This is a genomic window from Streptomyces sp. NPDC037083 (assembly GCF_055606485.1).
Genome location: NZ_JBVJSQ010000002.1, coordinates 744063 through 799808, shown reverse-complemented (window position 1 = coordinate 799808; position 55746 = coordinate 744063). Strand labels below are relative to the sequence as shown.

Below are 55746 nucleotides of genomic sequence, written 5' to 3'. Positions count from 1 at the left end.
CGGGTCGCAGGCCGCCAGCACCTCGGCCGGCAGCACCCGCGGGGGCGAGGGGTTCAGCACGAAACGGCCGTCCGGCGGCAGGTTCCGGACGACCTCCACGACCGTCTCCAACGGGATCTCCAGCTGCGCCGACACCACCCGGGAGGCGTGGAAGAGGCCGGTCGCGGCCCGGACGTCCGCCGGGGTCAGCCGGCCGTTCGCGCCCGGCGACACCACGATGCTGTTGTCCCCCGACGGGTCCACGGTGATCAGCGCGACGCCCGTGGGCGCCCCGCCCACCAGCACGCCCACCGTGTCGACCCCGGCAGCCCGCTGCGAGTCGAGCAGCAGTCGCCCGTGCGCGTCGTCGCCGATCCGGGCCAGCAGCGCCGTGCGGGCCCCGAGACGCGCGGCCGCGACGGCCTGGTTCGCGCCCTTGCCGCCGGGGTGGAGGGCCAGGTCGGATCCCAGCACCGTCTCCCCGGCCGCCGGCCTGCGCTCGACCCCGATCACCAGATCGGCGTTGGCCGACCCCACGACCAGGAGGTCGTAGTCGTACATGGAAGAACTCCCCTGATACGTGACGTGAGGCGGGCGGTCCCGCTGAGGACCGCCCGCCTTCCCGCCGATGTCAGCCGCTGAAGCCGGCCACGTTCTCCTTCGTGACCACCTTCACCGGCACCTTCACCGTCTCCTCGACCTTCTTGCCCTGCAGCGCCTTGAGCGCGTTGTCCACGGCGATCTTCCCCAGCTGCGACGGCTGCTGCGCCACGGACGCGTACAGCGTGCCCTGTCCGACGGCCTTGAGGCCGTCGGGGGTTCCGTCGAAGCCGACCACCTGGACGGACGTGCCCGCCTTGGAGCCCAGCGCCTTGATCGCGCCGAGCGCCATCTCGTCGTTGGCGGCGATGACGCCCTGGACGTCCGGGTGGGCCTGGAGCAGGTTCGTCATCACGTCGAGTCCCTTGGTCCGGTCGAAGTCGGCCGGCTGCTGGGCCACGACCTGGATGCCGGGGTAGGCCTTCAGGCCATTGGCGAAGCCCTCCGCCCGCTCCCGGGCCGCGGAGGTGCCCGCCTGGCCCTGCAGGATGACGATCTTGCCGGTGCCGCCCAGCTTCTCGGCGACGGTCTTCGCGGCCAGCTCGCCGCCCGCCACGTTGTCGGAGGCGACCAGCGCGTCCACGGGGGCCTTGTTGACGCCCCGGTCGACGGCGATGACCGGGATCTTCGCCTTGTCGGCGGCCTTCACCGAGTTGCTCGCCGCGTCCGAGTCCACCGGGTTGACGATGATCGACCCGAAGCCGGAACTGGTGAAGTTCTGCAACTGGTTGGCCTGCTGAGAGGCGTCGTTCTGCGCGTCGGTGACCGTGAGGTCCACGCCCAGCCGCTTCGCCTCGGCCTTCGCGCCCGACTGGATCTGCACGAAGAACGGGTTGTTCAGCGTGGACAGCGCCAGGCCGACCTTCGGGTTCGCCGCCGACGAGCTGCCGCTGTGCAGGAAGGACGTCGCGCCGACGACCGCCACGGTGACGACGGCCGCAAGACCGTACGTCGCCGCCTGCCGGCCCTTGCCGCCGCCGGAGCCCGTCCCGGCCGCCACCGGGGTGGCCCCCGCCTTGCGGCGCAGCGTGTCGAACAGCACCGCCAGCGCGATGACGACGCCGATGACGACCTGCTGCCAGAAGGCGGAGACGGACAGCAGGTTCAGGCCGTTGCGCAGCACCGCGAGGATCAGCGCGCCGATCAGGGTGCCCGAGGCCTTGCCGGTGCCGCCCGCGAGGGAGGCCCCGCCGATGACGACCGCGGCGATGGCGTCCAGCTCGTAGCCGTCGGCGGCCTGCGGCTGGGCCGAGGACAGCCGGGAGGCCAGGACGATGCCGGCCGCGGCCGCGAAGACGCCGGACAGCGCGTAGATCGCGAGCTTCTGCCGCTTCACCCGCAGACCCGACAGCCGGGCGGCCTCCTCGTTGCCGCCGATGGCGTACATCGAGCGGCCGATGTAGGTGCGGCCGAGCACGAACGCGGCGATCAGCCCCATCACGACCATCACGAGCACCGGCACCGGCAGCCAGCCGCCGAGCGTGTCGCCGAGGTGCGAGACCGAGTCGGGGAAGGCGATCGGCGAGCCCTCGGAGATGACCAGCGACAGACCGCGCCCGACCGACAGCATCGCGAGCGTCGCGATGAACGGGGGCAGCTTGCCGTAGGCGATGAGGAAACCGTTCACCAGACCGGCGGCGATGCCGGTGGCGACGGCCAGCACCACCGCCATGACCACCGGTACGCCGTGCTGAGTGGCGCTCCAGGCCAGCACGGTCGCCGACAGCGCCGCGACCGAACCGACCGACAGGTCGATGCCCGCCGAGACGATCACGAAGGTCACGCCGAAGGCGAGGATGGCGGTCACGGCCGCCTGGACACCCACGTTGAGCAGGTTGTCCGTGGTCAGGAAGTCGCCCGACAGGGCCGACATGGCGACGACGAGGACGATCAGCGCGGTCAGCGCGCCGTTGTCGAGGAGCAGACGGCGGACCGCCGCGGCGCCACCGGCGCCCGATGTGCTCAGATGCGTGTCAGCGGCCACGGCCGGCCTCCACTTCAGTGGTCGTAGGGGTGGTAGGGGTTGCGGGCGCGCTGACGGCGAGCGCCATCACCGCGTCCTGCGTGGCCTGCTCCGCAGGCAGTTCGCCGGCGATCCGGCCCTGGGCCATCACCAGCACCCGGTCGCTCATGCCGAGCACCTCGGGCAGATCGCTGGAGATCATCAGGACCGCGGCGCCGGCCGCCGTCAGCTCGTTGACGAGCTGGTAGATCTCGACCTTGGCGCCGACGTCGATGCCGCGCGTGGGCTCGTCGAGGATCAGCACCCTGGTGTCGGCCAGCAGCCACTTGCCGATGACGACCTTCTGCTGGTTGCCGCCGGAGAGGGTGCGCACCTGCTGGCCGAGCCCGGCCATCCGCACGCCGAGCTGTTCGGCGATCCGTGCCGCCGCCGTGTGCCGGCCCCTCAGGTCGACCAGCCCGCACCGGGTCGCGGCCCGCATGGTGACCAGGCCGAGGTTCTCCTCGACCGACTGGTCCAGCACGAGTCCCTGGCCCTTGCGGTCCTCGGGCACGAGTCCGATCCCGGCCGCCGTCGCCGCGTTCACGTCGGACCGGGGGAGGGCGGCCCCCGCGACGCGGACGGCCCCGCGGTCGTACGGGTCCGCCCCGAAGACGGCCCGTACGACCTCCGTACGACCTGCGCCGACGAGCCCGGCGATGCCGACGACCTCACCGGCGTGCACCTCGAAGCTGACGTCGTGGAAGACGCCGTCCCGGGTGAGTCCCTCGACGGACAGCAGGGCGGCGCCCGTCCCGGCGCGCTCCCTCGGGTACTGCTGGTCGATGGAGCGGCCCACCATGAGCCGTACGAGTTCGTCCTGAGGGGTGGAGGCCGGGACCTGCCCGACGCTCCTGCCGTCCCGGATGACGGTGACGCGGTCGCCGAGGGCGGCGATCTCCTCCAGGTGGTGGGTGATGAACACGATGCCGACGCCGTCCTCGCGCAGCCTGCGCACGATGGCGAAGAGCTTGTCGACCTCCTCGGAGGTCAGCACGGCGGTCGGCTCGTCCATGATCAGCACACGGGCGTTCAGACTGAGCGCCTTGGCGATCTCGACCATCTGCAGCCGTGCGATGCCGAGTTCGCGCACCCGCGCGCGAGGCGAGACGTTCACGCCCACTCGCTCCAGCAGGACGGCCGCCTCGGCCTCCATCCGCTTGCGGTCGATCATCCCGAAGCGACGCGGCTGTCGCCCCAGGAAGATGTTCTCGGCGACCGTCAGATCGGGAACGAGGTTGAACTCCTGGTAGATGGTGGCGATCCCGAGCCGCTCGGAGTCCTGTGCGCCGTGGATGCGCACCTCCTCGCCGCCGGCCAGGATCCGCCCGGCGTCGGGCCGGTACGCGCCGGAGAGCATCTTGATGAGGGTGCTCTTGCCCGCGCCGTTCTCACCGAGCAGCACATGCACCTCGCCCCGGCGCAGGTCGAAGTCGACGCCGTCGAGCGCGACCACGCCGGGGAAGGTCTTGCGTATGCCTTCGATGCGCAGCAACTCGTCCGCGTTGCTCACGTCTGGCTCCTGTTCGTTGCGGGGGATGGCTGCCGGGGAGCGGGGGACTCCTCGGCGGCGGGCGGCTCCTGGGGAGCGGGCTCGCCGCACGAGCGGCGGACGACGAGCCGGGCGGTCAGGGTGACGGACTGCGGGGGCCGCCCTTCGATGCGGTCGACGAGCGCCCGCACGGCGGCCCGCCCCAGCTCGCCCGTCGGCTGGGCGATCGCCGTGATCGGCGGATCCGTGTGCACGAACCACGGGATGTCGTCGAACGCGGCGAGCGCCAGGTCCTGCGGAACGCGCAGCCCACGCGCGCGTACGGCGTCCAGCGCGCCCAGCGCCATCAGGTTGTCGGCGGCGAACACGACCTCGGGCGGCTCGGGCAGGTCGAGGAAGCCCTCGGTGACCCGCCGTCCGCTCTCCGCCTGGAAGTCGCCCTGCCCTGTGTAGGCGTCCGGGAGGGGAAGCCCGTACTCGGCCATGGCGGCCCGGAAGGCCTCGACGCGCTCGCTGCCGGTGGTGGTGGCGGCGGGCCCCGCGATGATGGCGAGCCGGCGGTGTCCGAGCCCGTGCAGATGCGCGACGAGGTCGCGCACGGCGGCCCGTCCGTCCGCCCGGACCATGGGCACGTCCAGGCCCGGGATCCAGCGGTCGACGAACACCATGGGCGTTCCGGCGCGCGCCGCCTCCAGCATCCGCGGCGAGCCGCCGTCCGTGGGGGAGAGCAGCAGACCGTCGATCCGGCGGTCCAGCAGCGTCGTCACGTGGTGGTCCTGGAGGTCGGGCCGCTCGTCGGCGTTGCCGATGATCACGCTGTAGCCGAGCGCGCGGGCCTCCTCCTCGACGGAGCGGGCCAGTTCGGTGAAGTAGGGGTTCATCACGTCGCTGATGACCAGACCGAGGGTGCGGGTCTGGTCGGTGCGCAGCGACCGGGCGACGGCGTTCGGGCGGTAGCCCAGTGCCTCGACGGCGGCCAGCACGCGGGTGCGTGCGTCCTCGCTGACCGACGGATGGTCGTTCAGGACGCGTGACACCGTGGCGACGGAGACCCCCGCCTCGGCAGCGACGTCCTTGATGCTCGCCATCGCCGCTCCACCTCCTCGTGGACTCGGATCATGAACGCCATGTCGTCGTGGAATCGATTACATCGGCGTGTACGAAGGATTGGAATCGATTACACGGGGGTTAATCAAGACTCCGGGGTGGCCGAAACCGGATCGTGATGAATGCCGGTACGAAGGGATCTAGGCTTCCCCTGTCCGTCACGGGTGGCATGCCCGTGCCAAACAACAGGGGAGAAACAGATATGCGCTCAGGCCGGATACTCGGTGCGTCCATGGCGGCGGCCGCCCTGGTCGGGACCTCGTTCGTGGCCGCCACCCCCGCGGCGGCGGCGAGCTGCACGGCCAAGGCCCTCGAGACCGTGATCATTCGGTCCACGACGAGCACCAGCGGCACGGCCCTCGCCCAGATCAACAAGGGTTCGAGCGCGTCGGCGTCCTGCTCGGACTACTACGGCACCTCCTCCTACGAGAAGTGCGGCATCGTCAGCAAGCGCTGGGTGAAGGTCACGAGGAGCGGCGTCACCGGCTACGTGGTCGGCACCTGCGTGATTCTCGACCAGGTCTGATCCGCACTCCCGGCGCCGACTCCCTCCGGCACCGACAGGACCGGCAGCACCGACAGGACCGACAGGACCGACAGGACCGGCAGGGCGGACCGGACCGATCCGGCGGGCCTGTCGGTGGCGGGCGGTACCGTCGGATCATGTCCCAACAGACGGGGGCCGCCCAGGGGGCGGGAGAGCGGCGGCTCGCCACGCTGGAAGGCGTGCTGGAGCGCATCACGTACGCCAACGAGGAGAACGGTTACACGGTCGCCCGCGTCGACACGGGCCGAGGTGGCGGCGACCTCCTCACGGTCGTCGGCGCACTGCTCGGCGCCCAGGTCGGCGAGTCCCTGCGGATGGAGGGCCGTTGGGGCTCCCACCCGCAGTACGGCAAGCAGTTCACGGTCGAGAACTACACCACCGTGCTGCCCGCCACCGTCCAGGGCATCCGCCGCTACCTGGGATCCGGCCTGGTCAAGGGCATCGGCCCGGTGTTCGCCGACCGGATCACCCAGCACTTCGGCATGGACACCCTGCAGATCATCGAGGAGGAGCCGAAGCGGCTCGTCGAGGTGCCCGGCCTGGGCCCGAAACGCACCAAGAAGATCGCCGACGCCTGGGAGGAGCAGAAGGCGATCAAGGAGGTCATGCTCTTCCTCCAGACCGTCGAGGTGTCCACGTCCATCGCGGTGCGCATCTACAAGAAGTACGGGGACGCGTCGATCTCCGTCGTGAAGAACCAGCCCTACCGGCTGGCGGCCGACGTCTGGGGCATCGGCTTCCTCACCGCCGACAAGATCGCCCAGTCCGTCGGCATCCCGCACGACAGCCCGGAGCGCGTCAAGGCCGGCCTGCAGTACGCCCTCTCGCAGGCCACCGACCAGGGCCACTGCTACCTCCCCGAGGAGCGGCTGATCGCCGACGCGGTGAAGCTGTTGCAGGTCGACACGGGCCTCGTCATCGAGTGCCTCGCCCAGCTCGCGACACCGCCGGAGGACGGCGAGGACCCCGGAGTCGTCCGGGAGAAGGTTCCGGCGGCGGACGGCGGGGAGCCCGTCACGGCCGTCTACCTGGTCCCCTTCCATCGAGCCGAACTCTCCCTCTCCGCCCAGCTGTTGCGTCTGCTGCGCACCGACGAGGACCGGATGCCGGCCTTCCGTGACGTGTCCTGGGACAAGGCGCTGGCCTGGCTGAGGACCCGCACGAAGGCCGAGCTCGCGCCCGAGCAGGAGGCGGCCGTCCGGCTCGCGCTGACCGAGAAGGTCGCCGTGCTCACCGGCGGCCCGGGCTGCGGCAAGTCCTTCACCGTCCGCTCCGTCGTGGAGCTGGCTCGCGCGCGGAAGGCGAAGGTGGTGCTGGCCGCGCCCACCGGCCGCGCCGCCAAGCGGCTGGCCGAACTGACCGGCGCCGAGGCCTCCACCGTCCACCGTCTGCTGGAGCTCAAGCCCGGCGGCGACGCGGCCTACGACCGCGAACGCCCGCTGGACGCCGACCTGGTGGTGGTCGACGAGGCGTCGATGCTGGACCTGCTCCTCGCCAACAAGCTGGTCAAGGCAGTTCCCCCGGGCGCGCACCTGCTCTTCGTCGGGGACGTCGACCAACTCCCCAGCGTCGGCGCGGGCGAGGTGCTGCGCGACCTGCTCGCCGCCGGCAGTCCCGTCCCGGCCGTCCGCCTCACGCGCGTGTTCCGCCAGGCGCAGCAGTCCGGCGTGGTGACCAACGCGCACCGGATCAACGCCGGGCAGCACCCGGTCACCGACGGCATGAAGGACTTCTTCCTCTTCGTCGAGGACGACACGGAGGAGGCCGGCCGGCTCACGGTGGACGTGGCCGCGCGCCGCATTCCGGCCAAGTTCGGCCTCGACCCGCGCCGGGACGTGCAGGTCCTGGCGCCCATGCACCGCGGGCCGGCCGGCGCCGGCGCCCTCAACGGCCTGCTCCAGCAGGCCGTCACGCCCGGCCGCCCCGATCTGCCCGAGAAGCGGTTCGGCGGTCGGGTGTTCCGTGTCGGCGACAAGGTCACTCAGATCCGCAACAATTACGACAAGGGCAAGAACGGTGTCTTCAACGGCACCGTGGGCGTCGTGACCTCGCTCGATCCGGTCGACCAGCGCCTCACGGTGCTGACGGACGAGGACGAGGAGGTTCCGTACGAGTTCGACGAACTGGACGAGTTGGCCCATGCGTACGCGGTGACCATCCACCGTTCACAGGGAAGTGAATATCCCGCTGTGGTGATCCCCGTCACCACGGGTGCGTGGATGATGCTGCAACGGAACCTTCTGTATACGGCCGTCACCCGCGCGAAGAAGCTGGTCGTCCTCGTCGGCTCCCGCAGGGCCATCGGCCAGGCGGTGCGCACGGTGTCGGCGGGCCGCCGCTGCACGGCCCTGGACTACCGGCTCGCAGGCCGGTGACCTGAGCGGTTCCGGGGGCCGCCGGGAGACACGTAAAAAATGATCGATCAAATGAGTCACGAAGGTCACAGAGCACTTCCACAACGGTGACCAAGGCGGCAGGATGAGCTAGTTGGCGGCACTGAGTGCCGCCGATAAGCCCAATGGTCGACCCCGAGTGCACTCTCCTGCGCCAAATGGGGGATGGTAGAGACAGTCAGGGCAACCTCGAAGAAGAGGCACAACGTCGGTGAGGGATGACGTGAGCGACAACTCTGTAGTACTGCGGTACGGCGACGGCGAGTACACCTACCCGGTGATCGACAGCACCGTCGGCGACAAGGGCTTCGACATCGGGAAGCTCCGCGCCCAGACCGGTCTGGTGACCCTGGACAGCGGCTACGGCAACACCGCCGCCTATAAATCCGCCATCACCTACCTTGACGGCGAACAGGGCATCCTCCGGTACCGCGGCTACCCGATCGAGCAGCTGGCCGAGCGGTCGACCTTCCTCGAGGTCGCCTACCTCCTGATCAACGGCGAGCTGCCGACCGTCGACGAGCTCACCGTCTTCAAGAACGACATCACGCAGCACACCCTGCTGCACGAGGACGTCAAGAACTTCTACAGGGGCTTCCCGCGCGACGCCCACCCGATGGCCATGCTGTCGTCGGTCGTCTCGGCGCTGTCCACGTTCTACCAGGACAGCCACAACCCGTTCGACGAGAAGCAGCGCAACCTCTCCACGATCCGGCTGCTCGCCAAGCTTCCGACGATCGCGGCCTACGCCTACAAGAAGTCGATCGGCCACCCGTTCGTCTACCCGCGCAACGACCTCGGCTACGTCGAGAACTTCCTGCGGATGACGTTCTCGGTGCCGGCGCAGGAGTACGACCTCGACCCGGTCGTCGTCTCCGCCCTCGACAAGCTGCTGATCCTGCACGCGGACCACGAGCAGAACTGTTCGACCTCCACGGTCCGTCTGGTCGGCTCGTCGCAGGCGAACATGTTCGCGTCGATCTCGGCCGGCATCAACGCCCTGTGGGGCCCGCTGCACGGCGGCGCCAACCAGTCCGTCCTGGAGATGCTCGAGGGCATCCAGGCCAACGGCGGCGACGTCGACTCCTTCATCCGCAAGGTGAAGAACAAGGAGGACGGCGTCCGCCTGATGGGCTTCGGCCACCGGGTGTACAAGTCCTTCGACCCGCGCGCCAAGATCATCAAGGCTGCGGCGCACGACGTCCTCTCTGCCCTCGGCAAGTCCGACGAGCTGCTGGACATCGCGCTGAAGCTGGAGGAGCACGCGCTCTCCGACGACTACTTCGTCTCGCGCAACCTCTACCCGAACGTCGACTTCTACACCGGCCTGATCTACCGGGCCATGGGCTTCCCGACCGAGATGTTCACGGTCCTGTTCGCCCTGGGCCGTCTCCCGGGCTGGATCGCCCAGTGGCACGAGATGATCAAGGAGCCGGGCTCCCGCATCGGCCGCCCCCGCCAGATCTACACGGGCGTCGTCGAGCGCGACTTCGTGCCGGTCGAGGAGCGCTGACGCCTCCGGCGGTGGGGCGGGTCACCAGGCGCCCTTCGTGTGATCTCTGACTGCCCGGGACCTGTGTCCCGGGCAGTCGCGTGTGCGGGCCGCGTGCGCCAGCCGCGTGCGCGGGGCCTCGTGCGTGAATCCTGGGGCACGTCTTCGGGTGCGGGTGTGTGGGGGCTGGTCGCGCAGTTCCCCGCGCCCCTGGGTGGGACCAGTGGCCCTTGCGCCTTGGGGTGGTCGGTTGTCGCCCGCGCCCCTGGGTGGGGTCAGTGGCCCTTGCGCCTTGGAGGTGGCCGGTTGCCCTTTGCGGCCCTGGGCGGGTCTGTCGTCCTTGCGCCTTGGGGGTGGAGTGCGGGCATACGGAAGGCGCCCCGGCGCCAGTCCCCCCACGGGCCGACGACCAGGGCGCCTTCCCATGTCCCGGTGCGGATTCCCCCCACGGGATCCGGCCGGGCGTTGTGAGGACAGCGCCTGAATTCGCTGTTTCGTAACCATCTTCGGTTGTCGTGCCTGCGGTTGAGCAGAACGAGCAGAACTCGCCGTACCACCGCTGTGTGCGGTCTGCCGGGACAGCGCACGCTGGGAGGGCCGCTCAAAGCTTCCCGGTGTGCGTGCCCCGGCAACGCATCTCTGAGGAAGTCCCCCAAGACATCCCCAGATGTCAGGTCACGCCCCCCAAGACGCTTCCCGACATCGTCAACTTAGACCTTCGAGCCCCTTCGATGGTTACGTTCACATCACTGTGATCTGTGTCTCTTGCATATGTCCGTTAGATGCGCAAGAGACCGGATACAGCGATCGAGGCCCAAGCGTAAGGATGATGCGCGAGCCTTGTGAAGAGCTTATGTGAGGCTCGCGCAGGACTCCAGGGGGTCTCCGCGAAAGGCCCGCCCCTACTCGGCGGTATCTCCGACCGGGGTGTCCGAAGGCCTCACCTGAACGTGCGCAGCCGCAGACTGTTCGTCACCACGAACACCGACGAGAAGGCCATCGCCGCCCCCGCGATCATCGGGTTCAGCAGTCCCGCGGCGGCCAGCGGCAGCGCGGCCACGTTGTAGCCGAAGGCCCACACCAGGTTGCCCTTGATCGTGGCGAGGGTCCGCCGGGACAGCCGGATCGCGTCCGCGGCCACCCGCAGGTCCCCGCGCACCAGCGTCAGGTCGCTCGCCTCGATCGCCGCGTCCGTGCCCGTCCCCATGGCCAGCCCCAGATCGGCGGCGGCGAGCGCGGCCGCGTCGTTGACCCCGTCCCCGACCATGGCGACGACCCGGCCCTCGTCCTGGAGCCGCCGTACGACGTCGACCTTGCCCTCGGGCAGCACCCCGGCGATCACCCGGTCGATGCCCACGGCCCGCGCGACCGCTTCCGCGACCACCTGGTTGTCCCCGGTCAGCAGCACCGGCGTGAGTCCCAGCGCGCGCAGGTCGCGCACCGCCTCGGCGCTGGTCTCCTTGACCGCGTCGGCGACGGAGAGCACCCCGCGCGCGGCCCCGTCCCAGCCCACGACGACGGCCGTACGGCCGCCCCGCTCGGCCTCGTCCGCCGCGCGCGCCACCTCCGGCGGGACGGACTCGAAGAGGCGCCCCACGGCCACGTCGCGGCCCTCCACGCGTCCGCGCACCCCTCGTCCGGGCACGTTCTCGAACCGCTCGGCCGTCGGCAGCTCGCCGACCCGCTCCTCGGCGCCCGCCGCCACGGCCCGGGCCACCGGATGCTCGGAGGCGTGCTCCACGGCGCCCGCCAGTCGCAGCAGCTCCCGCTGGTCCACGCCGTCGACGGCCCACACGTCCTGGAGGGTCATCCGGCCGGTGGTCACGGTGCCGGTCTTGTCCAGTACGACCGTGTCGACGCGGCGCGTGGACTCCAGGACCTCCGGACCCTTGATGAGGATGCCGAGCTGGGCGCCGCGGCCGGTGCCGACCATCAGCGCCGTGGGCGTGGCGAGCCCGAGCGCACACGGGCAGGCGATGATCAGGACGGCGACGGCCGCCGTGAACGCGGCGACCGTGTCGCCCGTCGCGCCGAGCCAGCCGCCGAAGACGGCGAGCGCGAGCAGCAGCACCGCCGGCACGAAGATCCCGGCGATCCGGTCGGCCAGCCGCTGGGCCTCGGCCTTGCCGTTCTGCGCCTCCTCGACCAGTTGCGCCATGCGCGCGAGCCGCGTGTCGGCGCCGATCCGGGTCGCTTCGACGACCAGCCGGCCGCCGGCGTTCACGGTCGCGCCCATGACGGCGTCACCGTTACCGACGTCCACCGGCACGGACTCGCCGGTCAGCATCGAGGCGTCCACGGCGGACACGCCCTGCACGACCGTCCCGTCGGTGGCGACCTTCTCACCGGGCCGTACGACGAACCGGTCGCCGACCGCGAGCCGGTCGACGGGGATCCGCACCTCCTTGCCCCCGCGCAGCACGGCCACGTCCTTCGCGCCCAGCTCCATCAGGGCCCGCAGCGCCGCCCCCGCGCGCCGCTTGGAGCGGGCCTCCAGGAAGCGGCCCAGCAGGATGAAGACGGTGACGCCGGCGGCGACCTCCAGATAGATCGCCGAGGCCCCGTCGGTGCGCGAGACGGTCAGCTCGAAGGGGTGCCGCATGCCGGGCATGCCCGCGTCGCCGAGGAACAGCGCCCACAGCGACCAGCCGAGCGCGGCCATTGTGCCGACCGAGACCAGGGTGTCCATGGTAGCCGCGCCGTGCCGCAGGTTCGTCCAGGCGGCCTTGTGCAGCGGGCCGCCGCCCCAGACGACGACGGGCGCGGCGAGGGTCAGCGACAGCCACTGCCAGTTGTCGAACTGCAGGGACGGAACCATCGCGAGCAGGACGACGGGCGCGGCGAGCAGCGCGGAGACGAGGAGCCGGTGGCGCAGGCCCGCGAGGTCGGGGTCCCGGGGGGCGCTCTCCTCCTCCTGCCGGACCGGTTCGGGCGCGGGTTCCTCGGCCGTGTACCCGGTCTTCACCACGGTCGCGATGAGATCGGCGACCTCGACGCCGGCCGGATAGCTGACCTTCGCCTTCTCCGTGGCGTAGTTGACCGTCGCGGTGACGCCGTCCATGCGGTTGAGCTTCTTCTCCACGCGGGCCGCGCAGGAGGCGCAGGTCATCCCGCCGATGAGCAGTTCCACCTCGGCGGCGGGTCCGTCCGGTCCGTACGGTCCGTCCGGTCCGGTGGGTCCGTCCGATCCGGCTATCGGCGTGTGGGTGACGGTGCTGGTCATGTCCGTGCTCCAGAAAGCAGGCCGGGCCGTACGGAACCAGTATCAGCTGGTCGGTACGGCCCGGTGGGTGGAGGAGGGGTTCCCGGGCGGCGCGGGCGGCCCGGGGAGGGCCGTGCGGGAGGGCGCCTCAGGCCTGGCCGGCCAGCTCGAACCCGGCCTCGTCGACGGCGGCGCGCACGGCGGCCTCGTCGAGCGCCTCGGTCGAGACCACCGTGACCTCGCCGGTCGAGGCGACCGCCTTCACCGAGGTGACGCCGGCGAGCTCCGAGAGTTCGCCGGACACGGCGCCCTCGCAGTGGCCGCAGCTCATGCCGCTCACCTTGTAGACGGTCGTCACGGAGCCCGGGGTGTCGGTCGGTGCGGTCATGTCGTTCTCCTCGTGGAGGCGGGCGGGGCGGTCGGGACCTCAGGAGGTCTCCCGTTACCCGAAGACTATACCCCTAGGGGGTATTTCTCAAAGAAGTCCCCGCCGCGTCGGCGTCCGGCCCGACGCGGCGACAACTCCGGCGCGCGGGGTTAGCGTTCGCAGTGATCTTCAGCGAAGAGGGCGAAGGCGAGGCGGCGGCGCATGCGGGCTGTGGTGTTCGAGCGGTACGGGGAGCCGGCCGAGGTGCGGGAGACGCCCGACCCGCGGCCCGCGGAACACGGCGTCGTGGTGCGCGTCGAGGCCACCGGCCTGTGCCGCAGCGACTGGCACGGCTGGATGGGCCACGACCCGGACATCGTCCTGCCGCACGTGCCCGGACACGAACTCGCCGGAGTGGTGGCGCAGACCGGCGCCGGGGTCACCCGATGGAAGCCCGGCGACCGGGTCACCGTCCCCTTCGTGTGCGGCTGCGGCAGCTGCCCGTCCTGCGCGGCCGGCGACCACCAGGTGTGCGAACGCCAGACCCAGCCCGGCTTCACGCACTGGGGTTCCTTCGCCCAGTACGTGGCCCTGGACCACGCCGACGTGAACCTGGTCGCGATCCCCGACGACCTGTCGTACGCCACCGCCGCCTCCCTCGGCTGCCGGTTCGCCACCGCGTTCCGGGCGGTGGTGCAGCAGGGCCGGGTCGCGGCGGGGGAGTGGGTGGCGGTGCACGGCTGCGGAGGCGTGGGCCTGTCCGCGGTGATGATCGCGGCGGCGAGCGGGGCGCGGACGGTGGCGGTGGACGTCTCCGGGAAGGCCCTGGACCTGGCGCGGAGGTTCGGCGCGACGGAGTGCGTGGACGCCACGCGCGTGCCGGACACGGCGACGGCGGTCCGCGAGCTGACCGGCGGCGGCGCGCACCTCTCCCTGGACGCCCTCGGGTCGCCCGCCACCTGCGCGGCCTCCGTGAACGGCCTGCGCCGCCGGGGCCGTCACGTCCAGGTCGGACTGCTCCCCTCGGCGGACGGGACCACCCCCGTCCCGCTGGCCCGCGCCATCGCGCTGGAACTGGAGATCCTGGGCAGCCACGGCATGGCCGCCCACGCGTATCCGCAGATGCTGGAGCTGGTCCGGTCGGGGGCGGTGCGCCCCGACCTCCTGGTGACGTCGACGATCACCCTGGACGCCGCCCCGGCCGCACTGGCGGCCCTGGGCACGGCGCCGGGCGCGGGGGTGACGGTCGTCGAGCCGTGGGCCTGAGCGCCCGGGGGCCTCAACGAGCCCGGGTCGTTCCCCCGGCCCGGCTCAGTCCGGCCTGCGGCCCCGGTTGCCCGGCCGGGAGGCGACCCAGGCCCGCACGGTGTCGGCGTACCAGTAGGGCTTGCCGCCCTCCACGTGATCGGGCGCGGGCAGCAGTCCGTGCTTGCGGTAGGAGCGCACGGTGTCCGGCTGCACCTTGATGTGAGCCGCGATCTCCTTGTAGGACCAGAGCCTTCGGTCGGTCATGAGCCGCACCTCCCTGCGCGCGCGGGGCGGCGGCCGGGAGGCCGCCCGGGGGAGCCCGGCGCTGCGCTGGCGATCAACAAGCCTGTGCCCCGCTGAACGACGCCCGGTGACCGTGGGGAAGCGGCTGTTGACGGCGTGTGACGCAAGAGCCGCGTACACGCGACATGTGTGACACGGAGGTGGTTTTTGTGACACGGGTGACGCAAAGGCGCAGGCGTTACGCCCCGCAGCTGCGCAGGAACGCCCGCGTCCGCTGCGCGATGGGCAGCGGGGTGTCCGGTGCGCACGGGTACATGTCCTGCTCGACGATCGCGAACAGGTCCACGTCCAGCTTCTGGGCGGCCTCCAGGACGGGGCCCAGCGCGGGCACCCCGGCGGGCGGCTCGCACATGACCCCCTGGGCCACGGCCGGTCCGAAGGGCGTCCCCTTCGCGCGCACGTCCGCCAGGATCTCCGGGTCCACCTGCTTGAGGTGCAGGTACCCGATCCGCTCCCCGTACGTCTCGATCAGCTTGACGCTGTCGCCGCCGCAGTACGCGTAGTGCCCGGTGTCCAGGCACAGCGAGACGAGGCCGGAGTCCGTGCCGTCCAGGAACCGGACGACGTTCTCCTCGCTGTCGATGTGGGTGTCGGCGTGCGGGTGGACGACGATCCGCAGCCCGTACCGCTCCCGCACCTCCCTGCCCAGCCGCTCGGTGAGCGAGGTCAGGTTGCGCCACTGCTCGGGCGTCAGCGTGTCCGGTTCCAGCACCTCGCCGGTCTTGTCGTCGCGCCAGAAGGAGGGGATGACCACCAGGTGCCGGGCGCCCATCGCCTGGGCGAGCGCCGCGTTGTCGGCGACGTGCGCCCAGGTCTTCTCCCACACGGCCTCGCCGTGGTGCAGGCCGGTGAAGACCGTGCCCGCCGACACCTTCAGTCCGCGCCTCGACGTCTCCTCGGCGAGGACCGCGGGGTCGGTCGGCAGGTACCCGTAGGGGCCGAGCTCGATCCACTCGTAGCCGGACTGCGCCACCTCGTCCAGGAAGCGCTGCCAGGGGACCTGGGCGGGGTCGTCCGGGAACCAGACGCCCCAGCTGTCGGGGGCCGATCCGATCCGGATGCGGGAAAGTGAGGACTCAGGTGACAACGACGTCATGGCCGTCAGCGTGCGGTCTCACCGGAGGGGTGTCAAGGGCTGGTCCGAATGTCTGGACAAAACATTGACAGGGCCCGCCGCGCGGGGCTACAAAGCCGTGAGAGCCGATACGGGACGTGCGCCGGGGAGGTGCCACGAGCGGTCTCCCGCGACGAGCCGACACGAAGGGAACTCGATGGCGTACGACCTGATCACCATGGGGCGGATCGGAGTGGACCTCTATCCGCTGCAGACGGGCGTCCCGCTCCCGCAGGTCACGTCCTTCGGGAAGTTCCTGGGCGGATCGGCGACCAACGTCGCCGTCGCCGCCGCCCGACTCGGCCGCGAGACGGCGGTGATCTCCCGCACCGGCGACGACCCCTTCGGCGTCTATCTGCACGAGGCCCTGCGCGGCTTCGGCGTGGACGACCGCTGGGTCACCTCCGTGCCCGGGCTGCTGACGCCGGTGACCTTCTGCGAGGTCTTCCCGCCGGACGACTTCCCGCTGTACTTCTACCGCCGGCCCAAGGCGCCGGACCTGGAGATCGACGCCCACGACCTCGACCTCGACGCCGTCCGCGAGACCCGCGTCTTCTGGGTCACCGGCACCGGCCTGAGCGAGGAGCCCAGCCGCACTGCGACCCTCGCCGCGCTCGCCCACCGGGCCAAGGCCGGCATCACGGTCTTCGACCTCGACTGGCGGCCGATGTTCTGGTCCGACCCCGACCAGGCACGCCCGTTCTACGCCGAGGCCCTCAAGCACACCACCGTCGCCGTGGGCAACCTCGACGAGGTGGAGGTCGCCACCGGGGTGCGCGACCCGCGGGCGGCGGCACAGGCGCTGCTGGACGCGGGCGTCGAGCTCGCCGTCGTCAAACAGGGCCCCAAGGGCGTCCTCGCCGTCAACGGCGCGGGCGAGTCCGCCGAGGTCCCGCCGCTGCCGGTGGACGTCCTCAACGGCCTCGGCGCCGGCGACGCGTTCGGCGGCTCCCTCTGCCACGGCCTGCTCGCCGGCTGGGACCTGGAGAAGATCATGCGCCACGCCAACGCGGCCGGCGCCATCGTCGCCTCCCGTCTGGAGTGCTCCTCCGCGATGCCGACACCGGGCGAAGTGGAAGCGGCGCTCGAGGCAGGAGCCGTCCTGTGACGACCGTCGACGTCTCCGAACTCGTCCGCCTGCGCACGCAGTACCCCGAGGCGATCGCCGAGGCCGCCGCCCGCCGCCCGCGCAGACCGCTGCTGGGCGACTCCGGCCGCCTGATGATCGTCGCCGCCGACCACCCGGCCCGCGGGGCGCTCGGCGTCGGCGGGGACAAGCTGGCCATGGCCAACCGCGCCGACCTGCTCGAGCGCCTGTGCCTCGCGCTGTCGCGCCCCGGCGTCGACGGCGTCCTCGCGACCGCCGACATCCTCGACGACCTGCTCCTGCTCGGCGCCCTCGACGGCAAGGTCGTCATGGGCTCCATGAACCGCGGCGGCCTCCAGGGCGCCGTCTTCGAGCTCGACGACCGCTTCACCGGCCACCGCGCCGAGGACATCGAGCGGCTGAACTTCGACGCGGGCAAGCTGCTGCTGCGCATCGACTACGACGACCCGGGCTCCCTCACCACCCTGGAGGCCACCGCCCGCGCCGTCGACGACATGGCCGCCCGCAGGCTGCCCCTCTTCGTCGAGCCGTTCATCAGCCGACGCACCCCCGACGGCAGGCTGGGCAACGACCTCTCCGCCGAGGCCGTCACCAAGTCGATCGCCATCGCCTCCGGCCTGGGCGGCACCTCCGCCTACACCTGGCTGAAGGTCCCGGTCACCGACAACCCCGACGACATGGCCGAGGTCATGGCGACCTCCACCCTCCCCGCCGTCCTGCTGGGCGGCGAGGTCGGCGACGACCAGGACGGCGCGTACGAGAAGTGGCGCGGGGCGCTGCAACTCCCCACCGTGCGGGGCCTGGTGGTCGGCCGTTCGCTGCTGTATCCGGCGGACGGGAACGTCGCCGCCGCCGTGGACACCGCCGTAGGACTGCTGTGAGGGCCGCATGACGAACACAGAGCCGCACCACGACCTGTACATCCCGCACGGCGCCACCGCCGACGCCGACCACGCGCTCGCCATCGACCCCGAGCGGGCCGGCTGGGGCTACTGCAGCCTGCGGATCGTCGAGCTGGAGCCGGGCGGCACCCACACCCTCACCACCGGTGACAGCGAGTGGATCGTGCTTCCGCTGGAAGGCGGATGTACCGTGCGAACAGCCGATGAGAAGTTCCAACTCCTGGGCAGGGAGAGCGTTTTCGCGTCGGTCTCCGACTTCGCGTACGTTCCCCGCGACGCCCGGGCCCAGATCGCCTCCGGCGCGGGAGGCCGCTTCGCCCTGGCAGGAGCGAAGTGCGAGCGACGACTCCCCGCCCGCTACGGCCCCGCGCCGGAGGTCCCCGTAGAAGAGCGCGGCAGCGGCAACTGCGCCCGCGAGGTGCGCAACTTCGCCTCCGCCGACGCCTTCGACTGCGACAAGCTGATCGCCGTCGAGGTGATCACCCCCGGCGGCAACTGGTCCTCGTACCCGCCGCACAAGCACGACGAGCACCGGCCCGGCGAGGAGGCCGAGCTCGAGGAGATCTACTACTTCGAGATCGACGGCCCCGACGGCTTCGGCTACCAGCGGGTGTCCCCCTCGCGCGCGGGCGGCTCCGACGTCCTCGCCGAGGTCCGCTCCGGCGACGCCGTCCTCGTCCCCGACGGCTGGCACGGCCCGTCGATCGCCCAGCCCGGCCACGCCATGTACTACCTGAACGTCATGGCAGGACCCGGCGAGACGCGGGAGTGGCGGATCTGCTTCCACCCGGCTCACGTAGAAACCACAGGGGGTTACCGATGACCACCAGGCTCACAGTCGCCCAGGCGCTGGTGCGCTTCCTCGCCGCCCAGTACACCGAGCGCGACGGGGTACGGCAGCGGCTGATCGGCGCGACCTGGGGCATCTTCGGCCACGGCAACGTCGCGGGCATCGGCCAGGCGCTGGTCGAGTACGGCGACGACATGCCCTTCCACCAGGGCCGCAACGAGCAGTCCATGGTCCACGCGGCCGTCGGCTACGCCCGCCAGTCCAACCGCCTGTCCACCCACGCGGTGACGACGTCGATCGGCCCCGGCGCGACCAACCTGGTCACCGGCGCCGCCCTGGCCACCATCAACCACCTCCCGGTCCTGCTGCTGCCCGGCGACATCTTCGCGACCCGCGTGGCGGACCCGGTCCTCCAGCAGCTCGAAGTGCCGTACGCGGGCGACGTGTCGGTCAACGACTGCCTGCGCCCGGTGTCGAGGTACTTCGACCGCGTCACCCGCCCCGAGGTCCTGATCCCGGCCGCGCTCCAGGCGATGCGCGTCCTCACCGACCCGGTGGAGACCGGAGCCGTGACCCTGGCGATGCCCCAGGACGTCCAGGCCGAGGCCTACGACTGGCCCGACGAGTTCTTCGCCGAGCGCACCTGGGTCGTACGCCGCCCCGGAGCCGACCCGACCGAGCTGGCCGAGGCCGTGGGCGTGATCCGAGCGGCCGTGCGCCCCCTCGTCGTCGCGGGCGGCGGTGTCCACCACAGCCGCGCCGAGGAGGCCCTCGCCGAGTTCGCCGAGGCCACCGGCATCCCGGTCGCCTCCACCCAGGCCGGCAAGGGCTCGCTGCGCCACGACCACCCCCAGGACGTGGGCGGCGTCGGCCACACCGGCACCGCGACCGCCGACGAACTGGCCCGCACGGCCGACCTGATCATCGGCGTCGGCACCCGCTACACCGACTTCACCACGGCCTCCGGCACCCTGTTCCAGGGCGAGGGCGTCCGCTTCCTCAACCTCAACATCGCCCCCTTCGACGGCCACAAGCTCGCCGGCCTCCCGCTGGTCGCGGACGCCCGCAGCGGTCTGGGCGAGCTGACCGAGGCCCTGCGGATGCACGGCCACCGGGTGGCGGACGCGTACGTCGCCGAGTACAGCGAGGACAAGGAGCGCTGGGAGCAGCGCGTCGACGCCTGCTACGAGGCCGACGAGCCCGACGTCCGTCCGACGCAGCCGCAGGTGCTGGGCGCCCTCGACGCCCTCGTCGACGAGTCGGACGTGATCATCAACGCGGCCGGTTCGCTCCCCGGCGACCTGCACAAACTGTGGCGGGCGCGCTCCCGGGACCAGTACCACCTGGAGTACGGCTACTCCTGCATGGGCTACGAGATCCCGGCCGCCATCGGGGTGAAACTGGCCGCTCCCGAGCGCAACGTCTGGGCGCTGGTCGGAGACGGCACGTACCTGATGATGCCGACGGAGATCGTCACGGCCGTGCAGGAGGGGATCGCGATCAAGATCCTGCTCGTGCAGAACCACGGCTACGCCTCGATCGGCGGTCTGTCGGAGTCGGTGGGCGGCGAGCGGTTCGGCACCGCGTACCGCTTCACCTCGGAAGACGGCACGTTCACCGGGGCTCCGCTGCCCGTCGACCTGGCCGCGAACGTGGCCAGCCTCGGCATGCGGGTGCTGCGCGCGAAGACCGTCCGCGAACTGCGCGACGCCCTCGCCGAGGCGCGCCGCGCCGACACTCCCACATGTGTCTACGTCGAGACCGAAACGGCCGACACTGTGTCGGGCCCGCCGCCGGCGCAGGCCTGGTGGGATGTACCTGTGGCCGAGACCGCGACCCGACCGTCCGCGGTGAAGGCACGTGAGCTGTACGAACGGCACGTCTCCACCCGACGCCGCCATCTGTGAAGGAGCACTCGGTCATGACGAAGATCGTCAACCACTGGATCGGCGGCAAGACCGTCGAAGGCGCGTCGGGTACGTACGGGCCGGTCACCGACCCCGCGACCGGCGTGGTCACCACGAAGGTCGCGTTCGCGACGGTGGACGAGGTCGACGCGGCCGTTGCGGCCGCCAAGGACGCCTACGCCACCTGGGGCCAGTCCTCGCTGGCCAGGCGGAGCACGATCCTGTTCAAGTTCCGGGCGCTGCTCGACGCGAACCGGGACGCGATCGCCGAGCTGATCACCGCCGAGCACGGCAAGGTGCACAGCGACGCGCTGGGCGAGGTCGCCCGCGGCCTGGAGATCGTGGACCTGGCCTGCGGCATCACCGTGCAGCTGAAGGGCGAGCTGTCGACCGAGGTGGCGAGCCGCGTGGACGTCTCGTCCATCCGCCAGCCGCTCGGCGTCGTCGCCGGCATCACGCCGTTCAACTTCCCGGCGATGGTCCCGATGTGGATGTTCCCGATCGCCATCGCGTGCGGCAACACGTTCGTGCTGAAGCCGAGCGAGAAGGACCCGTCGGCGTCGCTCAAACTCGCCGAACTGCTCGCCGAAGCCGGTCTCCCGGACGGCGTGTTCAACGTCGTCCACGGCGACAAGGTGGCCGTCGACCGTCTCCTGGAGCACCCGGACGTCAAGGCCGTCTCCTTCGTCGGCTCGACGCCGATCGCCCGCTACATCCACACCACCGCCGCGGCGAACCACAAGCGCGTGCAGGCGCTGGGCGGCGCGAAGAACCACATGCTGGTCCTGCCCGACGCGGACCTGGACGCGGCCGCCGACGCCGCCGTCTCCGCCGCCTACGGCTCGGCCGGCGAGCGCTGCATGGCGATCTCCGCGGTCGTCGCCGTCGGCGCGATCGGCGACGAGCTGGTGGAGAAGATCCGCGAGCGCGCCGAGAAGATCAAGATCGGCCCCGGCAACGACCCGACGTCCGAGATGGGCCCGCTGATCACGAAGGTCCACCGCGACAAGGTGGCCTCGTACGTCACCGGCGCGGCGGCCGAGGGCGCGGAGGTCGTCCTCGACGGCACCGGCTTCACGGTCGACGGCTTCGAGGACGGCCACTGGATCGGCATCTCCCTGCTGGACAAGGTGCCGACGACGGCGAAGGCCTACCAGGACGAGATCTTCGGCCCGGTGCTGTGCGTCCTGCGGGTGGACACGTACGACGAGGGCGTGGCCCTGATCAACAGCTCCCCGTTCGGCAACGGCACCGCGATCTTCACGCGGGACGGCGGCGCGGCCCGCCGCTTCCAGATGGAGATCGAGGCCGGCATGGTCGGCGTGAACGTCCCGATCCCGGTTCCCGTCGGCTACCACAGCTTCGGCGGCTGGAAGGACTCGCTCTTCGGCGACCACCACATCTACGGCAACGACGGCACGCACTTCTACACCCGGGGCAAGGTCGTCACCACCCGCTGGCCCGACCCGGCCGACGGCCCCGGGGGAGTGGACCTGGGCTTCCCGCGCAACCACTGACCCCCCACGCCTCCGGCGCCCTGCCTCCTCCCCGGCAGGGCGCCGCGGTGCGTCAGCCCGCCGCGCCGGCCTCCTTGAGGGCCTCGGTGAGGTCGCCGGTCTGCACGGCGGGCGGGGCCTGGACCGGGGCCGTTTCGCCGAACTTCTCGAAGTCCATGGTGACCTTCATGGCGCCGATCGCCTGGATCATGCGTACCGGCAGGTCCTCGGCTCCGACCCAGACGTCCATGGTGATCGAGGTGGCGCCGCCGGTGAGCGAGCCGAAGAGGTTGTCCTGGTTGCCGTAGGCCTCCTTGTACTTCCCCATGCCCTTCTGGTCGACGACGGCCCGGTAGTGCGTCGCGGTCCTGCCGTTCACCGTCTCCTGGCCGAGGTCCTCGACGTCGTCGGCGTACTTCAGGCCCTTCATGGAGGCCGACGGGCTGCCGTTGCCGCTTCCGCTGAGCGCCTGCGCGCCCTGCTCGCCGAAGACGGCCGAGCCGTCGACCTTCATCCACTCCTTGCCCTTGAGCGGGCCTGAGGCCTGCGGGTCGACGTCGTAGTAGTACACGCCGTCCACGAACAGCATGCGCATCGTCGGATCGTCCTGCAGCTGCTGCATCTGCGCGGCCGCGGTGTCCATCCGGACGTCGAACGCGAATCCGTCGCCCCAGGAGTACGTGCCCTCCATGGCGACCGGGGCGCCGGTCCCGAGGGAGGTGGTCATCTTCACGTCCGCCGAACCGATCTGCTCGGTCCGGTCGGTCGCCCGGCCGAGCGCGGCCATGATCGCGTCGGTGCCGTCCACGGCCCCTGCCGTGCCCTTGGCGGCCTGTGTGCCGCATCCGGCCGTCGTGATCAGCGCCGCCGCCGTGACCGCCGTCCACACGCCCGCGTATCGCAGCTTCATGAGTCCCCACCCCTGTGCGTTGTCTGTGATCCCCGAACCCTCGCGAGACACACTGACATGTCCGCATCCCGAACGTCGCCCCACTTTTTTGCCGGACGCCCTGCGGTTCCCGTATGCGCCAAGCGACGGAAGCGGCCTGACCGAAACTGTCGTATCCGCGACCGGAGCCCCCTCCGGGCTACGGATTCCGTAGGTAACCACCTATTGACGCACCGGTTTCCGTCGGGATTCCATGCAGCCGCCGGGAGCGGACGAAGACGTACGACCAATGCCGCCGGAGGCGATAGCGCTCCCGCCCCTCACCCCGCCGCACGAGTCGATCGGAACCGCCGCATGACCGACACGCTCCGCCCTGTCGAGACCGCCCTCCCCCAGGCGCCCGACAGCCCCCAGAAGCTCAAGCGCTCCATCGGAGTCGTCGGCGGCACCCTGCTCACCCTGTCCTGCGTCACCCCCGCCTCCACCCTCTTCGTCGTCGTCCCGGACCTGTTCGGCTCGCTCGGCACCGCGACCGCCCTCACCATCGCGATCGGCTCGCTCCTCTGCATCGCCGTGGCGTTCTGCTACTCGGAGCTGGGCACCCTCATCCCCAGCGCGGGCGGCGAGTACGCCATGGTGTCGACGCTCGCCGGACGGCTCGCCGGCTGGCTGGTGTTCGTCCTCTCCCTGCTCGTCGTGATGATCGTCCCGCCGGTGATCGCGATGGGCACCGCCGACTACCTCGCCCCGGTCGTCCACCTCGACCCCTCCCTCGCGGGCGCCGGCGTCATGCTGCTCGCCACCCTCGCCGGCCTGCTCGACCTGCGCGCCAACGCCTGGATCACCGGCGTCTTCCTGGTCCTGGAGGTGATCGCCGCCGCCGTCGTCGCCGTCCTCGGCTTCACCCACGGGCACCGCGGCGCGAGCAGCCTGGTGTCCATGCAGGTCGCCGGAGCCGACGGCCACGCCGACACCGTCACCGCCATGCTGGTCGTCTCCGGCCTGGCCATCGCCCTCTTCGTCACCCAGGGCTTCTCGACCGCCGTCTACCTCTCCGAGGAACTGGAGCACCCGCGCCGCAACGTCGCCCGCACGGTCCTGGCCACCCTCGCCATCTCCTCCGTGATCATCCTGGTCCCGGTCGTCGCCATCACCTTCGGCGCCTCCGACCTCGCCGAACTCACCGGCGGCGACATCAGCGCGATGGTCACCGCCTGGTCCGATTCCGCCGTCGGCACCTTCGTCAGCCTCTGTGTGGCCCTGGCGATCGTCAACGCCGGCATCGTGATGGTCATCCAGAACTCCCGCGTCCTGTTCGCCTCCGCCCGCGACAAGGCCTGGCCCGAGCCGGTCAACGACGTCTTCGCCAGGCTCGGCCGCTTCGGCTCCCCCTGGGTGGCCACCCTCGCCGTCGGCGTCCCCGGCGCCGCCCTCTGCTTCGTGAACCTGGACACCCTGTACGGCGTCACCGGAGTCTCGGTGACCGGCATGTACCTCCTCGTCGCCGTCGCCGCCCTGCTCGCCCGCCGCGGCCACCACCGGCACACCTCCGCCTGGCGCATGCCCCTGTGGCCCGTCCTCCCGGCCGTGCTGATCGCCGTCCTCGGCTACGTCCTCACCCGGCAGGACACGAGCTACCTCCTGTGGACCGGCGGCATCACCGCCGTCGCCACCCTCTACTGGGCCCTCTACCTCCGCCCGCGCCGCGACACCCGCTGGCTGGTGTCCCTCCCCGAGGACGCCCGCACCTGAGCCCGCGGGTACCGCGCCCGCGGTACGCCGGGAGCGCCGCGTACGCCGCCGGGAGGGTGTCAGGTTCGGTCCACGGTCGACAACTCCACGACAGGTTGACCCCGTACGGTTGAAGCATGGATCTTCGACTGCCCGGTCTGCGAGGACCACGGCGGCCGCGACGGATCGTCTCCGCCGCGGCCGCCGTGGTCGTACTCGCCGGTGCCGGTACCTGGACGGCCGTCGCCGGCGACGACGACACGCCCGCGGTGCACCGCGCCGACCGGCTCATGAAGGTGGACGGCGTCCGCCTGGACACCTCCTACTTCACCGCCGGCGGCTCCGGCCGCCGCCCCGCCGTCCTCCTCGCGCACGGCTTCGGCGGCAGCAAGGAGGACGTACGGCAGCAGGCCGAGAACCTCGCCCGGGACGGATACGCGGTGCTCACCTGGTCGGCGCGCGGCTTCGGCGAGTCCACGGGCAGGATCGGGCTGAACGACCCCAAGGGCGAGGTCGCCGACGTCTCCCGGCTGATCGACTGGCTCGCGCGCCGGCCCCAGGTCCAGCTCGACAAGAGCGGCGACCCGCGCGTGGGCGTGGCCGGCGCCTCCTACGGCGGCGCGATCTCCCTGCTGGCCGCCGGCCACGACGACCGCGTCGACGCCATCGCCCCCGCGATCACCTACTGGAACCTCGCGGACGCCCTGTTCCCCGACGGCGTGTTCAAGAAGCTGTGGGCCGGAGTGTTCGTCAACACCGGCGGCGGCACCGCCCGCTTCGAACCCCCGCTGGCCACGATGTACGAGCGCGTCGCCGAGTCCGGCACCCCGGACGCCGCCGCCCGCCGGCTCCTCGAGGAGCGCTCGCCGTCCGCCGTCGCCGACCGCATCAAGGTCCCCACCCTCCTGCTCCAGGGCCAGACCGACTCCCTGTTCACCCTCGCCCAGTCCGACGCGGCCGAGAAGGCGATCCGCAGGAACGGCGCGCCCGTCGACGTCGACTGGATCGCCGGCGGCCACGACGGCGGCGACATGGAGGCCGCCCGCGTCCAGGCCCGCGTGAACTCCTGGTTCGACCGGTACCTCAAGGGCGACAGGTCCGCCGACACCGGCCCCGCCTTCCGCGTCACCCGCACCGGAGGCGTCGACTCCACCGACGGCGCCGCCCGGCTCAGGGGCGCGAGCGCGGACAGCTACCCGGGCCTGGCTGCCGCCACCCGCTCGTTCCCGCTGACCGGCCGCCGCGAGGAGCAGTCCTTCGCCAACCCGCCCGGCGCCACCCCGCCGGCCGTCTCCTCCCTGCCCGGCCTCGGCGGCGGGGGGCTCGCCCAGCTCTCCTCCCTCGGCGTCGGCGTCTCCCTCGACTTCCCCGGCCAGTTCGCCGCCTTCGACTCCGCGCCCGTCACCGGCGACCTGCGCGTCACTGGCTCCCCGACGGTCACCGTCCATGTGAAGTCCACGTCCGACGCCGCCGTCCTCTTCGCCAAGGTCTACGACGTCGGCGCCGACGGCTCCCGGCAGGTGCTGCCCTCCCAGCTCGTCGCCCCGGTCCGCGTCGAGGGCGCCAAGGCCGGCAAGGACGTCACGATCACCCTCCCGGCCATCGACCACAAGGTCGACGACGGCCACCGGCTGCGCCTGGTCCTCGCCTCCACCGACCTCGGCTACGCCTCCCCGACGGCCCCCGCCACGTACACCGTCTCCCTGAAGAGCGACCTCGAGGTCCCCACCGCCCCCACCGTGACGACGGCCGCCGCCCCGCTGCCGTCCTGGGTCTGGTGGCTCCCCCTCACGGGCGCGGTGATCGCGCTGGCCCTGCTGCTGACGGCCCGCCGCCGCACCGCCGCCCCGGCCCCGGACCCCGAACTCGCCGACGTCCCGCTCCGGATCGCCGACCTGAGCAAGAAGTACGGCGACAGCGACCGCTACAGCGTCCGCGACCTCTCCTTCCGTGTGGAGAAGGGCCAGGTCCTCGGCCTGCTCGGCCCCAACGGCGCGGGCAAGACCACGACCCTGCGCATGCTCATGGGCCTGATCACGCCCGACGGCGGCGAGATCCGCGTCTTCGGCCACGCCGTCCGCCCCGGCGCCCCGGTCCTCTCCCGCGTCGGCTCCTTCGTCGAGGGCGCCGGCTTCCTGCCGCACCTGACCGGCCGGGAGAACCTGGAGCTGTACTGGCGGGCCACCGGCCGCCCGGCCGAGGACGCCCACCTCGACGAGGCCCTCGAGATCGCCGGCCTCGGCGACGCCCTCGCCCGCGCCGTGCGCACCTACTCCCAGGGAATGCGCCAGCGCCTCGCCATCGCCCAGGCCATGCTCGGCCTGCCCGACCTGCTCATCCTGGACGAGCCGACCAACGGCCTCGACCCGCCGCAGATCCGCGAGATGCGCGAGGTGATGATCCGCTACGCGGCGGCCGGCCGCACGGTGATCGTCTCCAGCCATCTGCTGTCCGAGGTCGAGCAGACCTGCACACACCTCGTGGTGATGGACCGCGGGCGGCTCGTCCAGGCCGGCCCGGTCGCCGAGATCGTCGGCTCCGGCGACACCCTCCTCGTGGGTACCGCCGTCCCCGTGGACGAGCCGGTCGTCGAGAAGATCGCCGCGCTGCCCTGCGTCGCCTCCGCCCTGCGCGCCGACGAGGGCCTGCTGGTCCGCCTGGACGCCGAGGGCACCGCCCAGCGCCTGGTGGCCGAACTCGTCCGGCTCGACGTGCCGGTGACCTCGGTCGGCCCGCACCGCCGCCTGGAGGACGCCTTCCTCACCCTGATCGGAGGTTCCGCATGAGCACGCTCACCGAGGTCGCCTCCGGCTACCGGGCGGGCCGCACCCTGCCGCTGCGCGTCGAGCTGGTCCGCCAGCTCAAGCGCCGCCGCACGCTGATCATGGGCGGCATCCTCGCCGTCCTGCCGTTCGTCCTGCTCATCGCCTTCGCCATCGGCGGCGAGCCGGGCGGCCGCAACGACCAGGTGACCCTGATGGACACGGCGACCGCCTCGGGCGCCAACTTCGCCGCGGTCAACCTCTTCGTCTCCGCGGGCTTCTTGCTCGTCATCCCGGTCGCCCTGTTCTGCGGGGACACCGTCGCCTCGGAGGCCGGCTGGTCCTCGCTGCGCTACCTGCTCGCCGCGCCGGTGCCGCGGGCCCGCCTGCTGTGGTCCAAGCTCGTCGTCGGCCTCGGCCTCAGCCTGGCCGCGATGGTCCTGCTGCCCGTCGTCGCCCTCGCCGTCGGCAGCGTGGCCTACGGCTGGGGCCCGCTGGAGCTGCCCACCGGCGGCGCGCTCGACCCGGGCACGGCAGCCCAGCGGCTCGTGATCGTCGTCGGGTACGTCTTCGTCTCCCAACTGGTCACCGCAGGACTGGCGTTCTGGCTCTCCACCAAGACCGACGCCCCCCTCGGCGCGGTCGGCGGCGCCGTCGGCCTGACCATCGTCGGCAACGTCCTCGACGCCGTCACCGCCCTCGGCGACTGGCGCGACTTCCTGCCCGCACACTGGCAGTTCGCCTGGGCCGACGCCGTCCAGCCCACCCCGGAGTGGTCCGGCATGATCCAGGGCGCCGCCGTCTCCGTGACCTACGCCCTGGTGCTGTTCGCCCTGGCCTTCCGGGGCTTCGCCCGCAAGGACATCGTCAGTTAGGTCACCGGCACATCACCCGCCGGTCTCGAGGACCGTCCCCCGTGCCCACTTCGAGACGGATCCGCAACACCCCGTGTCGCACGTTCCGGCCCCCTGATCCGTCACAGTCACAGACGTCGACGGACACAGGGGGCACAGGACATGAACCATCACCGGACATCACGGCTGCTCGCCTTCACGGCGGCCGCGGCGATGCTGCTGACCGGCTGCGGCGCAGGCGACTCCGCCTCCAGCGACGCCTCGGACGGAGCGGCCCGCGGCAGCAAGGCCTTCCCCGCGCCGAGCGCGCCCCGCGCCGACGAGGACGGCGACAAGGCCGCCCCCGACCACCTCTCCACCTTCGCCCTCGACGTCGACACCGCCTCCTACGGCTACGCCCGCCGCACCCTCGCCGACGGCGGCCGCCCGGACCCCTCGACGATCCGTCCCGAGGAGTTCGTCAACAGCTTCCGCCAGGACTACGAACGCCCCGACGGCAACGGCTTCTCGGTCACCGTGGACGGCGCCCGCACCGGCGACGACGACTGGGCCCTGGTCCGCGTGGGCCTGGCCACCCGGACGGCCCCGAAGCGGAGCGAACGCCCGCCCGCCGCCCTCACCTTCGTCATCGACGTCTCCGGCTCGATGGGCGAGCCGGGCCGCCTGGACCTGGCCAAGTCCTCCCTCGGCACGATGACCGACCGCCTGCGCGACGACGACTCCGTCGCGATCGTCGCCTTCAGCGGCGAGGCCGAGACCGTCCTGCCGATGACCCGGCTCGGCGACCACCGCGCACGCGTCCACGACGCCGTCGACAGCCTGGAGCCCAGCGACTCCACCAACCTCGGCGCGGGCGTCGAGACCGGCTACGCCACCGCCGTCGAGGGCCTGCGCAAGGGCGCCACGAACCGGGTCGTCCTCGTCTCCGACGCCCTCGCCAACACCGGCGACACCGACGCCGACTCGATCCTGGAGCGCATCGACACCGCCCGCCGCGAACACGGCGTCACCCTGTTCGGCGTCGGCGTCGGCAGCGACTACGGCGACGCCCTCATGGAACGCCTCGCCGACAAGGGCGACGGCCACACCACGTACGTGTCGGACGAGGGCGACGCCCGCAAGGTGTTCTGCGACGAACTCCCGCAGAACATCGAGCTGACCGCCCGCGACGCCAAGGCCCAGGTGGCCTTCGACCCCCGGACGGTCGCCGACTTCCGCCTCGTCGGCTACGACGACCGCCGCGTCGCCGACGACGACTTCCGCGACGACCGCGTCGACGGCGGCGAGATCGGTCCGGGCCACACGGTCACCGCCCTGTACGCGGTGCGCACCAAGCCGGGCGCCGACGGCCACCTCGCCACCGCCACCGTCCGCTGGCTCGACCCCGTTACCCGCACCCCGCACGAGACCTCCGGCCAGGTGGAGACCCACGCCCTGCACGACCGACTCGCCGACGCGCCCGCCCGCTTCCGGGTCACGGCGACGGCCGCCTACTTCGCCGACGCCCTGCGCCACCCGGAGACCCCGCTGCCGGACGCTCCCACCCTGGACGAACTCCGGCAGACGGCGGCAGAGCTGGCGGACGAGACCGAGGACAGCGCCGTCGGCGACCTGGCGCAGGCCATCAGGGAGGCGGGCCGCCTCGACCTCTAGCGCTGCACGGTCTCCGGCCGCCGGAGACACACGAAACGGCGGGTCACCGGAGAACCGGTGACCCGCCGTCGCGGTACGTCAGGCTGCGGCTCAGCCGTTGCCCGCGCCGTTGCCCGAGAGGGCCGAGATGTCGTCCAGGATGTGCGACAGCGGCTCGTCGCCCTTGGCCTGGGTGCTGTTCTCGACGCACTGCTGGTTCTGCGGCGAGGACAGGACGTTGATGTCCTGGAGGGTGATCGGGACGGCGCCGAGGACCCCGCCCACATTCGCCTTGAGCGGCAGGCCGATGCACGGCTTGTTCAGCGAACCCTGGACCAGCGAGAGCTGCGGGCTCATGTCGCCGAAGGTGGCCGAGTTGCCGAACTCCGACGAGGCGCCGTTGCCGCTGGCGGACGTGGTGCCGCTGTCGTCACCGATGGCCAGGGCCTGCGGGGCGCTCACGGCCGCGAGACCGGCGACCGAGGCGGCGATAGCCGCGGATGCCCACAGCTTCTTCATGTTCGTTCCCTTCGAAAAAGCGGACTCCGGGGGAGGAGCTGCGTGATCAACAACGCTCGACACCCGCCCCGGGTTGCGTGTTGTGCCCCGATCGGCCCAGCGCACCGCGCCCGACGGCCGTGCGCCCCTCATGTGCACGCGTACGCGCTCCCACGCACCGGCACCGTGCTGCCGAGGATGGTCGGCGGGTCCTTCGGCTCGGGGTGCGCGCCCCGCGCCACCAGCGGCTTGTCCGCACGCACTTTCGTGAACAGCGCCTCCGCCTTCTTCGCGTCCCAGGCCAGTGCCGAGCCGATCCCGAGGGAGGCCGGGGCGAACCCGCCGATCGGCACGGTGGTGAACTCCGTCGCCGAGGACGGCAGTCCGCGCAGCGCGGCCGCCTCCTGGGCGAGCTCGTTCACCGAGAAGCCCTGCGGGCCGGACCCGAGCACTGTGCGCACCAGGTGCACCGTGCGCCCCGGGTCGCCGAGCAGCCCGCCCTTCTGCACCCCGCGCAACGCCTGTACGAGGAACCGCTGCTGACGCTGAATACGGCCGAGGTCGGCGCTGGAGTCGACATGCCGTGAGCGCACGTACTCCAGTGCCCGGCCGCCGTCGAGGCGGTGCTTGCCGGGCTCGAGGTCGAGCTTGGTCGCGGAGTCCTTCAGCGGCCGCGGGGTGCACACCTCGACGCCGCCGATCTCGTCCACCGTGTCGACGAAGCGCCGGAAGTCCACGTGCACGAACCGGTCGACGTTCACCCCGGTCATCGACTCCACGGTCCGGACCGTGAGCTCCGGCCCGCCCTCCTGGAAGGCCGCGTTGAGCTTCGCCGGATGCGACGGCCGCTGCCTGCCGTCCGCCCCCTCGCGGTACGGCGGGATCTGCGCGTAGGAGTCGCGGGGCAGGCCGATCACGCTGACGCGGTCCCGGCGGGCCGAGAGGTGGACCAGCATCAGGACGTCGGTGCAGCCACAGGGCCGGCCGCCGGCATGGAACTCGTGCTTCTCGGCGACGCTGATGGTGTCCCGTTCGTCGGTGCCCATCACCAGGACGTTCAGCGCCCGCGGGGCGTGTTCCCGGCCGGGCAGCGCGGAAGTGCCGAGCACCGTGCCGGCGGCGGCCAGGACGAGTCCGGGAATCGCCAGGCGGCGGGGCCGAAGGTTTCTCTTCATCGTCACGCGCGCACGCTAGAACAGCGGGCCGCCGATGATCCGGCGGCCCGCTGCCCGGGCGGAGAATCCACCCCCGGGGCTCAGGGAATGAGCCCGTTCACCACGTCGGACTCAGTGGTTGGCCGCACCGTTGCCGGCGAGGACGGAGATGTCGTCCAGGATGTGCGACAGCGGCTCGTCGCCCTTGGCCTGGGTGCTGTTCTCGACGCACTGCTGGTTCTGCGGCGAGGACAGGACGTTGATGTCCTGGACCGCGATCGGAACCGCGCCGAGGACCGAGCCGGCGTTGATCTTGGCGGGCAGGCCGATGCAGGGCTTGTTGAGTGAGCCCTGGATGAGCGCCATCTGGGGGCTCATGTTGCCGAAGGTGGCCGAGTTGCCGAACGACTGGCTCGCTCCGTTGCCGCTGGCGGACGTGGTGCCGCTGTCGTTGCCGATGGCCAGCGCCGGGGCTGCTGCGGCGGCGGAGACGCCGACGACGGAGGCGGCGACCGCAGCAGCGGCCAGTACCTTCTTGATCACTTGTATAAGTCCCTTCATGAGAACCCCGTCCACCGGAGCGTTCTGGTTAACTCCGCCCACCCTGTTTGGTTGCACGGATTCACTCTGACGGCCCATAGGGCGAACCGTCGTCGTCGGCCCGGAAAAACCGATCGGGTGACGTGCCGCAACTAATCCCGACGCGTCGGGTTGTTCGGTGGCAGGCACGTGGTCCTGGCTTGGCGTCAGGGCAGGGAAAGGAATCGAAAAATGCTGAAGAAGGCAATGGCCGCGGCGGCGGTCGCCGCTTCCGTCGTCGGAATGTCCGCGGCGGCCGCCCCTCAGGCGCTTGCCATCGGGGACGACGCGGGCACCACCTCGGCCAGCGGCAACGGGGCGCACGAGGCGTTCGGGAACTCGGTGACCAAGGGCGACATGAGCCCGCAGGCCACGTTGGTCCAGAGCTCCCTCAACAAGCTGTGCGTCGGCCTGCCTGTCAAGGTGAACGTGGGTGGGGTCCTCGGCGCCGTCCCGATCACCCTCCAGGACATCAACGTCCTGTCCTCCCCGCAGAACCAGCAGTGCGCCGAGAACAGCACCCAGGCCAAGGGCGACGAGCCGCTGTCGCACATCCTGGACGACATCTCCGTCCTCGCCGGCAACGGTGTGGCCAACGGCTGACGTTCACCCGCCCGCCGTACGGTCCGCCGCTTTTCCGCGGTCCGTGCGGTGGTGTGGTTCCCGGCCTCTTTGCCGCGCGTGTGGCGTCCTCGGAATCGCCCTCCAGGAGGAGCGTTTCTTCTTCGGTGGGCCCGTTGTGTCGATCCTGTGAAGGCGTTCGAGTGAATTACCCGGTGCCAGGTGTTCCTGAGTTTCTTCGGCTGTCTATCTCTCGTTTGCAGCCTGCGGGTCATGGTGCGAGCCGCTCCAGTTGCGCTCGCTCGGTTTCGACCGTCATCTGGGCATGACCGCAGAGAAGGGAAACTCATGAAGAAGAGCGCTGCTGTTGTCGCGGGTCTGATCCTGGCCCTCGGCGGGGCCGCCCCCGCCTTCGCCGACGCCGGAGCCAACGGTGCGGCCATCGGCTCCCCGGGTGTCCTGTCGGGCAACGTCGTCCAGATTCCGATCCACATCCCGGTCAACCTGTGCGGCAACTCGATCAACGTGATCGCCGCGCTGAACCCGACCGGCGGCAACGTCTGCGTCAACGACTGACGCTATGGCACACCAGCCGCCGACGGCTGGAACGAGGCCGGTCCTGGACGACTCCGTGTGGTCCAGGGCCGGCTTTTCCCACTTCTTCGAGCAGGAAGACAACGAGATTGCGACAGACCCTGAGCAGGGGAATGGTCGCGGCGGCCGCCGCGACGGGCATTCTGTCCCTGTGCGCGGGCGGCAACGCCTTCGCCGACTCGAACGCCGAAGGGGCCGCCAAGGGTTCGCCCGGGGTCCTGTCGGGCAACTCCGTCCAGGCCCCGGTGCACGTGCCGGTGAACGTCTGCGGCAACTCCGTCGACGTCGTCGCCGCGCTCAACCCCGCGTTCGGCAACTTCTGTGCCGACCAGTCGGCCACGCACGAAGCCCCGCACGCCACACCGCCCGGTGACAAGGACTCCGGACACGGGGACTCCGGGCACGGCGACTCCGGGTACGGGGACTCCGGGCACGGCGACTCCGGGTACGGGGATTCCGGGCACGGCTCCGGGTACGGGGATTCCGGGTACGGGAGCCCCGAGCCGGAGGAGGAGTGCGGGGGCTACGGCGACACGTGCGGCGGCGGGGGCCAGACGCCGCCGGGCGGTGGACACACCACGCCGGGCGGCGGTCACAGCACCCCGCCCGGCGGGGGTCACTCGACGCCTCCCGGCGGTGACCACAGCTCGCCCGGCGGCGGTCACAGCACTCCTCCGGGCGGGGGCCATTCGACGCCTCCGGGCGGCGGTCACACGTCTCCCGGCGATGGTCACAGCACCCCGCCCGGCGGCGGCCACTCGACGCCCCCGGGCAGCGGACACTCGACACCGCCTCCGCACGAAGACCACAGCACGCCTCCGTCCGAGGGCGAGCACAGCACTCCGCCCGGCGGCGGGGGCGGGCACACCCCGCCCGAGCTGTCGCACACCGGCGGTGACAGCGCGACGCTGCTGGCCGCCTCCGGCGTCAGCGCCGCCCTCATCGCCGGTGGAGCCGTCCTGTACCGGCGGGGCAGGGGCGCGTCGCGTCGCTGAGCGGGACCGGGTGCCGGACGCCCCCGCCCGGCACCCACGCCCCGCCCCGCTCAGCTCCGTACGGTCTGCGCCGGCCGGCGTCGGGTCGGCGCCGGCACGGTCCCGCTCGGCATGCCGGTGTACAGCCGGCGCCGTACCCCCTGCACGAGCGTCCCCGCGGTGAACGTCGCGCCGTGGACGAAGCGCATCGACGGGCCGAACCCGGCCGCCGTCGCCAGGCCGGCCAGGAACAGGCCGGGGTGGGACGACTCGAAGTCCCGGCCGACCTCGGGGGAGCCGTCCGCCACCGTGGCCAGCGCTGCGCGCAGGTCGGCGCAGAGCAGCCCGAGCCGGTCGCGCGTCGCCCTGAAGCCGGTGGCCGCGATCACGTGCTCGGTGTCGAAGGGGGCCGCGCCGGCCACCTCCAGCCGTACCCCGCCCGGCACCGCCCGGGCGGCCGTCACCTCGTGGCCGAGGCGCACCTCCACGGCGCCGCGCACCCGGTCCCGCAGCCACCACGCGCCGGCCGGTCCGAGCGCCGTCGCGGCGATCCGGGCCCGGGTCGGCTCCCTCAGCCTGCGGTACGCGCCGGGGCGTTCGGCGTAGAACCAGTTGCGCCAGCCGCAGCCGAGGCCGCTGTGCGGTGCGCGGACGGACTGCCACCACGGGCGTTCCCGGGGCGGCGGCACGTCGTTCCATCTCAGCTGTTCGGTGCGGGCCAACACCCGTGTGCGGGTGCCTTGTTCGGCGAGCAGGGCGGCCGTCTCCAGAGCGGCCTGGCCGCCGCCGATCACCGTGACGTCCCGGCCGCGGAAGCGGTCGAGGCAGCCGTGGTGGCTGCTGTGCGTCACGAGGTCGCGGGGCAGGGCGCGCAGGACGGAGGGGATCTCGACGAACGGCATCACGCCGACGGCGAGGGCGACCGTCCTCGCCCGTACGGTCTCGCCGTCCTCGGTGACCGCCTCGAAGCCGCCGGGGTGGGACGCGATCCGGGCCACCGTGCGCTCGTCCACGGCGGGGACGGCGTTGCGGGCGAACCACAGGCCGTACTCGGCGAACGTCTCCACCGGGATGGGCTCCCCGTGGCGGGCCGTCACTCCCCGGGCCGCGCAGTACGCGTCGAGCCGCCAGCGGGCCGCGGGGTCGGAGAGGTTCGAGGCCCACGGCTCGGACTTGAGGAACATCCCGCGCGGCATGCTGTCGCGCCAGGAGGCCATGGGCCGGCCGAAGACGCGCAGGCTCAGGCCCGCGTGCGCGGCGTGGGACGCGATGGACAGGCCGTACGGGCCCGCGCCCACCACCAGCAGGTCGTACATCAGCAGCTGCTCGCCTTCTCGTCGTCGGTCGGGTCGGTCGGGGCCGGTTCGGCGCACCCGGGCGGGCGTGCCGGGGACGGCGCGGGCGACTGGCGGACCACGCGGGGCCGGGCCCCGGCCGGGTCCGCCGTGCCGAGCCGGCGCAGCCGGCCGAGCAGCCGACGGGCGGCATGGGCGCCCCACAGGCCCCACAGGGCGCGGCCGGGGGCGGTGTCGTCGCCGGCGTGCCAGGCGAGTTCGCGGCCCCGGCGGGTCGGTCGCAGCGCGGCCAGCGGCGCGTAGTTCTCCACCACGAACCGTCGCCCCGGCAGCGGCGACGCCGAGACCGGCAGCGGACGGTGTGTCAGGTCCAGGTGCTGGGCGCGGACGACGTCCAGTCCGCAGGCGTCGGCGAAGAGCCGGAACTGGGCGCCGGGCCGGGGGTTGAAGTCGAGCAGGTGGTAGTCGCCCGTCATGCCGCAGCGGCGGAAGTCGAGGTCGAGGATGCCGCGGTAGCCGAGGCTGCCGGTGAGCCGCTCGGCCAGCGCCCGCACCTGCGGGTTCTGGGTCCACTCGCCCACCGCGGTGAGGCCCGCCCCGCGCGGCCAGGCGCGCAGCTTGCGCCCCGGTCCGCCGGCGCCGAGCGCGCCGGAGCGGTCGGCGTACCCGTGGAAGAACCAGTCGCGGTCCGGGCCCGGCGGCAGGAAGGCCTGCAGCAGCAGTCGGCTGCCCGCCTCCTCGGCGCGCAGGTAGAGCTCGCGCGCCTCCTGGGTGGAGCGCACCACGATCGTGCTGCGCAGCCCCGACCCTGCGGGCAGCAGCCAGGGCCGGCTCCACTTGGCGACCACCGGCAGGCCGAGCCGCCAGGCGGCGGAGGCGGCCTGCGCCGCGCTGTCCGGGACCACGGTGTGCGGGTGCGGAACGTCCGCCGCCGCGCACAGTCCGGCCAGTTCGGCCTTGTCGGCGACGCGTTCGGGCACCGTGCGGGGCTGCTGCGGCAGAAGATAGGCGGGCGCCAGGTCCTCGCGCAGCCGGCTCACGGCGACCGCGCCCGCGTCGTCCATCGGGATCAGCACGGCCGGCCGTTCGATGCGGGCGGCCACCCGCAGCAGGACCGCGGCGATGTCGGCGGGGGAGGCGCCGGGCGGTGGCGGGGGGTGCCATCGGCTCACGAACCGGGAGGCGCGCACGGGACTTCCCGTCGAGTCGGCGATCAGATGCACATCGACTCCGGCTCGGCCGAACGAGCGCACGGCACCCAGCGTTCCGTGGTGAAAGGGATTCCGGTCGATCCGCAGGAGAACGGCGGGGACGCGGGTGTCGAGCAGCGACTCGGTCATTTTTGCGGGTCCTTCGGCTCAGTTCACCGGTATGGGCGATCGATCCACTCGAAAGCCGTAGCGGCGGTGGCGTGAATCCTTTTCGTGTGACTTTCATATGACTGAGTGTCAGTAATGCGCGGGGAGTGCGCGTTACGCGAGAGTGGAGAAGGGAGCAGGCATGGCCCCACAGCAGCGTCGCGCACGGTCCCGGCGGCTGGCCGTTGTCGCGGCGGCCGTCGCGGCCTCGGCCGCCCTGGCGTCCGGACCTGGATTCGCCGCGGGCGCGGGGGCGGCGCGGGCCGCCGATCCTCCCGCTCCCACCCCGACCGTCCCGGCGTCCGCCGCGCCCGCCGTGCCCGCCGCGGCCGACCCGGCCGTCCCCGCGCCGAGTGCGACACCGGACCCGCCGGCGCCGTCGGCGGCGCCCGTGACACCGGCACCGTCCGCCGACCCGTCCGCCGGTTCCACCGCGCCGGCCCCGTCCGCCGAGCCCGTGAAGCCGGCCCCCGCCTTCGGCGCCTACCTCGACTACGGCGCCCGGGGCGTGGCCCGGATCGCCCGGCTCAGCCAGTGGCTGGGCGGCGCGGAACTGCGTGTCGGCCACACCTACCTGCCGGGCGACCGGTGGCGCAACATCGAGGGCCCGCCCGGATTCCTCGACGTGTGGGCGAGCTGGCGGCGGGAGCGGGACGACCGGATGCTCGTCCTCAACGTGCCCATGCTGGAACGCAACGAGGAGGGCGTCTCCGACGCCGAGGTGCGCCGGCTGCTGGGGGAGGGCGCGGCCGGGGAGTTCGATCACCACTACCGGGCTCTCGCCGAGCGACTGGTCGCGCTGAAGGTGCCGGACACGGTGATCGTGCTCGGCTGGGAGATGAACGGCATCACGTACACCCATCGCTGCGGGCCGGATCCGGAGGCCTGGAAGAAGTACTGGAACAGGATCGTCTCCACGATGCGTTCGGTGCCGGGCCAGAAATTCAAGTTCGACTTCACGCCGGCCCGCGGCAAGGACGCCATTCCCTGGACCCAGTGCTATCCGGGCGACGACACGGTCGACATCCTGGGAATGGACTCCTACGATCAGCCGACCGGCCTCTCCTTCGACGAGCAGGTGAAGGAACCGTACGGGCTCCAGGATCACGTGGATTTCGCCAAAGCCCACGGCAAGCCCATTTCCTACCCGGAATGGGGACTCTTCCGCAACGGAGACAACGCCGAGTACATGCGGCGCATGCTCGCCTGGATGGACGAGCACGAACCGCTGTACAACACGGTGACCGACTACTGCCCGCACGGTGTGTGGCAGTGCCGGCAGAACCCCCGGTCGTCCGAGGTCTACCGCTCGCTCCTGTCCGGCCGCACCGACGAGCCCGGCGCCGAGCCGACGACTCCGGGGCCCACCCCGCAGCCCCCCACGACCGACCCCACCGGCGAACCCCCGGCGAACTGCACGCCGATGGACCTCGGCGACTGGGTCGAGTACTGGCTGGGCGGCAAGCTGTGCCTCCGCCTGGACTGGTGGTCGCGCAACGGGTGACGCGCGGTGCGGTGGCGGCAGGTCCGCGTCAGGAGCTGCCGCCACCGGCGCGCTCCTTCCGCTGCTCCAGACGCAGCAGCAGCTCCTTGCCCCGCCGGCGCGCGGCCACGTCGCAGACGGCCGCCGACAGCAGCGGTGCGGTGCGCCGACGGGCCAGCAGGAGCCGCTGGTTGACGACCGGTTCGGGCCGCCAGTGGTGCTTGTACGGCTCGTTGCCGCGCAGCAGGCTCAGCGCCGCGCGTCCCCCGCCCCGGGTGTGCTCGGCGCAGGCGTCGAGCAGCATCACCGCCACGTCCGCCTTGCGCTCGCGCAGCCGCGGATGGGCGCCGTACAGATAGCCCCCGGCCAGCCGCCGCGACAGCAGGGTCAGGTCGACGGCCACGACGTCGTCGTCGAGCCGGAACTCGGTGACCACCGCGTCCCCGGAGCGCACCATCGGTCCGACCGAGCGCACCAGGTGCTCGCAGAACCGCGATCGCAGGTGCTCACCGGTCACCTTCCGTCCCTGCCACTGCAGTTGGTGCAGCTCCAGCAGCCGCCGCAGCGCCGAGTCGACCTCCTCCGGGTGCACCGCCTTGCGCTCCACGCCCAGCGCGGTCAGCTTGCGCAGCTTGGCGCGCACCCGCTGGGCCTTCGCCGACGGCAGCCGGGCCACCAACTCCTCCATGGGGACGGCCGGCAGCTCCAGGCACACCGAGTCGCTCACCCGCCGCCGCGGCCCGCGCCAGCGTTCGTAGACCTGCTCCACCGCGCCGCCCGGCCGGACCTCGCGAAAGTCGATCAGCGCGGTGCGGGCGGCCGCCGCGAGGCCCTCGGTGAGCGCGTCGACGGCCTGCTCGCCGCGTTCGTCGTCGACGAGGACGTCCCCGTAGTCGGAGATCGCCCCGCCGAGCGGCACGAGCGCGGGCAGCGGGCGGCGGACGGCCGTCAGCGGGGCCGCAGCGACGAGCTCACCGCCGTCGCGGACCAGCAGCAGACGCAGCCGGCCGCGGCGGCCGTACGACAGCCACCACGAGTGCAGCCAGGGGTGGCTCTGGAAGGGGGTGGCCGTCGCGCACCGCTGGTACAGCCGTTCCCAGGCGGGCGCGAGCTCGGCGAAGGCCCGTTCGTCGGTGACGAGTTGGGTCCTGAGCGTCGGCTTCACAGCGCTCCGTGGGCGTCGGCGGCGAGGGCGGGACCGGGGACGGCGGCCGGGCGGGCGGCGTCCTGCGCCGAGCCCCGCTTCGGCCGTACCAGCAGCGCCAGGCCGCCGAGCAGGCCGCCCGCGCTCGCCCCCACCAGGCCGGTCACCGCCGAGGACGCCGAGGAGGGCGCGGTCGGCCGCACCGCGCGGGCGAACTGCTGGAGTTCGACGTTGGTGGCGGCCTTGGAGCTCTTGGCGTGCTGGGTCAGCGAGCGGGAGACCGCGTTGGCCATGTCGGCGGCGAGGTCGGCACGTGCGGAGGTCGCCGTGATCGCGACCATCGGGGCGTCCGGCGAGGTCGCCGTCTGCACACTCTGCTGGAGCGTCCCCACCGGCACGCCCGCCCACACCTGGGCGTCGCCGAGCACCGCGAGCTGGGTGGCGACCCGGCCGTAGGCCTGCGCGAAGCCGAGCGCGGACGCCGGGTCCGACTTCGCGGTGGGCACGGCGACGACATAGGCGGTGGCCGTGTACACGGGCGGCTCGACGACTCCGTACGCGCCGCCGAGCAGACCGCCGGCGACGGCTCCGGCCACGAGCAGGGACCACGGCGGGAGCGCCCTGGCGCGGCGCAGGGCGGCAGGACGGCGGGGGTTCTCGGTCATGGGGAACTGACTCCCTGGGGTGTCGGGGAAGCGGAGGACGACCGGGGTGGTCCGGTAACGGTGGCCGCGTACACGTCCATGAGCTGGGCGGCGCTGCGGGTGATGTCGTAGTGGCGGGCGGCGTCCGGGGTGGTGCGCGGGCCCGGGGCCTGCGCGCGCGCCTCGGTCAGCGCGCGGGCGAACGCCTCGGCGCCGCCGGTCACCCGACGGGCTCCCGACGCCTGCGCGGGCAGGTGCTCGAGGGCCGGGCAGGAGGCGTAGAGCACGGGCAGTCCCGAGGCGAGCGCCTCCACTGCCGCCAGGCCGAAGGTCTCCTCGGGAGAGGGGGACACGAACACGTCCATGGCGCAGGTGAGCGAGGGCAGGTCGGGGCCGGGGGTGCCGTCGGGGACGTAGGGGCGTTCGCCGGTGAACAGGACGCGGTCGGCGACCCCCGCCTCGTGCGCGATGCGCCGCAGCACGTTCTCCTCGGGTCCGCCGCCGACCAGCAACAGCCAGTGGTCGGGAGGCAGGTGGGCCAGGGCGTGGATGAGCACGTCGAAGCGCTTGCCGGCCGTGAGGCGGCCGACGCCGCCGACGACGTGGGCGTCGTCCGGCAGACCGAGGCGCCTGCGGGTGCGCCTGCGGGCGTCGGGGTCGAAGCGGAAGCGCGCCAGGTCGATGCCGTTGGGAACGACCTCGATCCGGGGCGCCGGCACGCCCCAGCTCAGCAGCCGGTCGGCGACCGTGGGGGAGACGGCGACCGTGGTGCGGCCCAGCCGTTCGCTGGCCAGGTAGAGGGCACGCACCCCGGAGGTCAGCCTGCGTCCCTCCAGCTGCGAGTCGCCCAGCGAGTGCTCGGTGGCGACGACCGCGCGGACCCCGGCCAGGCGCGCGGCCAGCCGGCCGTAGACGCAGGCCCGGTACAGGTGGGTGTGCACGAGGTCGTAGCCGCCGGATCGGATGATCCTGACCAGGCGCGGCAGCGCGCCCAGATCGCGGTTGCCGGCCATGCCGAGGTGGACGACGCGGACGCCGTCCTCGGTCAGTCCGTCGGCCACCGACCCCGGGTTCGTCAGCGTCACCACGTCGCAGTGTGTCGGCAAGTGCCGCAACAGCAGGCGCAGTTGCTGCTCGGCGCCGCCCACGCCGAGCCCGGTGATGATGTGCAGCGCCTTCACCGCAGGCCCTCCACGGGCCGTCGGCGCAACCGGTGCAGCCGGTACTTCAGATGCAGGCGCAGGGCGTTGTCGTCCTGCCCGATGTGCACGCGGGGCAGGGCGTGGAGGCCGTTGAGGGAGCCCGGGTCGATCGCGCAGGCGTAGGCGTAACCGGCCTCGCGCACGGCGTCCACGGCGCGCTGGTCGATCGTCCCGTACGGATAGCAGAAGCCGCCGACCTCGGCGCCGAGCAACTCGGTGAGGGCGGCCCGGCTCTCGACCGTCTCCGCCTTGAGGGTGCGGTCGTGGGCCGCGGTCAGGTCGACGTGGGTGAGGCCGTGCGAGCCGATCTCGACGCCCTCGTCGGCCGCGCGGCGGATGCCGTCGGCGGTCAGCAGGGGTTTGCGCGGGCCCAGCGGATCCCAGGCGTTGTCGCCGCCGAGCCGGCCGGGCAGCACGAACAGGGTGGCGGTGCAGCCGTTGCGGCGCAGGACCGGCAGGGCCCCGGTGAGGAAGTCGGCGTAACCGTCGTCGAAGGTGAGGCCCACCAGGTCGCGCCCCTCGCCCCGGGCGCGGGCGGCGAGCAGTTCGGCCATGGAGACGCCGCGCAGTCCGCGCCGGCGCAGCCACGTCAGCTGCTTCTCCAGCCGTTCGGGGGTCACCGTGATGCGGTACGGGTCCTCGGAGCAGTCACCCACGGAGTGGTACATCGCCGCCCACAGGACGGGCGCGCGGGTGCTGTTGTCAGGAGCGGCCATGGAAGAGCCTTCGGGTCGCGGAATGTACGGAACGGAGTGCGCGGACGACGCCCTGGGCGCGCAGGGCCACCCCGAGCGCCAGGAAGACGGCGGTCACGGTGAACCCGCCGACGGCGAGGCCGAGGAGCGCGTCGTCGAACTGCGCGGCGGCGATCGCCCCGGCCACGGTCGCCGCCAGGGCGGCCAGCACCGGTCGGCCCAGCTCGCGCAGCACGCCCCGGACGCCGATCGGGACGCTGCGCGGACCCATCCCGGCCAGCAGCACCAGGGCGGTGACGGTGATGCCGGTCGCGTTGGCGGCGGCGATCCCGTAGACCCCCCGGGTGTGGACGCTCAGTGCGCCGATCCAGGTGGTCACGCCGATCCCGCAGGCCATCGCGCCGACCGGGTACCAGCTGCCCCGGCCCGCCGAGAAGTAGGAGCGGACCAGCACGCCGACCAGGGTCTGGCCGAGCAGCCCGAGCGCGTACACCCGCATCACGCCGGCCGTCGCGGCCGTGTCCCGCGCGGTGAACGCGCCCCGCTGGAACAGCACCTCGATCATCTGCGGCGCGCAGGACACCACGGCCGCCGTGCCCAGCAGCACGATGCACGCGGCCAGCGCCAGATCTCGCTCCACCCGGCCGCGGGCGCGCTCGACGTCCCCCTCGGCCAGCGCCCGCGCGACCACCGGGAAGGTGACCGTGCACACCATCACCGACAGGATCATCGGCATCTGCGCGACCTTCTGCGCGTAGTTGAGGTGCGAGATCGCCCCGGACGGCAACTGCGAGGCGAGGAAGCGCTCGACGAGGACCTGGGACTGCCGGCACAGGGCGAACAGCAGGACGGTCGCGAGGAGCGCGGTGTCGAGGGGCCGGGGCTCCTCGTGCGCGGCGGCCTCCGCCCCCTCCGCCGTGCGTCTCCGCAACTGGCGCAGCAGCGACGGCAGTTGGACGAGAACCATGAGCAGCCCGCCCACCGCGACCCCGGCGGCAGCCGACCGCACCCCCCAGCGTCCGCCGAGGGTGTACATCCCGGCGACGATGCCGACGTTGTACGCCACGTAGATCGCCGCCGGCGCCACGTACCGCCGGTGCGCGCGCAGGGCCGCGCTGCAGTACCCGGCGAGCCCGAAGCTCACCGCGCAGGTGGCGGTGAGCCGGGTGCAGTCGACGGCGAGGGCGGGGTCGGGCAGTCCGGGGGCGAGGACCTCGACCAGGTGCGGAGCGGTGCCGATCAGCAGGGCACCGACCGCGACGAACGCCAGCGACAGCCGGGGGAGCGTGCCGGCGACCAGTGCCCGGACCGGGTCGCCGGGAACGCCCTGGGAGCGGCGGGCCAGCGCCATGCTGAACGCCGGGATCAGGGCGAACGCCAGCCCGTCCTCGATGAGGAGGGTGGCCGCGAACTCGGGCAGGGTCCACGCGACGAGGAAGGCGTCGGTCTCGCTGCCGGCCCCGAACAGCCGGGCCAGCGCCTGGTCCCGGAGCAGCCCGAGCAGGGCGCCGGCGACGGACAGGACGGCGGTGACGAGCGTGGCCTTGGCGAGGAACCCCCGCGACACCGGGGGGAGTTCGCCGCCGTGCCGCCCCTTCTCCCCGGCGGTCGCCCCGGCCGTCCCCCCGGACTGCGCGGCGGACCGCGCCGGCGGCACGGACACGGGGCCGTCCGTGTGGGGCGTCCGGGGAGGCGTCACCGTCATCGTGCGAGCGCCTCCTCGCGGCTGTCGCCGCCGACCAGCGCCCACCAGGCCACGAGCCCGAGGACGACGGCCGTCAGAACGGTCGAAGGCCCGCCGATGTCGGCGTACACGAAGTCGGTCAGCTGCCAGACCAGAAGGCCGCAGGCGACGAGCGCGCAGTCGAGGCCGGGCCCCGAGCGCCGCACGCGGTACCAGCCGCGCAGACCGCACGCGAGCATCGCCAGCCAGCCGCCCGCGAGGGCGAGCAGGCCGATCAGGCCCTGCTCGGCGAGGACCAGCAGGTACATGTTGTGCGGGGACAGCAGCGGCTGCCGGACGAAGCCCGAGCCCGCGCCGTCGGTGTCGCTGCCGGAGGACAGGGCGAGCGAGGCGTGCGCGTCCCGGTGCTCGGGGAAGCCTTTCAACCCGACGCCGGTGAGCGGCTGTTCGCGCCACATGCCGACCGCGGCCGCCCACATCGTGTACCGGTCGGTGACCGACTGGTCGGGCGCGTCGGCGACCTGGGTGATGCTGTCGACGCGCTCCTGGAGCATCGCCGAGCCCACCCCGAACCCGCCGACCAGGACCACGCCGGCCGCCAGCGCGACCGCACCGATCTTCAGCGCCCGCCGCAGTCCGGCAAGGGCCAGCTGGACCGTGCAGGTCAGCGCGGTCGCGATCCATGCGCCCCGGCTGAAGGACAGCGCCAGCGGCACCAGCAGCCCGAGCGCGCAACTCGCGGCGATCGCCCCCTGTCGCACGGAGGGGCGGCCGAGCGCCAGCCCGACCGCGCAGACCAGCCCGAAGGACACGACGGTCGCCATGCCCATCACGTCCTGCGGCCCGAAGGTGCCGACCGCCCGGATCGTCTCGCCCTGGTACGAGGCGCCGGTCGCGGTGACGAACTGGTGGACGCCCACCGTCCCCTGCCACCCGGCGAGCCCGACGAACGACCAGGCGAGCAGCCGGAGGTCGGCCCGGTTCCGCACGAGGAGGACGACGGCCGCCGGGACGAGCACGAAGATCTGCAGATAGCGGCCGAGGCCGGTGACCCCCGCGCCCGGCGAGGAGGCGCCCATCGCGGCGAGCGCGAGCCCGGCGACCGGCATCCCGAGAACGAGGGCCGCCGTCCGGGACAGCCCCCGCCGCCGCTGCCGCAGCAACAGGACCGCGCAGAACAGCACGACCAGCGCGGACAGCGCGTCGGCCGGCCCGGCGCCGCCCTCGCCCCCGGGGGTGAGCGGCAGGCCCAGCAGGGCGACCACGGCGACCACGGGCAGAACCGGAGACACGCTCCGGGCGGCCGGCAGGGGCAGGGCGAGGACCGGTCCGGGGTTCGCCGTCCCCTGCCCGGGCGGCGGGCGAAGCGGCGCCGGCGCGTCGCCCGGCGGAGGCGCGCCCGCGTACTGCGCGTACGCGGGCGTCCCCGGCATCGCGGCGAGGCGCCGTGCCAGGCGTCGCAGCGCAAGCGGGACACTCCGGACGGGTCCTGGGGTCATCGGCGGTTTCAGCTCCCGGTCGGTCGCACGAGGGCGGCCGCGGTGCGCAGCAGGATGCACACGTCCTGCCACAGCGACCAGTTGTCGATGTACGCGTTGTCGAAGCGGGCCCGGTCCTCGATCGAGGTGTCGCCGCGCAGTCCGTTCACCTGGGCGAGGCCGGTGATGCCGGTCTGCATGCGGTGGCGGGCCGCGTATCCGGGGTAGGCCTGGCTGAACTGGCCGACGAAGAAGGGGCGTTCGGGGCGCGGACCGACCAGGCTCATGTCTCCGCACAGGACGTTCCACAGCTGGAGCAGCTCGTCCAGCGAGGTCTGGCGCAGGAAGCGGCAGAACCGGCTCATCTCGCGTTCGCCGGCCACGCTCCAGCGGGTGGCGGCCTCGTGCTCGTCGACCGGGCGATGGGTGCGGAACTTCAGCAGGGTGAAGGGCCTGCCGTCCTTGCCGATGCGCTCCTGCCGGAAGACCACCCCCGGACCGTCGGTCAGCCGCAGCACCGCCGCGCACGTCAGCAGCAGCGGGCTCACCAGCAGCAGCAGGGTCCCGGAGACCGCGACGTCCAGCAGCCGCTTGCCGAGGCTGCCCCGGCGCCGGGCGCCCAGGTCGAGCAGCCGGCAGGAGAACCCGGCGAGCTGCTCGCGGCTCGCGTACGAGGGGGTGTCGGCGTCGACCTCCCACACCCTGCAGCCCGACTCGGCCAGCGCCCGCAGCAGCGGGCCCTGCACGCTGCGCACGGCCGGGTGGACGCACAGGACCTCCCGGACGCCGTTCTGGATGAGGGCCCGCTGCACCTCCTGACCGCTGGTCAGCACAGGGAGTCCGTCGGCGGCGTCGGGGCTCTCGGCCACGATCCCCACCGGCTGGACGCCGCACCGGGGATGGCGCAGAACCGCGGCGGCCACCCGCTGCGCGGTCGTGGCGGGGCCGATGACGAGGGCGGCGCGCGGGCGGCGCAACAGCGCCCGCCGCCGCAGCAGATGGACGACCGCGCGGCCGGCGCAGCAGGCCACGGCCTGCGCCGCACAGCCGAGGAGCAGGGTGCGGGCCGAGAGCGCGTGCGCCGGGTTCCACGCTGCGACGAGTGTGCCCAGCGCCAGCCAGACCACCAGGACGCGGCCGCAGACGGCGGGCACTTCGTCCAGCACTCCCGCCACCGGTCGGGAGGGCTGCGGGCGCAGCAGTATCGTCGCCGCCACCAGCAGGGCCACGAGTAAGGGGCGGTGCTGCGCCCCGGTCAGCGCCGGCGCGCCCGCGCACGCGGCGAGGCCGTCGGTGAGCAGCGGCGGCAGGGGCGACGCGGGCCGCGCCGGGGGCCGCCCGGTGGGGAACCGGAATCCGGCTGTGCTCTCCCGCCGCGGAATGACCGAGACGGGCGAGTATCCGGGCTGCGCGCCAGGAGAGGGGACGGTGCTTTCCGCAGTCACGAGTGGATGGACTCCCTGCACTCGGTGGGCGCGACGCGCGCCCCTTGGGTGGTCGTGAGCAGCTCGCGGTAGACGCCCGCGACCGCCTCGGCCGTGCGTCGCACGTCGTGCGTGGCCAGGACGTGTCGGCGGCCCTGGTGACCGAGCGACTCGCGCAGCAGCGGGTCGAGCAGCAGTGCCGCGACGGCGTCGGCCAGTGCCGCGGGGTCCTCGGCGGGCACCAGACAGCGGGACGCGAGCGCGGCCGGCAGGCTTTCCCGGGCGCCGTCCACGTCGGTCACCACCACGGGCCGCCCGCAGGCCAGCGCCTCCAGCGGGGCCAGCGCCATGCCCTCCCAGCGGGAGGGCAGCACGACCAGGTCGGCGGCCTGGTACCAGGGTGCGGCGTCGGCGACGGCACCGGCGAACAGCACCGACTCCGGTGCGCCGGAGCGGAGTTGCTCCGCGTCCGGTCCGTCGCCGACCAGCACCAGATGGGCGCCCGGCGTCCTGTGCGCGACGGCGTCCCACGCCCGCAGCAGCACGTCCTGCCCCTTCTGCCGGCACAGCCGCCCGACGCACACCACCAGCGGGGCGGCCGGGTGGAGCCGGGGCAGGAGAGCGGCCCGCACGGTGTCGACGGGCGCCGGGTGGAAGCGCTCGGGATCGATGCCGTTGGGGACGACGTTCCAGCGGCCGTCGATCCCGGCGCGCAGGCCGGTCGCGCGCTCCGCCTCGCTCACGCACAGCAGCCGGTCCGCCCAGCGCGCCCCCGACCGCTCCCACCTGAGAGCCAGGGCCGCGGTGACGCCGCCGACGGCCTCGAAGGACCAGGCGTGCGGCTGGAACACGGTCGGGATCCGCCCGCGCACCGCGAGCCGCCCGGCCAGTCCGGCCTTCGCGCTGTGCGCGTGGACCAGGTCGGGGCGTACGTCGTCGAGCACGCGTGCGAGCCGTCGCACCTCACGGGGGAGCGTGGGCCCCGGCGACCGGGTCGCCGACCAGTGCCGGACGTCCGCGCCCAGGGACCGCAGGTCCTCGGCGAACGGCCCGGGCGGGCAGGCCACGGCGACCTGTATCCCGGCCGCGACCTGGGCCCGTGCCAGGTCCGTCACGACCCGGGCGACCCCACCGTCCACGGGCTGGGTGAGGTGCAGGACCCGGGGGCTTACATCGGGTTCTGGCTGATGCATTGCGCGGTTTCCTCGCTCACGGTGGCGCTCGGGACGTGCGGGAACGCGCCTGACTACTTCTTCCGTGTGTCGACGGCGACGAAGAGCGCCCCGGCCCACGCCGCGTCCCGGTGGGCAACGAGCCGGACCGTCAGCTGGTCACCGCCGCGCCGCAATCCCCTGCGTAGATCGAACACGTCGGAGTCGTAGCCGAGGGTGTTGGCGTACGCCGGTACACGCGCCGCCGGAGCCGCCCCCGGCTCGCTGATCGTGGAGTTCAACACATCGTCGGATGGATTGACCGGATCCGTGAGCGCGGTGGCCGCGGCGCCACCGGTCGAGAACATGAGCGAATCACCCGAACGGCCGCGGTCGCCGTCGTAGGCGACGAGCCCGGCCAGGCCGCTCGCGCCCCTGCGGATGCCGAGCCCGCGCAGCCGGATCTCCTTGCCGACGGCGTCGAGGGTGTCGAAGCCGTCCCAGAGTGAAAGGTCGCGCAGCGGCTCGGCCGCGTTCTCGTACGCCACGACCAGCGTCCAGCCGCCCCAGGCCCCGGCCGCCGACCTGCCCATGGCCACGTTGATCTGCGCGACCGTGTACAGCCCCCGACCGCTGTCGCGCACCAGCTCGGTGACGTCCGCGGAGGCCTGGAAGGCGTCGGCGCCCTGGGCCGTCCGATGGCCGACGACCGTGTCGGCGAGCACCGCCTTGTACTGCCCGCCCGGCTCGGCGATCAGCACCCGCCCGTTGTCCCTGGGCGGCTTCTGCTCGCCGACGCGCAGGTTGCCGCCCCAGTACAGCCGCGCGTACGACACCCGCGCGCCCTGGGGGAGGCGGACCTCGGCGCGGGAGGAGTTGTAGGTGTTCGGGTCGCTGTCGACGTCGACGTAGAACATGTCGAAGTCGCCGTTCTGTGCCGCCTTGCCCTCGCGCACGGCCGGGCAGGCGGGCGCGGCCCCGGCCGTCGGGGCGGCGCGGCAGCTGATGGCGGTGTTGGCCGCGCGGACGATCCCGCCGTGCTGCGTGGCGTGGTAGCGCCGCGCGAAGGCGAGGCGTTCCGCCTCCGGGGACGGCGGGGCGTCGGCCGCCCGGGCGCCGCCCGCTGCCCACAGCGCGGTGAGTGCCAGGACGCCGGCCGTTGCGCGTTGCAGCAGTGGCCCCAGGGAAGTGCGCATGACCGGCGGTGCCCTTTCGTGCGATTTGCTGGCAATAGGCGTGCGTCGGATGAGGCGCCACTGTAGTCGCTGTCCTGATTAATCCACAGAAAGCGGACAAGTGTGTCGGAATGGTGAAGCTCGCCCTCTGGAGACATCACTCATTTGGCGGCACAACCCCGGTGAGCCCTGCGCGTTGACTTCAGCGCCGGGCATCCCCGCCCGGGTGTTTGTGTCAAAACCTCAAGGAGCATTTCTCCATGTCGCGTATCGCGAAGGGCCTGGTCCTGACCTCCGTTGCCGCCGCGGCCGTCGCCGGCGCCTCCGGCATCGCCGCCGCCGACAGCGGCGCGAACGGCATCGCCGAGCACTCCCCGGGCGTGCTGTCGGGCAACGTCGTCCAGGTTCCCGTTCACGTTCCGGTCAACGTGTGCGGCAACACGATCAACGTGATCGGCCTGCTGAACCCCGCGTTCGGCAACACCTGCATCAACGACTGACGTCACCTCCCAGAGGTCACGACACGTCATTCGCCGAACGGCCGCTCTCCCGCCAGGGGGGTGGCCGTTCGCGTTTTCGAAGGCGTTGCCCCGAACGGGGGTACCCGGCCCGACGCGCTCGACGGGCGTCGACGGGCCGTCCATCAGCGCTGATGCGAGCCCGGTGACCTGCGCGGAGTCACAGTAAGCGCTCGATAGGTTGCGGTGTGCGACGGACGTTTGCACGGTGGGCCCGAGACCCGACGCAATCGAAAGGATTTCCCATGCGTGGTCTGCCCGTACGGCGTATCGCTTCCACCGCACTGTGCGCCTCCCTCGTCCTCGGCTTCGCCGCACCCGCCGCCATGGCGGCCGACGGAGCCGCAGCCCGTGAGCGCACCGCGGCGGCCGTCGGCGCGCCCGTTTCCGGCGCCGCCGCGCTCCTCGCCCAGGGCAAGGGCCTCGGTGATCTCGGCATCGTCCTCGCCCCGGTCACCGACGCCCTCGACACCGTCGTCAAGTCCGACAACGGCCGCCTCACCCCCGACCAGGCGACCCGGCTCGGCGACACCGTCAGGACAGCCGTCGCCAGGATCACGGCCGAGACCCCGGTAGCCCCGGCGCTCCCCGCCGCATCCGCCGCCCAGGTCCGTGACGAAGGCAAGGCGAAGGCGGCCGCCGCCGACCCCCTCTCCGACGCGCTCGCCGCCGTGCAGAAGACCGTCGACGACCTGCTCTCGGCCGTGACCTCCCTGGACGTCGGCCAGGTCGTCTCGACGGTCACCGGCGTGCTGGACGGCCTGCTCGACCTGCTCTCCTCGACGCTGGACGGACTCGGTCCGACCCTGCCGGACCTGCCCGCCCTGCCGGCCGAGGCGCCGGCGGCGCCCGCGCTGCCGCCCCCTCCCGTCGGCTGACGGCCGCTTCCGCGTCTCCGCACCCCGGCACGTGCGCCGGGGTGCGGAGATTTTCCGCGTACAGGGTTTCCGCGCCCGGCAGGGATCGTTAGGCACGGCGTCAGAATTTCCCCTGGTGACTTGAGTTGCCGAGTCGCCGAAGAAAGGAATCCGATGAAGTCCCTGAAGGCTGCCGCTGCCGTCGCCGGATCCGTGGTCCTCGCCGGCATCGCCGCGCCCGCGTTCGCCACCCCCGCCGACCTCACGCCCACCAGCCTCAACGGCGCCGTGGACACCCTCGCCAGAGGCCCCGTGAACCTGGAGGACGCGATGCCGCTGCAGCACCAGTCGGACGCGCTCGACACCGAGAACAAGGACTCCGTGCTCAGCGCCGTCAAGGGCGCGACGGGCGCACTCAACACCCACAACCCGCTCCTCGGCGGACTCCCGCTGCAGGGCTGAGACGCCCCCGCCGTCAGGGCCGGTCCCGTCACCGACGGGGCCGGCCCTGACGCTGTTCGAGGCGGGTCGAGCGGCGCGTCCCTCGTTCGTGTGGAGCAGCGGACCGACGTCCCCCGGTCGGGTGAGAACACGTCGGGCGGCCCGCCGACGCGCCGATATGGTCGCGCGGTGACCTCAACCCCAAGCGCAACCCGCCCTTTCCGCGTGGCCGACCTGGGCACCCTCGTCGTGATGCCGTGGAGCGGCGAGGCCCCCGACGGCCATGACATGCCCTACCTCCTGGCCTACTCCCTCGGTGACACCGAGGAGGGGCCCGAGGGGACGGCCCTCGCCATCGGGCGGTTCCTCTCCGACAACGGCATGTCCGTCGGCGGGGACGTCGTCGACGGCACCGAGCGGCCGAGTCTGCCGTTCAGCCTGCTCGTCGAGTCCGGCGCTGCCGTCCTGAACATGCCGAGCCTCAACGCCCAGTGCCTGCCGCCGCGGGAGTGGCTCGCGGCCGTCGAGGAGCGCGGCTACGCCTACCTCGTCTTCACCGCCCGCGCCTGGCCGGAGGCCATGCCCGGCCAGGCCGTCACGCCCGAGGCGCTGGCCGCGTTCGCGGGCGCCGAGGAGACCCTCACGGCGGCGGCGCACATCGTCCTGCCCGCCCGTCGCCTGCGCGGCTGATGCCGCAGCCGCGCCCGCAGCCGGGGGCCGTGGGCGGCGGCCGCGCGTACGCCCTGCTGCTGGTCCTCGCCGGTGCGGCCGGGCTGCTGGCCTCCTGGGTCATCACCCTCGACAAGTTCAAGCTGCTGGAGGACCCCGGCTTCACCCCCGGGTGCAGCCTGAACCCCGTGGTCTCCTGCGGCAGCGTCATGCGGAGCGACCAGGCCTCGGCGTTCGGGTTCCCCAACCCGATGCTGGGCCTGGTGGCCTACGGGATCGTCGTGTGCGTCGGGGCGAGCCTGCTGGCCCGGGCCGCCTTCCCCCGCTGGTACTGGCTGACGTTCACCGCCGGCTGCCTCTTCGGCCTCGGGTTCGTGTCCTGGCTGCAGTTCGAGTCGCTGTACCGGATCAACGCGCTGTGCCTGTGGTGCTGTCTGGCGTGGGTCGCCACGATCCTCCTGTTCTGGTACGTCCTTTCGTTCGACGTACGCCACGGCTTTCTGCCCGCCCCGGCGGGCGTGCGGAGTTTCCTCGCCGAATTCACCTGGGTGCTGCCGCTGTCGCACATCGGGGTGATCGGCATTCTGATTCTGACCCGATGGTGGGATTTCTGGACGAGCTGACCATGTGTCCGTCGTACCGACGTCAGTCGTCCTCATATGCCCGTCGCGCCGATGTGTCCGTAGCACTATTGCGACACTCGGGGGAATTGTGAACTGATGCCGTTTTCCGGCTCGTTACCCGGTACGGACGCAACGCCCCCGAACTCCACCGAAAGGGCCCGTACCCGAGATGAAGTCGACCACCCGAGGAACCCTCGCCGCAGTGATCACCTGTGTGGCGGCCGCGGCCGGAGCCGCCGCTTCCGTGACCCCGGCAGCCGCGATCGGCACGGTCCCCGTCCCCGTTCCGCTGGACGGCGTCGAGAAGTCCCTCAACGTGGAACTGCCCACCGTCGGCGGCGAGATCCCGCTGCCGACGCCGGGTGCGCCCGAGGGCCCGCGGTTCGTCGAGGGCCGCCTCCTCCCCGAGCGCGCCGTCCCGCAGCTGCCCGTCGCCGCCGGGCTGCCCGGTCTCGGACTGCGGGCGCCCCTGCCGGAGATCCTCGGGAACGAGTTCAACCACGTCGGCCTCGACGCCCCCGCCTCCGACCTGCGCACGCTCGGCCCGGGCCTGACCCTGGACGCCCCGCTCACCGCGCCCAACCCCGACCACTTCGGCCTGCCGGACCTGAAGCTGCCCGAGGCGGGCGTGATCACGCCCGTGCTGCAGGCGGTGCCCGGCGCCGACCTCGACCTGAGCAAGGGGCTCTAGGGCGGCGGACCCGACGCCACGACCACGGGCCCGGACACCGTCGTCCGGGCCCGTCGCCATGCCCGGCGCCCGGATCGGCGCGGGCCGTTCGGGTCCCAGGCGGTGACCAGCGGGCCCACTCGGCGTTTACCCCACCGAAGAACCGAACCGGACCACCTCTCCCGACGAGGAGCACACCATGGTCGTCAGCGTCGACGGAATCCCCGTGAACGCAGTCGCGGTGGACGCGGCCAGATCCGGCCCGGCACGCCGCACACGGCGCAGGGACCTGCTGCGCGCACTGCTCGGCGGAGCCGCCGCCCTGGCGATCGTCCCCGTCGTCGCCGCCTCCCGGCCCCTGCGCCCGGGGGACGGCGACCTCGGGGACTCCTTCGACGAGACCTACCGGGGCCGGCACATCCAAGGGGTCCTCACCTCGCCGGGACGCGCCGCCGAGGCCGACGCCGAGTGGGAGGTCACGGTCGACGGCCGCCCCCTGCACCTGATGCGCCGCGCCGACGGCACCTGGCTGAGCATGGTCGACCACTACCGCTCGTACGCCACCCCGCTGGAGGCGGCCCGAGCCGCCGTCGACGGTCTCGGCCCGGGGGAGGGGCTGCGGGAGGACGGTCCGGCACACCACCACACGCTCATGGGGGGACACCATGGCCTACATCCGTAAGGACGTCAGCACGCTCACCGGCGCCGAGCGTCGGCGCTTCGTGAACGCGCTGCTGGAGATCAAGAGGAGGGGCGAATACGACGAGTTCGTCCGCGTGCACATCGACCACTACGTCTCCGACGGCGACGGCGGCCTGCGCGCCGCCCACATGGCGCCCTCCTTCCTGCCCTGGCACCGCAGGTTCCTGCTGGACCTGGAGGGTGCGCTGCGCCGGGTCGACTCCTCGGTGACGGTGCCGTACTGGGACTGGACGCGCGACCGCACCGCCACCGCCGCGCCCTGGACCAAGGACCTGCTCGGCGGCAACGGACGCCGCTCCGACCACCAGGTGACGACCGGGCCGTTCGCGTACGCCACGGGCAACTGGACCATCAGGGAGAACGTGACCGACGGCGAGTTCCTCACCCGGGACCTCGGCCGCGCCGCCGCTCCGATCGACCTGCCGGCCGGGAGCGACGTGGAATGGGCGCTGAAGGACCCCGTCTACGACGTCTCGCCCTGGGACTCGACCGTCGTCCAGGGCTTCCGCAACAAACTGGAGGGCTGGGGGACCGGCTCGGGCAGCGCGGCCTGGCGCACCCACAACCGGGTGCACCGGTGGGTCGGCGGGGTCATGCTCGGCGGCGCCTCCGTCAACGACCCCGTCTTCTGGCTGCACCACGCCTTCATCGACCTGCTGTGGACACGCTGGCAGAGGCGTCACCGCGAACACCGCTACCTGCCGGCCCGGCCGCCGGGGCCGGGCAGCCGCCAGTACCGCAGGGTCGTCGCCCGCCACGAGAAGCTGCCCCCGTGGGACGTGACCCCGGACCAGATGGAGGACGCGTCCCGGATCTACCGGTACGCCTGACCCGGCGCGGGACGCCCGACCCGGCCCGGTACGCATCAGCCGGCCGGGTACGCCCGACCGCGCAGGCCGCCCACAACAGGGGCACGCAGGCCGCCCACAACAGGGGAGAGCCCCGGCGCTCGAGGTGCCGGGGCTCTCCTGGGAAACGCCGATCAGTCGCCGTAGCCGTTGTGGTCGCCGTGGTCGCCGTGGTCGCCGTGACCCTGGTGGTCGCCGTGCTTGTCGCCGCCGTCCTTGCCGTGGTCGCTGACGTTGGCGCAGGTGTTGCCGAACGCGGGGTTCAGCAGGCCGACGACGTTGACGGTGTTGCCGCAGACGTTGACCGGGATGTGGATCGGAACCTGGACGACGTTGCCCGACAGGACGCCCGGCGAGCCGATGGCCGCGCCCTGCGCACCCGCGTCCGCCATGGCCAGGCCGGCCCCGCTGACCACCACGGCGCCGGTGCCGAGGGCGACAGCGGCCGCCTTCGCGATGCGAGACATCACGTTCTCCTTAAGTGATTCGGTTCGCACGACGGCAGGGGGCGCCGTCGCACTCCCCGTTCAACGCCGCCGCCCTGACCGGGTCACGGCACGGCCGTACGGATCACCCTTTTTGAACAGGGCACGCGTACAGACGGGTGGCTATGCGCGCTGGAGGTGTGTCGTGACGAAGTCGGCCAGGGTGGCGATGGACTGCAGACTGTCCAGACTCAGGTCCAGCGCGGCCACGTCCACGCCGAAGCGCTGGTCGACGGCGCCCAGCAGAGTCACCCCGGCCAGTGAGGTGAGCCCGATCCGCGGACCGAACAGGTCGGTGTCGGCGGGGAGTTCCGCCATGTAGGCGTCGTCCAGGCGGGCGGCCTCGGCGATCATCGAACGAAGTTCGCGTTCCACCGCGACCCGGTCTCGGGTGTCCGTCACGCCTCGGCGTCCTCTCGTTCGGCCACATGCAGCCATGCGGGCGGTTCGGGCAGGTCGCCGTGCAGGCTCCTGCCCAAAACCGCGGAATCGGCGGTGACGCCGGCGCCGCCTCCGGCGGCGGAGTCGTCCGTACGGCGCAGTCCCGCCTGGCGGAGCAGGATGCGCATCTCCAGGTTGGCGTCCGTGGGACGCAGCGTCACCCGGAACTGCTCGGCCCCCGACGCGCGCGCCCGCCGCATCAGCCGGAACAGGAAGGCCGCCGCCGCGCCCCGGCCGGCGACCCGGCAGGACAGGGCGAGCAGCGGGACGGACCACACGCCGGGGGCGCTGCGGTCGACCAGGGCGGCGCCGATGACGCCGTACTCGCCGAAACGGTCCGTCATGCGGGCCGTGTACAGCTCGTGCCCCTCCGACGCGGCCAGCTCGCGCAGCCGCCCGGGGGTGAGACCGGAGGAGTTCAGACGGTGGGTGCGGGCGGCGAGCTCCAGCGCGCGGGGGACCTCGCCGGGCGTGGCCGCGCC

The 55746-nt window shown here is 72.5% G+C and carries 50 protein-coding genes and 1 pseudogene (2 of these 51 running past the window's edge); 25 read left to right on the top strand and 26 right to left on the bottom strand.

Annotation, left to right across the window (positions count from 1 at the left end):
- The 4 genes from ACZ7DE_RS08275 to ACZ7DE_RS08260 form a co-directional block, all read right to left on the bottom strand.
- Window positions 1-540: the 5' portion of a ribokinase gene (locus ACZ7DE_RS08275; RefSeq protein WP_470758910.1), read on the bottom strand. It extends 450 nt beyond the left edge of the window; the window shows 540 of its 990 coding nt (coding positions 1-540); the start codon lies at window positions 538-540; the stop codon falls past the left edge of the window.
- 70 nt (window positions 541-610) lie between these two features.
- A complete protein-coding gene (locus ACZ7DE_RS08270; protein WP_470758909.1) occupies window positions 611-2563 on the bottom strand; it encodes an ABC transporter permease/substrate-binding protein in 1953 nt (650 codons plus the stop codon).
- Entirely contained in the window at window positions 2553-4094 is a 1542-nt protein-coding gene (locus ACZ7DE_RS08265) for a sugar ABC transporter ATP-binding protein (protein ID WP_470758908.1), read from the bottom strand. Before ACZ7DE_RS08265 ends, ACZ7DE_RS08270 begins: the two co-directional genes overlap by 11 nt.
- Window positions 4091-5161: a LacI family DNA-binding transcriptional regulator gene (locus ACZ7DE_RS08260; RefSeq protein ID WP_470758907.1), complete on the bottom strand. Its 1071-nt coding sequence runs from the start codon at window positions 5159-5161 to the stop codon at window positions 4091-4093. Before ACZ7DE_RS08260 ends, ACZ7DE_RS08265 begins: the two co-directional genes overlap by 4 nt.
- Before the next feature lie 251 nt (window positions 5162-5412).
- Between ACZ7DE_RS08260 and ACZ7DE_RS08255 the strand changes: the two genes are divergently transcribed.
- From ACZ7DE_RS08255 to ACZ7DE_RS08245, 3 genes are all read left to right on the top strand, one after another.
- On the top strand, window positions 5413-5706 hold the full coding sequence (locus ACZ7DE_RS08255) for a hypothetical protein (RefSeq protein WP_470758906.1): 294 nt from the start codon (window positions 5413-5415) through the stop codon (window positions 5704-5706).
- Between the two features lie 137 nt (window positions 5707-5843).
- Complete coding sequence (gene recD2, locus ACZ7DE_RS08250; RefSeq protein WP_470758905.1) at window positions 5844-8102, top strand: SF1B family DNA helicase RecD2; 2259 nt, start codon at window positions 5844-5846, stop codon at window positions 8100-8102.
- A gap of 241 nt (window positions 8103-8343) precedes the next feature.
- Window positions 8344-9633 carry a citrate synthase gene (locus ACZ7DE_RS08245; RefSeq protein ID WP_383242297.1) on the top strand — a complete coding sequence of 430 codons (1290 nt, stop codon included), beginning with the start codon at window positions 8344-8346 and terminating at the stop codon, window positions 9631-9633.
- A 919-nt stretch (window positions 9634-10552) separates the two neighbouring features.
- Here ACZ7DE_RS08245 and ACZ7DE_RS08240 read toward each other — a convergent pair.
- Window positions 10553-12835, bottom strand: a complete 2283-nt coding sequence (locus ACZ7DE_RS08240; protein ID WP_470758904.1) for a heavy metal translocating P-type ATPase — start codon at window positions 12833-12835, stop codon at window positions 10553-10555.
- Between the two features lie 127 nt (window positions 12836-12962).
- Window positions 12963-13202, bottom strand: coding sequence for a heavy-metal-associated domain-containing protein (locus ACZ7DE_RS08235; protein WP_470758903.1), 240 nt, complete (start codon window positions 13200-13202; stop codon window positions 12963-12965).
- A gap of 201 nt (window positions 13203-13403) precedes the next feature.
- Between ACZ7DE_RS08235 and ACZ7DE_RS08230 the strand changes: the two genes are divergently transcribed.
- Complete coding sequence (locus tag ACZ7DE_RS08230) at window positions 13404-14447, top strand: zinc-dependent alcohol dehydrogenase family protein (RefSeq protein WP_470758902.1); 1044 nt, start codon at window positions 13404-13406, stop codon at window positions 14445-14447.
- Window positions 14448-14492: 45 nt separating this feature from the next.
- Here ACZ7DE_RS08230 and ACZ7DE_RS08225 read toward each other — a convergent pair whose 3' ends face one another.
- On the bottom strand, window positions 14493-14693 hold the full coding sequence (locus ACZ7DE_RS08225; RefSeq protein ID WP_067057643.1) for a helix-turn-helix transcriptional regulator: 201 nt from the start codon (window positions 14691-14693) through the stop codon (window positions 14493-14495).
- 217 nt (window positions 14694-14910) lie between these two features.
- Window positions 14911-15828, bottom strand: a complete 918-nt coding sequence (locus ACZ7DE_RS08220; protein ID WP_470758901.1) for a sugar phosphate isomerase/epimerase family protein — start codon at window positions 15826-15828, stop codon at window positions 14911-14913.
- 175 nt (window positions 15829-16003) lie between these two features.
- Here ACZ7DE_RS08220 and iolC point away from each other — a divergent pair, with 175 nt between their 5' ends.
- The 5 genes from iolC to mmsA are packed head-to-tail and all read left to right on the top strand — an operon-like array spanning window position 16004 to window position 22070.
- Entirely contained in the window at window positions 16004-16954 is a 951-nt protein-coding gene (gene iolC / locus ACZ7DE_RS08215) for a 5-dehydro-2-deoxygluconokinase (protein WP_470758900.1), read from the top strand.
- Complete coding sequence (locus ACZ7DE_RS08210) at window positions 16951-17835, top strand: Cgl0159 family (beta/alpha)8-fold protein (protein ID WP_470758899.1); 885 nt, start codon at window positions 16951-16953, stop codon at window positions 17833-17835. The genes iolC and ACZ7DE_RS08210 overlap by 4 nt, the downstream gene beginning before the upstream one ends.
- Before the next feature lie 7 nt (window positions 17836-17842).
- Complete coding sequence (gene iolB / locus ACZ7DE_RS08205; protein WP_470758898.1) at window positions 17843-18679, top strand: 5-deoxy-glucuronate isomerase; 837 nt, start codon at window positions 17843-17845, stop codon at window positions 18677-18679.
- Entirely contained in the window at window positions 18676-20553 is a 1878-nt protein-coding gene (iolD, locus tag ACZ7DE_RS08200; protein ID WP_470758897.1) for a 3D-(3,5/4)-trihydroxycyclohexane-1,2-dione acylhydrolase (decyclizing), read from the top strand. The genes iolB and iolD overlap by 4 nt, the downstream gene beginning before the upstream one ends.
- 14 nt (window positions 20554-20567) lie before the next feature.
- Window positions 20568-22070, top strand: coding sequence for a CoA-acylating methylmalonate-semialdehyde dehydrogenase (mmsA, locus tag ACZ7DE_RS08195; RefSeq protein ID WP_470758896.1), 1503 nt, complete (start codon window positions 20568-20570; stop codon window positions 22068-22070).
- A gap of 52 nt (window positions 22071-22122) precedes the next feature.
- Here mmsA and ACZ7DE_RS08190 read toward each other — a convergent pair whose 3' ends face one another.
- Entirely contained in the window at window positions 22123-22959 is an 837-nt protein-coding gene (locus ACZ7DE_RS08190) for an SCO4651 family lipoprotein (RefSeq protein ID WP_470758895.1), read from the bottom strand.
- 333 nt (window positions 22960-23292) lie between these two features.
- Between ACZ7DE_RS08190 and ACZ7DE_RS08185 the strand changes: the two genes are divergently transcribed.
- The 4 genes from ACZ7DE_RS08185 (at window position 23293) to ACZ7DE_RS08170 (ending at window position 29938) form a co-directional block, all read left to right on the top strand.
- Window positions 23293-24690: an APC family permease gene (locus tag ACZ7DE_RS08185; protein WP_470758894.1), complete on the top strand. Its 1398-nt coding sequence runs from the start codon at window positions 23293-23295 to the stop codon at window positions 24688-24690.
- A gap of 116 nt (window positions 24691-24806) precedes the next feature.
- The gene (locus ACZ7DE_RS08180; protein WP_470758893.1) at window positions 24807-27455 is read left to right on the top strand and encodes an alpha/beta fold hydrolase; all 2649 of its coding nucleotides are present in this window, start codon (window positions 24807-24809) and stop codon (window positions 27453-27455) included.
- Entirely contained in the window at window positions 27452-28306 is an 855-nt protein-coding gene (locus ACZ7DE_RS08175; RefSeq protein WP_470758892.1) for an ABC transporter permease, read from the top strand. Before ACZ7DE_RS08180 ends, ACZ7DE_RS08175 begins: the two co-directional genes overlap by 4 nt.
- A gap of 141 nt (window positions 28307-28447) precedes the next feature.
- Complete coding sequence (locus tag ACZ7DE_RS08170; RefSeq protein WP_470758891.1) at window positions 28448-29938, top strand: vWA domain-containing protein; 1491 nt, start codon at window positions 28448-28450, stop codon at window positions 29936-29938.
- Between the two features lie 90 nt (window positions 29939-30028).
- Here ACZ7DE_RS08170 and ACZ7DE_RS08165 read toward each other — a convergent pair whose 3' ends face one another.
- The 3 genes from ACZ7DE_RS08165 to ACZ7DE_RS08155 form a co-directional block, all read right to left on the bottom strand.
- Window positions 30029-30436, bottom strand: coding sequence for a rodlin (locus ACZ7DE_RS08165; protein ID WP_470758890.1), 408 nt, complete (start codon window positions 30434-30436; stop codon window positions 30029-30031).
- Window positions 30437-30564: 128 nt separating this feature from the next.
- The gene (locus tag ACZ7DE_RS08160) at window positions 30565-31590 is read right to left on the bottom strand and encodes an LCP family protein (RefSeq protein ID WP_470758997.1); all 1026 of its coding nucleotides are present in this window, start codon (window positions 31588-31590) and stop codon (window positions 30565-30567) included.
- Window positions 31591-31701: 111 nt separating this feature from the next.
- Window positions 31702-32112, bottom strand: coding sequence for a rodlin (locus ACZ7DE_RS08155; protein ID WP_470758889.1), 411 nt, complete (start codon window positions 32110-32112; stop codon window positions 31702-31704).
- Between the two features lie 228 nt (window positions 32113-32340).
- On the opposite strand from ACZ7DE_RS08155, the gene ACZ7DE_RS08150 reads away from it, so the two are divergent.
- From ACZ7DE_RS08150 to ACZ7DE_RS08140, 3 genes and pseudogenes are all read left to right on the top strand, one after another.
- A complete protein-coding gene (locus tag ACZ7DE_RS08150; RefSeq protein ID WP_470758888.1) occupies window positions 32341-32751 on the top strand; it encodes a rodlin in 411 nt (136 codons plus the stop codon).
- Between the two features lie 283 nt (window positions 32752-33034).
- A pseudogene (locus ACZ7DE_RS08145) lies at window positions 33035-33285 on the top strand (chaplin).
- Between the two features lie 107 nt (window positions 33286-33392).
- Window positions 33393-34298, top strand: a complete 906-nt coding sequence (locus ACZ7DE_RS08140; RefSeq protein WP_470758887.1) for a chaplin — start codon at window positions 33393-33395, stop codon at window positions 34296-34298.
- A gap of 50 nt (window positions 34299-34348) precedes the next feature.
- Here the strand turns inward: ACZ7DE_RS08140 and ACZ7DE_RS08135 are convergent, their stop codons facing one another.
- Complete coding sequence (locus ACZ7DE_RS08135) at window positions 34349-35593, bottom strand: NAD(P)-binding domain-containing protein (protein WP_470758886.1); 1245 nt, start codon at window positions 35591-35593, stop codon at window positions 34349-34351.
- The gene (locus ACZ7DE_RS08130; protein ID WP_470758885.1) at window positions 35593-36912 is read right to left on the bottom strand and encodes a carboxylate--amine ligase; all 1320 of its coding nucleotides are present in this window, start codon (window positions 36910-36912) and stop codon (window positions 35593-35595) included. The genes ACZ7DE_RS08135 and ACZ7DE_RS08130 overlap by 1 nt, the downstream gene beginning before the upstream one ends.
- Before the next feature lie 160 nt (window positions 36913-37072).
- On the opposite strand from ACZ7DE_RS08130, the gene ACZ7DE_RS08125 reads away from it, so the two are divergent.
- On the top strand, window positions 37073-38434 hold the full coding sequence (locus tag ACZ7DE_RS08125; protein ID WP_470758884.1) for a glycoside hydrolase family 26 protein: 1362 nt from the start codon (window positions 37073-37075) through the stop codon (window positions 38432-38434).
- 28 nt (window positions 38435-38462) lie between these two features.
- Here ACZ7DE_RS08125 and ACZ7DE_RS08120 read toward each other — a convergent pair whose 3' ends face one another.
- Genes ACZ7DE_RS08120 through ACZ7DE_RS08080 form a run of 9 tightly spaced genes read right to left on the bottom strand, consistent with a single transcriptional unit; the run spans window position 38463 to window position 49031 of the window.
- Window positions 38463-39578: a GNAT family N-acetyltransferase gene (locus ACZ7DE_RS08120; RefSeq protein ID WP_470758883.1), complete on the bottom strand. Its 1116-nt coding sequence runs from the start codon at window positions 39576-39578 to the stop codon at window positions 38463-38465.
- Window positions 39575-40222, bottom strand: a complete 648-nt coding sequence (locus ACZ7DE_RS08115) for a YveK family protein (protein WP_470758882.1) — start codon at window positions 40220-40222, stop codon at window positions 39575-39577. Before ACZ7DE_RS08115 ends, ACZ7DE_RS08120 begins: the two co-directional genes overlap by 4 nt.
- Complete coding sequence (locus ACZ7DE_RS08110) at window positions 40219-41382, bottom strand: glycosyltransferase (protein ID WP_470758881.1); 1164 nt, start codon at window positions 41380-41382, stop codon at window positions 40219-40221. Before ACZ7DE_RS08110 ends, ACZ7DE_RS08115 begins: the two co-directional genes overlap by 4 nt.
- Window positions 41379-42119: a polysaccharide deacetylase family protein gene (locus ACZ7DE_RS08105; protein ID WP_470758880.1), complete on the bottom strand. Its 741-nt coding sequence runs from the start codon at window positions 42117-42119 to the stop codon at window positions 41379-41381. Before ACZ7DE_RS08105 ends, ACZ7DE_RS08110 begins: the two co-directional genes overlap by 4 nt.
- Window positions 42106-43803 carry a murein biosynthesis integral membrane protein MurJ gene (murJ, locus tag ACZ7DE_RS08100; protein ID WP_470758879.1) on the bottom strand — a complete coding sequence of 566 codons (1698 nt, stop codon included), beginning with the start codon at window positions 43801-43803 and terminating at the stop codon, window positions 42106-42108. Before murJ ends, ACZ7DE_RS08105 begins: the two co-directional genes overlap by 14 nt.
- Entirely contained in the window at window positions 43800-45281 is a 1482-nt protein-coding gene (locus ACZ7DE_RS08095) for an O-antigen ligase family protein (protein WP_470758878.1), read from the bottom strand. The genes murJ and ACZ7DE_RS08095 overlap by 4 nt, the downstream gene beginning before the upstream one ends.
- An 8-nt stretch (window positions 45282-45289) precedes the next feature.
- On the bottom strand, window positions 45290-46705 hold the full coding sequence (locus tag ACZ7DE_RS08090) for an exopolysaccharide biosynthesis polyprenyl glycosylphosphotransferase (protein ID WP_470758877.1): 1416 nt from the start codon (window positions 46703-46705) through the stop codon (window positions 45290-45292).
- The gene (locus ACZ7DE_RS08085; protein ID WP_470758876.1) at window positions 46702-47877 is read right to left on the bottom strand and encodes a glycosyltransferase; all 1176 of its coding nucleotides are present in this window, start codon (window positions 47875-47877) and stop codon (window positions 46702-46704) included. The genes ACZ7DE_RS08090 and ACZ7DE_RS08085 overlap by 4 nt, the downstream gene beginning before the upstream one ends.
- Window positions 47878-47930: 53 nt before the next feature.
- Window positions 47931-49031 (bottom strand): DUF3344 domain-containing protein, encoded by a 1101-nt coding sequence (locus ACZ7DE_RS08080; RefSeq protein ID WP_470758875.1) that lies wholly within the window; start codon window positions 49029-49031, stop codon window positions 47931-47933.
- Window positions 49032-49270: 239 nt separating this feature from the next.
- Between ACZ7DE_RS08080 and ACZ7DE_RS08075 the strand changes: the two genes are divergently transcribed.
- From ACZ7DE_RS08075 to ACZ7DE_RS08040, 8 genes are all read left to right on the top strand, one after another.
- Window positions 49271-49510 (top strand): chaplin, encoded by a 240-nt coding sequence (locus tag ACZ7DE_RS08075; RefSeq protein ID WP_470758874.1) that lies wholly within the window; start codon window positions 49271-49273, stop codon window positions 49508-49510.
- A gap of 263 nt (window positions 49511-49773) precedes the next feature.
- Window positions 49774-50406: a hypothetical protein gene (locus ACZ7DE_RS08070; RefSeq protein ID WP_470758873.1), complete on the top strand. Its 633-nt coding sequence runs from the start codon at window positions 49774-49776 to the stop codon at window positions 50404-50406.
- A 153-nt stretch (window positions 50407-50559) separates the two neighbouring features.
- Window positions 50560-50847 (top strand): hypothetical protein, encoded by a 288-nt coding sequence (locus ACZ7DE_RS08065; RefSeq protein WP_470758872.1) that lies wholly within the window; start codon window positions 50560-50562, stop codon window positions 50845-50847.
- Window positions 50848-51015: 168 nt separating this feature from the next.
- On the top strand, window positions 51016-51516 hold the full coding sequence (locus ACZ7DE_RS08060; RefSeq protein ID WP_470758871.1) for a DUF5949 family protein: 501 nt from the start codon (window positions 51016-51018) through the stop codon (window positions 51514-51516).
- The gene (locus tag ACZ7DE_RS08055; RefSeq protein ID WP_470758870.1) at window positions 51516-52118 is read left to right on the top strand and encodes a vitamin K epoxide reductase family protein; all 603 of its coding nucleotides are present in this window, start codon (window positions 51516-51518) and stop codon (window positions 52116-52118) included. Before ACZ7DE_RS08060 ends, ACZ7DE_RS08055 begins: the two co-directional genes overlap by 1 nt.
- 169 nt (window positions 52119-52287) lie before the next feature.
- A complete protein-coding gene (locus ACZ7DE_RS08050) occupies window positions 52288-52809 on the top strand; it encodes a hypothetical protein (RefSeq protein WP_470758869.1) in 522 nt (173 codons plus the stop codon).
- A gap of 178 nt (window positions 52810-52987) precedes the next feature.
- The gene (locus tag ACZ7DE_RS08045) at window positions 52988-53470 is read left to right on the top strand and encodes a tyrosinase family oxidase copper chaperone (protein WP_470758868.1); all 483 of its coding nucleotides are present in this window, start codon (window positions 52988-52990) and stop codon (window positions 53468-53470) included.
- Entirely contained in the window at window positions 53454-54320 is an 867-nt protein-coding gene (locus ACZ7DE_RS08040) for a tyrosinase family protein (RefSeq protein ID WP_470758867.1), read from the top strand. The genes ACZ7DE_RS08045 and ACZ7DE_RS08040 overlap by 17 nt, the downstream gene beginning before the upstream one ends.
- Before the next feature lie 152 nt (window positions 54321-54472).
- On the opposite strand, the gene ACZ7DE_RS08035 is transcribed toward ACZ7DE_RS08040, so the two are convergent.
- From ACZ7DE_RS08035 to ACZ7DE_RS08025, 3 genes are all read right to left on the bottom strand, one after another.
- The gene (locus tag ACZ7DE_RS08035; RefSeq protein ID WP_470758866.1) at window positions 54473-54805 is read right to left on the bottom strand and encodes a chaplin; all 333 of its coding nucleotides are present in this window, start codon (window positions 54803-54805) and stop codon (window positions 54473-54475) included.
- Window positions 54806-54946: 141 nt separating this feature from the next.
- The gene (locus tag ACZ7DE_RS08030) at window positions 54947-55225 is read right to left on the bottom strand and encodes an acyl carrier protein (protein ID WP_470758865.1); all 279 of its coding nucleotides are present in this window, start codon (window positions 55223-55225) and stop codon (window positions 54947-54949) included.
- Window positions 55222-55746, bottom strand: the 3' end of a protein-coding gene (locus ACZ7DE_RS08025; RefSeq protein WP_470758864.1) for an HAD-IIIC family phosphatase. The gene runs 570 nt beyond the window's last position; 525 of the gene's 1095 nt are visible here — the last part of the coding sequence; its start codon lies off the right edge, out of view; its stop codon occupies window positions 55222-55224. The genes ACZ7DE_RS08030 and ACZ7DE_RS08025 overlap by 4 nt, the downstream gene beginning before the upstream one ends.

What these genes read in the sequence shown, in the direction of transcription:
- ACZ7DE_RS08260 (WP_470758907.1), bottom strand. Translation starts at nt 5,161, where the DNA reads ATGGCGAGCATCAAGGACGTCGCTGCCGAGGCGGGGGTCTCCGTCGCC.
- ACZ7DE_RS08255 (WP_470758906.1), top strand. Translation starts at nt 5,413, where the DNA reads ATGGCGGCGGCCGCCCTGGTCGGGACCTCGTTCGTGGCCGCCACCCCC.
- recD2 (WP_470758905.1), top strand. Translation starts at nt 5,844, where the DNA reads ATGTCCCAACAGACGGGGGCCGCCCAGGGGGCGGGAGAGCGGCGGCTC.
- ACZ7DE_RS08240 (WP_470758904.1), bottom strand. Translation starts at nt 12,835, where the DNA reads ATGACCAGCACCGTCACCCACACGCCGATAGCCGGATCGGACGGACCC.
- ACZ7DE_RS08235 (WP_470758903.1), bottom strand. Translation starts at nt 13,202, where the DNA reads ATGACCGCACCGACCGACACCCCGGGCTCCGTGACGACCGTCTACAAG.
- ACZ7DE_RS08230 (WP_470758902.1), top strand. Translation starts at nt 13,404, where the DNA reads ATGCGGGCTGTGGTGTTCGAGCGGTACGGGGAGCCGGCCGAGGTGCGG.
- ACZ7DE_RS08225 (WP_067057643.1), bottom strand. Translation starts at nt 14,693, where the DNA reads ATGACCGACCGAAGGCTCTGGTCCTACAAGGAGATCGCGGCTCACATC.
- ACZ7DE_RS08220 (WP_470758901.1), bottom strand. Translation starts at nt 15,828, where the DNA reads ATGACGTCGTTGTCACCTGAGTCCTCACTTTCCCGCATCCGGATCGGA.
- iolC (WP_470758900.1), top strand. Translation starts at nt 16,004, where the DNA reads ATGGCGTACGACCTGATCACCATGGGGCGGATCGGAGTGGACCTCTAT.
- iolB (WP_470758898.1), top strand. Translation starts at nt 17,843, where the DNA reads ATGACGAACACAGAGCCGCACCACGACCTGTACATCCCGCACGGCGCC.
- iolD (WP_470758897.1), top strand. Translation starts at nt 18,676, where the DNA reads ATGACCACCAGGCTCACAGTCGCCCAGGCGCTGGTGCGCTTCCTCGCC.
- mmsA (WP_470758896.1), top strand. Translation starts at nt 20,568, where the DNA reads ATGACGAAGATCGTCAACCACTGGATCGGCGGCAAGACCGTCGAAGGC.
- ACZ7DE_RS08190 (WP_470758895.1), bottom strand. Translation starts at nt 22,959, where the DNA reads ATGAAGCTGCGATACGCGGGCGTGTGGACGGCGGTCACGGCGGCGGCG.
- ACZ7DE_RS08185 (WP_470758894.1), top strand. Translation starts at nt 23,293, where the DNA reads ATGACCGACACGCTCCGCCCTGTCGAGACCGCCCTCCCCCAGGCGCCC.
- ACZ7DE_RS08180 (WP_470758893.1), top strand. Translation starts at nt 24,807, where the DNA reads ATGGATCTTCGACTGCCCGGTCTGCGAGGACCACGGCGGCCGCGACGG.
- ACZ7DE_RS08175 (WP_470758892.1), top strand. Translation starts at nt 27,452, where the DNA reads ATGAGCACGCTCACCGAGGTCGCCTCCGGCTACCGGGCGGGCCGCACC.
- ACZ7DE_RS08170 (WP_470758891.1), top strand. Translation starts at nt 28,448, where the DNA reads ATGAACCATCACCGGACATCACGGCTGCTCGCCTTCACGGCGGCCGCG.
- ACZ7DE_RS08165 (WP_470758890.1), bottom strand. Translation starts at nt 30,436, where the DNA reads ATGAAGAAGCTGTGGGCATCCGCGGCTATCGCCGCCTCGGTCGCCGGT.
- ACZ7DE_RS08160 (WP_470758997.1), bottom strand. Translation starts at nt 31,590, where the DNA reads ATGAAGAGAAACCTTCGGCCCCGCCGCCTGGCGATTCCCGGACTCGTC.
- ACZ7DE_RS08150 (WP_470758888.1), top strand. Translation starts at nt 32,341, where the DNA reads ATGCTGAAGAAGGCAATGGCCGCGGCGGCGGTCGCCGCTTCCGTCGTC.
- ACZ7DE_RS08135 (WP_470758886.1), bottom strand. Translation starts at nt 35,593, where the DNA reads ATGTACGACCTGCTGGTGGTGGGCGCGGGCCCGTACGGCCTGTCCATC.
- ACZ7DE_RS08130 (WP_470758885.1), bottom strand. Translation starts at nt 36,912, where the DNA reads ATGACCGAGTCGCTGCTCGACACCCGCGTCCCCGCCGTTCTCCTGCGG.
- ACZ7DE_RS08125 (WP_470758884.1), top strand. Translation starts at nt 37,073, where the DNA reads ATGGCCCCACAGCAGCGTCGCGCACGGTCCCGGCGGCTGGCCGTTGTC.
- ACZ7DE_RS08115 (WP_470758882.1), bottom strand. Translation starts at nt 40,222, where the DNA reads ATGACCGAGAACCCCCGCCGTCCTGCCGCCCTGCGCCGCGCCAGGGCG.
- ACZ7DE_RS08105 (WP_470758880.1), bottom strand. Translation starts at nt 42,119, where the DNA reads ATGGCCGCTCCTGACAACAGCACCCGCGCGCCCGTCCTGTGGGCGGCG.
- murJ (WP_470758879.1), bottom strand. Translation starts at nt 43,803, where the DNA reads ATGACGGTGACGCCTCCCCGGACGCCCCACACGGACGGCCCCGTGTCC.
- ACZ7DE_RS08095 (WP_470758878.1), bottom strand. Translation starts at nt 45,281, where the DNA reads ATGACCCCAGGACCCGTCCGGAGTGTCCCGCTTGCGCTGCGACGCCTG.
- ACZ7DE_RS08085 (WP_470758876.1), bottom strand. Translation starts at nt 47,877, where the DNA reads ATGCATCAGCCAGAACCCGATGTAAGCCCCCGGGTCCTGCACCTCACC.
- ACZ7DE_RS08080 (WP_470758875.1), bottom strand. Translation starts at nt 49,031, where the DNA reads ATGCGCACTTCCCTGGGGCCACTGCTGCAACGCGCAACGGCCGGCGTC.
- ACZ7DE_RS08075 (WP_470758874.1), top strand. Translation starts at nt 49,271, where the DNA reads ATGTCGCGTATCGCGAAGGGCCTGGTCCTGACCTCCGTTGCCGCCGCG.
- ACZ7DE_RS08070 (WP_470758873.1), top strand. Translation starts at nt 49,774, where the DNA reads ATGCGTGGTCTGCCCGTACGGCGTATCGCTTCCACCGCACTGTGCGCC.
- ACZ7DE_RS08065 (WP_470758872.1), top strand. Translation starts at nt 50,560, where the DNA reads ATGAAGTCCCTGAAGGCTGCCGCTGCCGTCGCCGGATCCGTGGTCCTC.
- ACZ7DE_RS08055 (WP_470758870.1), top strand. Translation starts at nt 51,516, where the DNA reads ATGCCGCAGCCGCGCCCGCAGCCGGGGGCCGTGGGCGGCGGCCGCGCG.
- ACZ7DE_RS08050 (WP_470758869.1), top strand. Translation starts at nt 52,288, where the DNA reads ATGAAGTCGACCACCCGAGGAACCCTCGCCGCAGTGATCACCTGTGTG.
- ACZ7DE_RS08045 (WP_470758868.1), top strand. Translation starts at nt 52,988, where the DNA reads ATGGTCGTCAGCGTCGACGGAATCCCCGTGAACGCAGTCGCGGTGGAC.
- ACZ7DE_RS08040 (WP_470758867.1), top strand. Translation starts at nt 53,454, where the DNA reads ATGGCCTACATCCGTAAGGACGTCAGCACGCTCACCGGCGCCGAGCGT.
- ACZ7DE_RS08035 (WP_470758866.1), bottom strand. Translation starts at nt 54,805, where the DNA reads ATGTCTCGCATCGCGAAGGCGGCCGCTGTCGCCCTCGGCACCGGCGCC.